Origin of the sequence: Acinetobacter sp. TUM15064, from assembly GCF_008980265.1 — a bacterium.
Classification (GTDB): Bacteria; Pseudomonadota; Gammaproteobacteria; order Pseudomonadales; family Moraxellaceae; genus Acinetobacter.
In genome coordinates this window covers 1-57,671 of the sequence record NZ_BKFU01000004.1, presented here as the reverse complement: position 1 = coordinate 57,671, position 57,671 = coordinate 1, and the positions used below count along the sequence as shown (strand labels likewise).

Below are 57,671 nucleotides of genomic sequence, written 5' to 3'. Positions count from 1 at the left end.
CACGCTAAAGTGCGCTTAGAACCTACCGTTACAGGGCATAGTGAAACAGCATCCATTTTTGAACAACGCCCTTTTGATCAAGCTCAGTCTCACACCCCAGCAACCGCCACTTTAACGGTGGCCAATGTGGTTGAGCTGCTCAAGCTTTTACTGGCGGATGATGTTGGCAATATCCCGCTCCAAGGCGATTATCACCTTCTGCAAGATATTCAACGGATTATGCAACAAGCTGAGCCAGACTTGGCTGCGCATCTAAGCCCGTGGCTTGGCCCAAGTTTGGCGCATGAACTGGCCAAAATCCAACTGGCACCGAAGCACATCAAACAAACCTTACAAAGTCATTTGTTTTTTGCTGAAGATGCCTTAAAAGAAGACAGTGGTCTATTTGCCCCGCGTTGGCAAATGGATGATCTACACCAAGACACCCGTATTCTGAATCAAAACTTAGATCGTGCCGAAGCCAAAATTCAACAGCTTCAAGCACAGATTGACACACAAGACTCAACTCAAAACTAGGTATTTGCATATATGATTCCGCACGTTTCACGTTTACTCGAACTTTGGCGCATTGCCGCGCACTATAGACTCGACACGTTGTTTCCTGCGGAAGAATTGCCTGAAAAAGCACGTCATGCACTAGGGCTAATTCGTATGCATCCAGCGGCATGGTCCAGCCGTGAACGCAAAAACCCCTTGAAACTGAAACTCGCTTTAGAGGAAATGGGACCACTGGCGATTAAAATGGGACAACTCCTGTCTACTCGTCGTGACCTGATTCCACCTGAAGTGCTACAACAACTGGTTTTACTCCAAGACCGTGTCAAACCGTTTGGTTCTGATGTGGCGAAAATGCGTATTCAGGAATCACTGAAAGCCGATGTAAATACGCTGTTTGCACGCTTCGACGAACAGCCATTGGCAGCCGCCTCGATTGCTCAAGTCCATACGGCGGCTTTACATGATGGCCGCGAAGTGGTGGTGAAAGTCACCCGTCCCGATATTCGTAGTCAAATTTTACAAGACTTTGAAATTTTAGAATGGCTAGGTGATTTTCTAGAAAAACGCTTAGAAGCCGCGCGTGCACTGCACTTATCTGAAATTATTCAGGACTATCGTCAAGTCATTTTAAATGAACTGGATTTGACCTTAGAAGCTGACAATACTCGTCGTATGCGCCATTACTTTACAGGCTCAAGCATGATGTATGTGCCTGAAGTCTATATGGACAGCAAAGACGTGATGGTGGCTGAACGCATTACGGGCGTTCCTATTTCAGACATTGAAACCTTTGAAAAGCTGGGCATGGATCGTAAAGATCTGGCGGAAAAAGGCTTAACCATTTTCTTTACCCAAGTCTTCCGTGACAACTTTTTCCATGCCGACATGCATCCGGGCAATGTCTTCGTTGAAACCCTAAACCCAAGCCAACCACGTTATATTGCGTTGGACTGTGCCATTATGGGAGAGTTGTCGAAGCACGACCAAATGACTGTGGCACGTATGCTGCTTGCGGTCATGAACAGCGACTTTATGCAACTGATTCAAATCGTGCATCAAGCTGGTTGGATTCCACCGGGCACAGACCAAGATGCTCTAGCACGTGAAATGCGTCGCACGGTCGGGCCAATGGTGTCCAAACCCATGCATGAATTGGACTTCGCAGGCATTTTGATTCAAGTGATGGATATTGCACGTCGTTTCCATTTGGAAATTCCACCACAGTTGATGCTACTGCTTAAAACCCTCGTGCATGTTGAGGGTTTAGGCACAGACCTTTACCCTGAGCTGGACATTTGGAGTTTAGCAAAGCCAATCCTGACCGATTGGATCAAAGCACAAATGAATCCACAGAAGAACCTAAAAGAGCTGGGACAAAAAATTCCGGACTTACTTTTAGGGGCGCAAGACTTCCCAACGCTGTTGGTCGATAGCTTAAATGGTCTTAAAAACCAATCAGCTTGGCATGCTAAACAGCTCAATGAACTACAAAGTATGCGCTTGCAAATGGAGCATCAGCAAAAACGGAGCTGGATTTTTGGTAGTCTCATGGCCATTTTGCTGTCGATTGCGATTATCTCGCCATGGTTTATTTCAGTGATCTTAATTGTACTCACTGGCTTACTGGCAGTGTGGCGCGTGTTTAAATAAACGCGTTCTGCTGTATTAAAAGCCTGAGTCTCTCAGGCTTTTTTATGTTTAACGTTTAAGTAGGAAGTGACCTCCAAGTCATTATTGGATCACTTTTGCCAATGCGCTGGTTCTCTCGTCAGTTAAAATGACAATATATATTGTCTCTTTGAATAATCACGATGACTCAAATCCTGCATAAACACCCTCCCGCTTTAAGCATTCGTGCAGGCAAATTAGCACGTCAACTCATTCAAAGCGAAGGCTTACAAGCTGAACAGGTCGATATTGTACCCGGTGCCGCAGGTGGACCCAAAGGCATCGGAATTCAAGGTTTAGACCAAGCCATTTTTGGTGAGTTCTTTGCCCGTGCACCACAAAGACGGACACTGATTGGTTCGTCTATTGGCAGTTGGCGCTTTGCCAGCATCTTGGCGCACGGTGCAAAAGCAGGTACTGAACGTTTAGGTGAACTCTATACCAACCTGTATTTTGACAAAAAAATGCAACGCCAAGAAGTCAGTGATATTTGCCGTGGCATGCTGCTCGACTTGGTGCAAGGTAAAGAAGAGGAACTAGTAGATCATCCAGACTACCACCTTGCAGTCCTCTCGATTAAAGCACAGCACATCTTCCAAAGTGACCAAGTTCTGCCGCTCTTGGCCTCTGTAGCAGGGATCATCGGCACAACCGCTGTTGCACGGAAACATAGTCGCCACTTTATGCAACGGGTGATTAGTCAGCCCAACATTGGCAAACAATTTAAAGTAGAAGATGATTTCCTCACTCATTATCACAGTCTCACTGCTAAAAATGTTCTGCCTTGGTTGATTGCTTCAGCCTCTATTCCAGGCGTGATGGCCGCGATTCGCGATATTCCAGATGCACCCCAAGGCAGTTATCGCGATGGCGGTCTGATTGACTATCACATTGACCTGCCTTTTGAGAGTCAAGGCATTGTGCTTTATCCGCACTTTACGGACAGCATTACGCCGGGCTGGTTTGATAAACTGTTTAAGCGTCGCGCCAATCCTGAAAATCAAGCCCGTACCCTGCTCCTATCTCCATCCCAAGACTACTTACAAAGCTTACCTTTAGGGCGCCTGCCCGATCGTAAAGATTTCACCCTCAAAGGGCTCGACCAAAAACAGCGCATTCAAATGTGGAACCAATGTATTTCTGAAAGTCAGCGCTTAGGTGATGAGTTCTTGGAAATGGTGGAAAAACAGCATTTTGCACAGGTCATACAAGATTTATAAACAAAATTTGCGCATTAATGTAATCTTGTTTAATCTGACCAAATAAAGAAAAATCGAGATTACATTTTTTTTATGCTAAAAATAATTTTAAGTGAACAAGAAAAGTATGATCAAGCCATTGAATTACAGAACGAATCATGCGGAAAAAATGTTATTGCAAGCTCGTTAGAGGATTGCATTCAAATCAATATCGACCAATTAAAAAATCTGATGATATTCGTTATGAACTCATTTTTAGACAATGGTTAAATCATTCGATCTATGATTTCTAATCACTCCCCCCACTTCGCCATCATCGGTGCAGGAACCGCTGGATTAGCCACTGCGATTTTACTGGCTCGGCAAAATATTCAAGTCAGTATTTTAGAGAAAGCCTCAGAACTCGAACCTGTCGGCGCAGGACTGTTACTCCAGCCCTCTGGTTTAGCTGTTTTTGAGCATTTAGGTCTCTTAGATGAAGTTTTAAGACTGGGTGCAAAAGTCACAGGACTCAAAGGTCAGTTACCGAGTGGAACTTTACTGGTCAATAGTCATTATCAACAAGCGCATCCTGATTTTTATGGCGTCGGTATCCACCGAGCAACGTTATGCCATGTTTTAGAAAATAAATGCTGTGAATATTCTGAACTCATTACGTGGCAAATGAATACCGACATTCAAAAATTAGAAGAAAAATCAAATCATATCCAAGTTTTGGGTACAAAAGATGGCGAAGCATTTGATCAAGCTTTTGATGCTGTGATCATTGCCAATGGTGCACGTAGCCTTTTAAGACCAAAAAAATGGGTAAAGGTTGATCAAGCTTATCCTTGGGGAGCCAAATGGACGATTGTTCCTGAATGCCTTGAATTAGATACAGAAATTTTACATCAGTTTCATGACCGCTCTAAAATGATGCTGGGAATCTTACCAACAGGCACAGTGCCACATGAACCCAAGCAAAGACTGTCGAGTGTGTTTTGGAGTCTTCCAAGCCATCAGTTGAATAATTTTCTACACAACTCACAAGCGCACTCAGACTGGTTAAACCAAGTGTCTAAGCGTTGGAAACCTGCTGCGGATTGGTTAGAACAAGTCATTGCCCAGCCTGAACAAAAATCGCAATGGTTGACGGCAAATTATCGTGATGTGGTACTGTCTAAGTTTGGTGAGGGTCGTATTGGTGTCATGGGTGATGCCGCACATGCAATGAGTCCACAACTGGGACAAGGTGCAAATATGGCCCTTTTAGATGCATGGGCTTTGGGGCAAGCGGTTCAAAGCGCAAGAAAAAATGAGAACATTGATTATGTTCAACTCTGGCAAACGTATCATCAACACCGTCAAAATTCGACGACGTTCTATCAATTTTTAAGTCGTTTACTCACACCACTTTACCAATCTGAGCTATGGTGGGCAGGGGGTTTACGAGATTTAAGCTTTGCTTGGATGTATCGAATCCCCTATTTCCGTAAAGAAATGGCGGTGACGATTTCAGGTTTAAAATTAGGCATGTTCAGTCAAATGAACTATCAGGATATTGCAAAACAAAACAATCATTCTGTGTAAAATGCGATGACAATCATCGTCATCCGCTTTGGATGGGTGACGATAGATGAATTTCTAAAATATATCAATTAAGCCACGGTGAGATAACTGTAGAAAGTTTCTCCTCTATTCTGTTTAAATCACGTAGACTATAGCGCGCTACGTTGACATCGTAACACTCTCAATATTTATTCGCTTGGTGAAATCTTATGAACAATTTGCAATGGCTCGATGAAGTAAAATTTAACGAACAAGGTTTAGTCCCTGCCATTGCACAGCATCATCAAACGGGTCGTGTGCTGATGGTGGCATGGATGAACCGTGAAGCTTTGGCTTTGACGGCCGAGAAAAACCAAGCTGTGTATTTCTCTCGTTCACGCAACAAGTTATGGCACAAAGGCGAAGAATCTGGACATTTTCAGACCGTACATGAAATTCGTCTCGACTGCGATGCCGATGTGATCATGCTACAAATTGAACAGCACGGCGGGATTTCCTGTCACACAGGTCGCGAATCATGCTTCTACCGCAAACTCACACCAAATGGCTGGGAAATTGTGGATGTACAGCTCAAAGACCCGAACGCGATTTATGGTGAAAAATCGACCAATCCACATACATTGGCAATGAATGCCTCAACGGCGCAGTCTGAACAAGTTGAAGTTTTGTCCTACCTCGGTCAAATGATGGCTGAGCGTAAAGCAGCAGATCCAGATTCGTCTTATGTGGCAAAGCTGTACCACAAAGGTCTCAACAAAATTTTAGAAAAAGTTGGTGAAGAAGCCATTGAGACAGTAATTGCCGCGAAAGATTTTAAGTCTGAAGCCAATGAAGATCATAAAAATGATTTGATCTATGAGGTGGCAGACCTTTGGTTCCATACGATTGTGGTTTTAGGTTATTTCGACTTAGACCCTCAAGTGGTTCTCAATGAATTGGCACGTCGTCAAGGGCTTTCTGGTTTGCTTGAAAAAGCCAACCGTAACCACTAAGTTTATTGCCTGTGTCGAATATCATCAAACCGAGCGCGACTTATGAGCAAGCCATTGCCATTGATAACGCACGTCTGGGCAAATCGTTTAAAGTGATTGCCTATGCAGGCACAGGTAAAACCACTACCCTGCAAATGATTAGCGATGCCATGCCACAAAGACGTGGCATGTATTTGGCATTCAACAAAGCCATTGCCAGCGAAGCGCAAACGAAGTTTCATGGCAATGTCGACTGCCGAACTTTCCACTCGCTTGCTTTTCGCAGTGTTCCACGTGGAGTGACCGACAAACTTCGTCTACCTCGCTTAAGTCCGAGTTTTATCGCAAAAGAATACCGTCTTGAACCGATTACCTTAAGACGGATGATGGGCGGACGTTATGAAAAATATGTGTTGATGCCATCCCGTTTGGCCAGCCTTGTGGCCAATGCCGTGAGTCACTTCTGTTCAACCAGTTCTCAGTACCCAGCACCGCGTCATTTACAAGCACCGAGCTGGTTGCATCCCGATGACATCGACTCACTACAAAAGCACCTCTACCCTGCCATTGAACGTCGTTGGTTAGAATCCATCGACCCTCATCATCAAGCGGGGATTGGTCACGACATTTATTTAAAACTGTGGGCACTGTCTGAACCGAATATCCCAAGTGACTATGTGTTATTTGATGAAGCCCAAGATGCCGATCCGCTAATGTTGGGCATCTTACTGAAACAGCGCAATACGCAAGTGATTTATGTCGGTGATGCCCACCAACAAATTTATGCATGGCGTGGCGCAGTCAATGCCATGCAACAACTGCCTTTGCCTGAATCGCGCCTCACCACCTCGTTCCGTTTTGGTGAAGAGATTGCATTACATGCCAATGCTATTTTAGGTGCCTTAAATGAAACTGTACCGCTCATGGGCAACCCTCAGCTCAACTCTAAAGTGGTCAACAAACCCCATACCAAAATGCGCGATGCGATTTTATGTCGCACCAATGCCCGCGCTATGGAACTGTTACTCTCAGGATTGGTTCATGGCGATAAAGTCAGCCTACAAGCCGACCATGTCAAACTGAACCGCTTTGTCGATGCCGCAGCGATGCTGAAACAAGGTAAACGCGTCACCGATGTGCCTGAACTGGCATGGTTTAATTCTTGGCACGATGTACATGAATACTGCGAAACCAATGACGGCAGTGACATCAAGCCTTTAGTGAAATTGGTAGATGATCATGGCACCGATCCACTCAAAAAAGCCCTTGCGAAGATTACACCGATTGAACAAGCGGATTATATTATTTCCACCGCCCACAAAGCCAAAGGCTTAGAGTGGAACCGCGTTCACATCGAAGATGATTACCAATTTAAGGTCAACGACAAAGACCATAAAATTAGTGATGAAGAGTTAAGACTGCTTTACGTGGCTTGTACACGTGCTAAAGTAAGTCTAAATATTCATCACATTTACGACCTGATGCAACAGCTGAAAAAACAGATGCCAAGCTCATTGCGTAAAGTAGCTGGATAATCGAATGTAAAAATAGCAACCAGGTCTGCGGGTGTTCTATGAAAATTCAATCCATTCACCTGAAACACATCCTACATTTTGCTGACCTCAAAGTCGATTTTTCTTATCACGACAAAGCTGTCACTTTAATTTTAGGTGATCAAGCCTCAGGCAAAACCTCTATTCTGCGTTTTAGTTATCAGGCTCTGACTTGGTTTGCAGCCCGCTATAAAGATTTACGCTCTGCGGGGGTGGTGATGTTAGATCACGACATTATGCTGAACCGCCTACAGTCCAAAATTGATATTCAAGTTGCTATACCCGCTGAATTGTATGCTCTCAAACCTACAATAGCCGATGCTGCACCCGAACCTTATACATGGCAACTCTACAAAACCTTAAACCAACAAGGGATTGGCATCAGTCGAGTGGAAACCTTGGAACTCGAACAACTGGTCAATCTATATCAGCAGGCAACCCTACAAGATCCACTGCAAGGTTTACCGTTGATTGCGTATTATCCTGCGGAACGTTTTGTCAATGAGATGAATATTCTCAGCAAGAACAATCCCCTGATTTTCCAACATGCACATGCCTATGAAATTTCAGCTATTCCCTATACCACCTTTGCTCGTTTCTTTGAATGGTTTCGTGAAATCAGCGATATCGAAAATGCGCAAACTGCGCAGTTTTTACAAACGATACTGCATCAGCCCAAAAGTATGCCACCCGATATTCCTCTAAGCTATCAACTCACTCAGGCTCAAGCGCACATTCAGTCACCCAGCCTACAGGCGCTCAAGCAGGCTTTAGCAACCGTGCTGCCTGAGATTGAAGATATGTATCTGCAATATCATCCCAAATTACAACTGATGGTGCGCTATCAGGGCAACAGCATGCTCTATCAACAGCTTTCCAATAGTATCCGCAACTGGGTGGCACTCATTGGCGATATTGTGCGACGTTTATGCTTACTCAACCCTGAAAGCCTGTTCCCATGCTTAGAAGGTGACGGTGTGCTATTGATTGACGCGATTGATCATCAACTGGATCAAAATATGACACAAGTCATTTTAAAACGTTTAAATCAGGCTTTTCCTCGACTGCAAATTATCGCTTCAGGTAACCGAAGTGAGCTGCTGGAACAAGCCAACGAGTTTCAGTGCCTCAAATTGGAAAATAAACAATTAAGTCCGATCCAGCTCGATGCACTGCAACATCAGTTCGATGCCATTTACCAAAACCTTGCCAATCATGAAGCGACCAATGGAACCATCGAACCGATTGCGGCTGAACCTCAAGATTTAAATGTGGCTGAATTATTCACACAAATACAGCAGCAACTCTCTCTCGAACAGCAACAGCATTTGATTGCTTTACTCAGTGCTGAAGATGATGCCTCATCTACTAATCCATTATCTTAGCCGGCTTCATCAGTATCACCATTTCAACTCTAAAAACAGGCAACCAATGGTCGCTTTTTTACATTTCTTGCACTGAGAAAGTACCTCCTAGCCACCAAGAAACGACCATCATGCGTATAATGTTTTGCGTCAGCGCAAAAAAGATTGATGTTGTTTTAGTCATGTTATATGATCGGTTTTACTTGCAAATTTCTAACTGAAATCGGATTTTGCTATAACGCTTCATGAGTTGCGCAACACAACTTCATTATTTTTAAATTTCACATTGGCTTTCAAGATTGAAACTCTTGGGCTGCTCTTTGCAGTCCTGTAATCCTTGAAAGATGAGATTCACCAATAGGTTTTGACCTATTCACGACAATGGAAACGAGTGTGCTACCGATTATTATATTGTTACCGTTAATACTTGGCACAACCCTTGTCTCATTACTGAAGCAGAGCTCACGTAGGCTAACCGCCTTCGCAGCTGTTGGGGTCAGTATGACAAGTTTAGGCTTATTACTGACCCAAGCACGAGACGTGTTTAATGGCGCTGTCATTACGCAGTCGTGGTCGTGGTTGCCGCAGCTTGGCATTAACTTCAGTTTCCGTCTAGACGCTTTAGGCCTCCTCTTTGCCTTACTCATCAGCGGCATCGGAACCCTCATTTATATTTATGCCTATTTTTATTTAGGCCCCAAAAATTCTCTCAATAAACTCTATCTACTGCTCATGTTGTTCATGGCAGCCATGCTTGGAATTTCACTCTCCAATAATTTAATTTTACTCCTCGTTTTTTGGGAACTGACCAGTATCTCCTCTTTTCTGTTGGTCGGTTATTGGAGCAATTACGATGCGGCGCAACGTGGCTCACGAATGGCCTTGACCATTACGGGTATGGGCGGACTGGCCATGCTGGGTGGTTTCATCTTGCTCGGCCAAATCACTGGCACCTATGAGATTGATCAAATCTTGACAATGACCACACAGATTCAAGGTCATGCTTTATTTGTACCGACGCTGCTGCTGATTTTACTTGGTGCTTTTACCAAAAGTGCGCAATTTCCATTCCATTTTTGGTTACCCAACGCGATGGCAGCCCCGACCCCCGTGTCTGCTTATTTACACTCAGCAACTATGGTCAAAGCGGGGCTTTTCTTGGTGGCACGACTGTTACCGATTTTTGCAGGTGCGGCACTGTTCCATAATTTGGTCACGTTTATTGGCCTGTTTACCCTGTGTATGGCTGCATTTTTTGCCATCTTTAAAGAAGACCTGAAAGGTTTATTGGCCTATTCAACCATCAGCCACCTCGGCCTGATCATGTGTCTGTTGGGGATTGGATCACCATTGGCTGTCGCTGCGGCGATTTTTCATATTATTAACCATGCCACCTTTAAAGCAGCGCTGTTCATGATTGCGGGCATTATTGATCATGAGTCAGGCACACGTGACTTGCGTAAGCTTAGTGGGTTATGGCAACTGTTGCCTTATACCGCTACGCTAACCATGGTCACTGCCGCGTCGATGGCTGGCGTGCCCTTGACCAATGGTTTCTTATCTAAGGAAATGTTCTTTACTGAGCTGCTCAGCAACCTGTCTGGCCCTGTGCTCATCTGCTCTGCGATTGTCGCGACACTGGCGGGGATTTTTGCGGTAGCTTACTCTGTACGTTTAGTTCACGGCGTTTTTTTCGATGGTCCTGTAGGCCAACAAGTCCCAAACAAAGATGCACATGAGCCACCGTTTGGCATGCGTGCACCAGCCACTTTACTGGCGATTCTATGTATTTTAGTCGGCTTATTCCCTGCCCTAATGGTTGAAAACATCGTTAACAGTACAGCACGCGCCAGTACCCAAATGATGAATTTTGAAGGCACACATCTTGCCCTATGGCATGGTTTTAACCTGCCATTGTTGATGAGTGCTATTGCCTTGGTCGGCGGTCTAATTTTCTATTTCAGTCTGGCGAAAGGCGGCAAAATTCGAGAAATTGATCTTGATCCATATTTAGGTCGTCTGCAAGGTCGAGTGGCTTTTGACTTATTCCTAAAGTCACTCCTGCTCAACTCACGCAAATTTAAACGATTGACTGAAAACGGTAAATTACAGAGCTATCTGCTCTGGATTGTACTATTTAGCATTGTTTTAGTAGCCATTCCATTCTTGGGCCAAGGCATTAGCACAGGTACACGTGAACTCGCCCATGCTCCAGCCTTAGCGATCGTACTTTGGCTACTGTTATTCTCTTCATGCTGGATGATGCTTTGGTTTCACCATGAACGCATTAAAGCGGTATTGATCAGTGGCGCGATTGGTTTAGTCGTGACCATGATTTTTGTCTGCTTCTCTGCACCAGATTTAGCTCTGACACAAATCACCGTCGATGTGGTCACTACCGTATTGCTATTGATGAGTTTATCGCTTTTACCGCAACTCACACCGTATGAATCAAGTGTCTCACGTCGTTGGCGCGATGCTCTCATTGCGATTGGTGGCGGACTTGGCATTGCATGGATTACATGGCTCATTTTAACCCGTGATCACAACTCCATTTCATGGTTCTTCATGCAACAGTCGATTCCACTAGGCGGTGGAACCAACGTCGTCAATGTCATTTTAGTTGACTTCCGTGGTTTCGATACCTTTGGTGAAATTACAGTCCTCGGTATTGCAGGCATCGGTGCACTGTGTTTAATGGATGGTATGCGTGCTCACGGTACCACCATGACCCAAGGTCTCAGCTACCGTTTCAATCCATCGCCACTCATGCTTCGCATTAGCGCATCGTGGATTTTACCGATTGCCTTGGTGGTCAGTCTGTATATCTTCTTACGCGGGCATAACCTGCCGGGCGGTGGGTTTATCGCGGGTTTAATTACCGCTTTGGCCTTGATTATTCAGTACATGGCACTCGGTCAAGACCATGCGGAACAGCTGCTCAAAGCCAAATCAGGTCGTTTGTATGAAATCTGGATTGGTACAGGTTTAGTTATCGCAGGCTTAACAGGCTTAGGTGCATGGTTTTGGGGACGCCCATTCCTCACCAGCGCACACTTTTATGTGTCGCCACCAATTTTAGGCGAAATGCATCTTGCAACCGCAGCACTATTCGATGTCGGTGTTTATATTACGGTTGTAGGCGCGACCATGTTGCTCATTTCTGTTTTAGGTGACTCTCGTCACTCCAGCATGTCTGGTCCAGTCGTACCAAAGGGGGATTAATATGATTAGTTTAGAATTGTTACTTGCCTCCGCTATTGGTCTATTGACTGCAACAGGTATTTATCTGATTTTACGTGCTCGTACCTTTCCTGTGGTGCTTGGGCTTGCCATGATTGGCTATGCCGTCAATTTATTTTTATTTGCTATGGGCCGACTCCAAATCAATGCGCCTGCGGTACTCACCGAAGCCAGCAAAGCAACCGATCCCCTTCCACAAGCTTTGGTGTTAACCGCAATTGTGATTGGCTTTGCCACCACTGCTTTTATTGTACAACTGGCCTTACGCAGTCGCTATGAAACAGGAACCGACCACGTTGACTCTAAAGAAGAAATACCACAAATTGACCCACGTGAGGATGAGCCATAATGAATGACTTCATCCACTTTTGGACCGAACACACCCCAATTTTTAGTATTCTAATCCCTGCCCTTACCGCTTTTGTGTTGGTGTTATTGGGTAATCCGGGATCAGGTTCTTTAGCACAAGACTGGCGACAACCTTGGCGTCGGGGTATCAGTTATACTTCAGGTTTGCTCGGTTTATTCACCGCAGTCAACTATCTGATCTTTGCAAGCTCAGGGCAAATCAGCGTTTACAACCTGAGTGAATGGGCAGCGCCATTTGGTATTGTTTTGGTCCTCGATCAATTGTCTGCACTCATGTTGGTCTTAACCTATGCTTTGGCAGTTCCTGTAATGTGGTTTGCCAGTAAAGAATGGGATGAGCGTGGACGTTACTTTCATGCCATGTGTCATTTCCTGCTGATGGGTCTCACAGGCGCTTTCCTGACAGGCGACTTATTTAACCTGTTCGTGTTCTTTGAAATTTTGTTGATGGCCTCTTATGTCTTGTTACTGCATGGTCAAGGCAAAGCGCGTTTTCAACTGGGCATTCACTACGTCACCATTAACCTGTTGGCATCAGCCCTATTTCTGATTGGCCTTGGCATGATTTACGGCAGTGTCGGCAGCCTCAATATGGCGGATGTTGCACGTTTGATGCCATTATTAGAAGGCGATCAACACCGTATCGCGGTTGCAGGTGGGCTGTTGTTGTTTACAGTCTTTGGCATTAAAGCAGCCATGCTACCTGTCGGATTTTGGTTACCCAAAACCTATGCGGTGGCAACGACGCCTGTGGCGGCTCTGTTCACCATCATGACTAAAGTCGGTATTTATGCCATTTTACGTGTCAACGGCACCGTATTTGACGATGCAATTAGTCGTGAAATTCTGCAATACATTTTATTACCAATTGGTTTGATTACATCTGTCTATGGTGTGATTGGTGCGATGGGTGCGGAACGCTTACGTCGTTTCATTGGTTTTATGATTTTGTCTTCTGTAGGCACGATTTTAATCGCCATTTCCCTATTCAATACTTTGGCATGGGCAGCGGCACTATATTATTTGGTACACAGTACTATTATTGCAGCCGCGTTTTACATTTTAAGTGGTTGGATTACTTCACAACGCGGTGAATTTAAAGACCACTTTAAAATCGCACCTCAAATGAAACAGCAGAAGATACTCTCTATTACCTACTTTACAATTGCTTTGATGATGGCTGGTTTGCCTCCATTTAGTGGCTTCCTAGGTAAGGTTTTTATATTACAAGCAACCTCTAATTCACCTTATCAGTTGTTGATCATTTTGACGGTTTTGGTCGTCAGCTTACTCAGCATTATCGCCTTTACTCGTGTGGGTTTTATTCTGTTCTGGCGTGCAACAAAGCCTGAAGATAACCCTATCGAGCCTGCTTATACCACCTATCAAGCCTTGCCTGAGCAAGCACCAAAACGCAATGACAAAACCATTTATCTTTTATTGGTCGGTTTAATTGGCTATATGGTCTTTGCAAGTCCAATTCAGAAGTACACTTACCAAACCGCTATGCAAATCCAAAATAATGCGCTCTATGAACAAACTTTGCTTAAAACCGATGAGCATGGGCAAACCATTAGCGTACAACCGTTCGATAGTGAAAATTTACCTGAAACCAAATATGGTGGCGAACGCGTGGATCCAAATGCACATTTGATTCCATATTTAATTTCGGAAGAAACACTGGAAGGTGAACATATTTCTGAATACAAACAGCGTCAAATGCAACAGCAGCATCAGGCTGAAGAGCAACCAAACACAGAACGACTAGAACCTACGGTGGAGCCTTAAACATGAAAAAGACTTCTTTTCTAGTACGCTGGCTTCCTCACCCTTTTGTTTCGGTTGTGGTTGCACTTAGTTGGCTAATGCTGGCGCATAGTGTTGAAGTAGCGAGTTTAGTCATGGCAGTTTTACTCGGTATCTTTATTCCACGTTTCATTAAACCTTTCATTGCATATACGCCAAATATTGAATGGAAATCAGCAGTTAAACTACTTTTTGTCGTACTTTACGATATTGTGATGTCCAATATTACCGTGGCAAAACAAGTTCTAGGGCCGATTGATCGTCTAGAACCCAAATGGTTTCGTGTTCCGCTTGAAACGCAGCATGAGGAAGTCAATACACTATTGGCAATGATTATTACCACAACGCCTGGAACCGTTTCAGCAGGGATTGACCAAGATCGTGGGGATATTTTGGTCCACGCACTCAGCACTGATGATGCTGATGCCGAAATCCAAAATATTAAAGCGCGCTATGAAAAACCTTTGATGCAAATTTTTGGTGTTCAAGCAGGAGATAATGCATGACTATTTTACCGTATGCTCTCGGCATCTGTTTAATTGCCGTCACGATCTCAATGCTGCTGTGCTTGATTCGTTTAATCATTGGCCCATCCATCGTGGACCGACTATTAGCACTCGATACCTTATTTTTAAATGCCACCTGTTTGATTATCATTTTAGGCATTTACTGGGCCAGCACCTCATTGTTTGAAGGTGCGCTATTGGTTGCGATGTTAGGCTTTGTATCTACAGCCGCTTTAGCACGCTACTTCACCTCAGGTCATGTGATTGACTAGGAGCGATATAGATGCAACTCACAATGGAAATTCTGGTTTCAATTTTTCTCATGATCGGCACTTTCTTCATGCTGGTTGGAGGAATTGGAATGGTACGCCTACCCGACTTATTCATGCGTCTTCACGCACCCACAAAATCAAGTACGCTTGGCTTGGGCAGTTTTTTGATTGCTGCCATGATTTATTCTGCATTTCAAGGTCGCTTTGGTTTTCCTGAACTATTGCTCACCTTATTTGCATTTTTGACTGCACCAGTATCTGCTAACTTAATGGCACAAGCAGCATTGCATTTACGTTTACGCTCACTCAGTGGTGATGTACCAGAAGCTTTAAATCGCCCCTTACCTTGGCAACGCACGCGCCGTAGGGCTTTCCAAAAGCAGCATAATGATGATCTTTCTCAGTAACATAGAAATCACGGTCACACTCGGTATTTCTGACTCATTCAATTTGTAAATGTAAATGAAGCAAATAAAAAAGCCACCCTCGGGTGGCTTTTTTATGCTCAGTTAAACTGAATTACTCATCATCTTTTTTTGCTTCGTCAGCAGGTAAATCCTTCACTGCTTCTGCAATCAGACCAAACATATAGTTACCATATGCATTGGTTTTGTCGTAATGGAAACGCAAACGCGGTGTAATACGTGTCTTAATACGACGGCTGAGTTCATGACGCAAGAAACCAGATGCTTTGTTTAACACATCAAGTGTTTCTTTATTTGCTGCCTCACTTTGCTCATCGCCAAGCTCACGACCCATTACAGTCACATACACTTCAGCATAACCTAAGTCTGGACTTACTTTCACCGCAGAGATGGTCACAAGACCACCTAAGCGTGGATCTTTCAGCTCTTGACGGATCAATTCAGACAACTCTCGTTGTACTGTATCCGCCATACGCTTAAGACGTTGACTACCCGCCATTAAAGACTCCGTTTGATCAATTGAACATCGTACACTTCAATCTTATCTAGTGCTTTGATGTCTTTATAACCTTTCACCGCAAGACCACATTCCATACCAGCACGAACCTCTTCAACCACTTCTTTATAACGACGAAGTGATTCAAGCTCACCTTGGAACACAACCACGTCATCACGAAGGACACGAATTGGTTTGTTACGGTGTAATACACCTTCAAGTACCATACAGCCTGCTGCAGCACCAAACTTACTTGAGTGGAACACTTCACGTACTTCAGCCACACCTAGAATTGTTTCACGGTGTTCTGGTGCAAGTTTACCGCTCATCGCTGCTTTCACATCATCAATCAATTGATAGATAATTGAGTAGTAACGAATGTCGATGCCGTCAGCATCTGCTTTTTGACGTGCTGCGTTATCCGCACGTACGTTAAAGCCAAGAAGAACTGCCTCAGAAGATTCAGCTAGTGTCACGTCAGATTCAGTGATCGCACCAACACCTGAACCAATGACACGGACTTTAACTTCGTCTGTTGCAAGGTCAGCAAGAGCAACGTGTAATGCTTCCAATGTACCACGTACATCAGTTTTCAATACGACATTGACGATAGGTACATCTTTCTTGCCCATAGACGCCATGATATTTTCAAGACGCATTGCGCTTTGACGCTCAAGACGTTTTTGGCGTTCACGATCCATACGCGCATCCGCAACTTCACGTGCTTTCTTCTCGTCATTCACAACAAGAACTTCATCACCCGCCATTGGCGCTTCAGGTAAACCTAAAATTTCCACTGGAATTGAAGGACCTGCAGATTGAATACGTTTACCGTTTTCATCTGTCATCGCACGTACGCGACCATAAGATGCACCCGCAAGAACCAGGTCACCTACTTTCAATGTACCGTTTTGAACAAGGATAGACGTGACCGCACCACGGCTGTTGTCTACACGTGCTTCAATCACGACACCTTGAGCAGCACCTTCTTCAGATGCTTTCAACTCAAGTAATTCAGCTTGGATTGAAATAATATCTAGAAGCTCATCAATACCTTGACCTGTATGTGCTGAAACCATTGCAACAGGAACGTCACCGCCCCATTGTTCAGGAACGATTTCTTTCACAGTCAATTCATTCAATACGCGGTCTGGATCAGCAGACTCTTTATCCATTTTGTTGATTGCAACAATAATTGGCGTGCCAGCAGCACGTGCGTGATCAATCGCTTCAGCTGTTTGTGGCATTACACCATCATCCGCCGCAACAACCAATACCACGATGTCTGTCGATTTCGCACCACGTGAACGCATTGCAGTAAATGCTGCGTGTCCCGGAGTATCTAAGAATGTGATAATGCCTTTATCAGTCGTTACATGATATGCACCGATGTGCTGAGTGATACCACCCGCTTCACCAGCTGCCACTTTTGAACGACGAATACGGTCAAGCAATGATGTCTTACCATGGTCAACGTGACCCATGATAGTTACAACAGGAGGACGAGTCGTTTGAGCGCCACGTGCTTCTTCTGCTGCTTCAAGTAAGTTATCTTCAGCTTGGGTATCCGATACAAGAACTGGGTTATGGCCCATTTCTTCCACGATCAACGCTGCAATTTCTTGATCAATCGCTTGGTTTTGAGTTACAAGTTCACCCATTTTCATGAGCGACTTAATCACTTCGCGTACTTTAACTGCCATTTTCGCAGCCAAGTCAGCAACCACAATTGTTTCACCAATTTCAACATCATAAACTTGTTTTTTAACTGGTTTTTCAAAGCCATGCTTGTTTGCTTGGCTGGTTTTTAAACCACGTTTATGCGTGTTGTCACGGAAAGACTGTTCTTCACCACGACGACCACCTTTCTTCGGTGCACGCGCACCTGGTGTATTGGTACCACGTTTGATATCGCGGTCTTCTTTGGCAAATGAATCTTCATATGCTTGACCAACAAGACCCGCTGCAAGTGGAGAATCATCCACGACACGAATCGTTGCTGTTGCATCTTCATTTGAGTATTTAGACGCCATTTGACGCATTTGCTCAAGTGTACGTTGCTGTGCTTCTTCAGCTGCTTTACGACGAGCTGCTTCTTCAGTTGCTTTAAGTTGAGCTGCCTGAACTTCGCGCGCTTTTTTCTGTTCTGGTGTTTCAATCACTTTAACTTGTGCTTTAACCACAGGTTTATTGGTTGATTTACGTTTCACCACAACTGCTGCTTTTGCGACTTCTTGCTTCGTCGTTTCTTGCTTAGCAGCAGCACGCATTGCTTCAAAGTTTGCAGCTGCTTTATTTACAACTGGCGTTTCAGCTTTTGGTTCAACCATAGCTTGCACGTTTGCACGCGCTTGTTGCTCAGCTTGTGCTTTCGCCAAAGCTTCTGCTTTAATTTGTTCTGGATCTGGCTTAGTAAATGTATGCTTCTTGCGAACTTCTACATTAATTGTTTTCGCCTTACCTGATGTACTGGCTACTTTAGCCGTACTGGTCGTTTTACGTTTCAACGTGATTTTTCCTGCCTGACCATCGTCTTGACCATGAATTTTCTTCAAATGGTGCACGAGGGCATCTTGTTGTTCAGTAGAGATAATATCGTCCGATTTACGCTGTGGTAAACCTGCATCACGAACCTGCTCTAGGAGCTTCTCAACAGGGCGGTTCACGCTGAGAGCTAACTCTTGTATCGTCTTGTCCGTCATGTATGATCTCCTAGTTAAACCATGATTCGCGCGCTTTCATAATAAGTTGACCCGCTTTCTCTGCACCTAAACCTTCAATATCTGAAATATCGTCAGTCGCTTGGTCAGCCAAGTCATCAATCGTGATTACACCACGTGCTGCGAGTGCATATGCAATCTCTTGTGTCATCCCTTCCATTGCAACGAGTTCTGCACTTGGATCTTGGATGTTTTCTTGCTGTTTCAATGCATCAGCCAATGCAACTTCTTTTGCGCGGCCTTGAAGTAATTCAACCACTTCAGCATCTAATTCAATTTCGTCAAATGTTTCAGCCGGAACATAAGCAATCTCTTCCAAAGAAGTAAAGCCCATTTCAACCAAAGCCATTGCCAAATCTTCTTCAATATCTAAACGTGATACAAATAAGTCTAGGTATTGTTGAGCTTCGTTTTGCTGACGAGCATGATACTCTTCTTCAAGCATCATGTTCAGTTTATAACCGGTCAATTCAGATGCAAGTCGAACATTTTGACCTTGAGAACCGATCGCACGCGCTAATTGGTCGCTGGTTGCGAAAATAATGTCAGCTGTACGTTCTTCTTCATCAATCACGATACCCGATACATCTGCTGGCTCTAAAGCACTCGCAATATACTGAGCAGGATCATCAGACCATACCACTACATCAATACGCTCACCGTTCAACTCTTGCTGAACTGCTTGGATACGTGTACCACGCATACCAATACATGCACCCACCGGATCAATACGATGATCGTTGGTTTTCACAGCGATTTTAGCACGAACGCCCGGTTGACGCGCCGCTGCTTTAATCTCGATGATTTCTTCAGAAATTTCAGGAATTTCCTTTTTCATCAACGCGATGAGCATTTCTGGCTTGGCACGAGATAACTGAAGCTGTGCGCCACGACCTTCACGGTTCACATTAAACAAAATCGCATTTACACGTTGTTTTGGACGCAAAATTTCTTTTGCAATCATTTCTTCACGTGCAAGGTACGCTTCTGCATTGTCACCAAGATCAATGATAAAGCCATCTTTGGTCTGCTTTTTCACTTCACCGTAGATCAACTCGCCCACTTTCGACTCATACGCATCTGCAATCAACGCACGCTCTGCTTCACGAATTTTCTGAACAATCACTTGTTTCGCAATTTGTGCTGCAATACGACCGAAGTCAATTGACTCAACTTCAAGCTCTCGTACATCACCGATCGACCATTTTGCTGGATCAACATCTGAAATGGCGTCTTGGCACGCAGGCATTTCATGATCTTCATCCGCAACTACGGTCCATTGACGGAAAGTACTATATTCACCCGTTTTACGATCAATCTCTACACGAAGCTGCGCTTCTTCAGAGTTTGTTCCTTCGTAGAACTTCTTTTTAGTCGCAGCAACAAGCGCTTGTTCCAAGGCTTCGAAAATCGCTTCACGACTTACACCTTTTTCATTACTAACCGTTTCAACGACGGTAAGAATTTCACGTGCCATAAGCCACCTATTTCGTTCAGATTCTTATTTATTAAATGAATTAATCTTGATAGACCAAATTGGCTTTATCAATATTATTACTATCAATTTCAAGTACTTGTTGCTTTTCCACTTCAACTTGAATCATTTCTGCTTCAAGATCTACAGCAACCAATTTTGCTTGGAATTTACGACGATTATCAACTGCACTGATCAAACGGAACGCAATTTGTTGACCAACATATGCTGGTAATTGTTCAAGTTGGAAAAATGGACGATCCCAACCTGGTGAAGATACTTCAAGCGCATACTCACCTGAAATTGGATCATGCACATCGAGCATTGCACCGACCTGTTGAGTCACGCGTACGCAGTCCTGAACACCAATACCGCGCCCTTGTTCAAGCTCACCATCTTCATTGATAACAGGTTCTGCATGTTCATCGACCGCTTTGTCGATATAAATACGCAATAAAGAACGTTTGCCTTGAGGAAGGAATTCAATTCCCCAAAGATCCACACCACAGGCTTGCACTGCAGGAGCAATTAAGTCTTGGAGTGCTTGGGTTTTATTTGATAGCTTCATTTACTCTCGTCAATTTTGTGCGATTCAATGGCCGAAACTGACCACTACAAACCAATACAAACTATAGTAGTAGTGGAACATGACACTTTGACTTTCACCGTATCCGGCGCACATCGACACTACACGATAGCCAATAAAAAAGGGCGTAATCGCCCCAATTATTGCACAGAAAATCAATATCCACTGTGCAAAAAGGCCCACCTTGTTGTGAGCCTCTTTTAGAAACTTGGTAGCGGGAGCTGGATTTGAACCAACGACCTTCGGGTTATGAGCCCGACGAGCTACCAGACTGCTCCATCCCGCATCAACGTGCAAAAATTATATACAAATATGAACTATTTTTCAATCTAAATACTTCATACTTGCTTTGATTTAGTTGCACCTAAATCAAATTGGTAGCGGGAGCTGGATTTGAACCAACGACCTTCGGGTTATGAGCCCGACGAGCTACCAGACTGCTCCATCCCGCATCAACATGCAAAAATATTCTTGGTTTAATCACTTAAACCACTTACTTTAGTTTGCCTCTAAAATAAGATTGGTAGCGGGAGCTGGATTTGAACCAACGACCTTCGGGTTATGAGCCCGACGAGCTACCAGACTGCTCCATCCCGCATCAACAGATTTGCTGCATACACCAACTTAATCTTCTGGATTCATAAGTTGGTGCGGAAGGGGGGACTTGAACCCCCACGCCCGAAAGCACTACCACCTCAAGGTAGCGTGTCTACCAATTCCACCACCACCGCAGCTGTGACGCATTCTAGTAGCATCGCCACAAAAAAGAAAGGACTAATTCCAATTATTCGCTTGTTTTCGGTGCAGTTGGTGAAGTTTCAGTCGATTGCACAGGTACAGAAGTTGTCGTTTGTACCGACTTTAGGCTGTATGCATCTGTAGTTTGCTTTTTAGCAAACACGGCCAATGTCAAACTGGTGACAAAAAACAATGCCGTTAAAATCGCTGTTAATCGTGTCAAGAAGTTCCCTGAACCCGATGCACCAAATACAGTTGCCGCACCGCCACCACCAAACGAAGCGCCAGCATCTGCACCTTTACCATGCTGGACTAAAATCAGCACGATCATCAACACAGCTAAGATAATATGTACTACCAGCACAAAAGTTTGCATGCTGAACTCCTAATTATTTTGTATTTGCAAATGCTTCGGCAATTTTATAAAAAGACGTTGCATTTAAAGATGCCCCACCGACGAGCGCACCATTGATATCTGGACAAGCCGCTAACTCTACTGCATTTTCAGCTTTAACACTACCACCATATAAAATGGCCATGCTTGCGCCATACGAGGTAATTTGGGTTAAACCTTCACGGATTTTTGCATGCATGGCCTGTGCATCTTCTGGCGATGCAGTTTTGCCTGTGCCAATCGCCCAAATCGGCTCATAAGCAATCACAATATTTTGCCACTGTTCCGCCACCACCACACTAGCCAAGTCACAAATTTGTTGTAAAACAACAACTTCAGCCCGACCCGATTCACGTTGTTCTAGACTTTCACCTACACAGTAAATGACAGTCAAACCAGCATTTAGTGCATTTTGTGCTTTGGCATTTAAAACAGCAGAAGTTTCCGCAAAATATTCACGGCGCTCCGAATGCCCCACCAAAACATATTCGATTTGGCTATCTTTCAGTAGCTCTGCACTCACCTCACCTGTATATGCACCAGTATGGGCAAAACGTGAAACATCTTGAGCTACGGTAAAAACTGGGCGTACAGCTTTCGCAAGCTCAACTTGTGTTGCACCCAGTGCGATTGCAACAGGTGCAACGCCAATATTACATTTTTCTTGTGCTATTTCTTTCTCTTGCAAGAGCTGTTTAAATTCTTGAAGCAATTGCTTGGCATCTGCCTGCATTGGGTTCATCTTCCAATTGCCGACAACCCATGGCTTAATCGTCGAACCCGACATACAGCACCCTATTCAAAACAGTTCATTAAAACGGCCTCATTCTACACGGTATTTATTTTTCAAAGATAGTTTTCTTCCAGAATTTATTCTTTGATGGAAACTACACCGATCAAAACAAAGAGCATTTTGTAAAAAAAACCGCCTGCTATTACGACCAGTTCATGCTTTTAATCGATATTAAGGTGGTGACAACACTTTCAGATATGGTATTTTTGTGCAACAAAAGTATAATTTTACGATACCAATTATAAACAATTGAGAAGTTAAGGACTTGGGGAATGTCAGTATCAAATGGTTTGCCTAAATTCACAGGCTTTATTCGACGCTTAGTCGAAGACGGACGCATGACTGCTGAAAATATGCAGCAGGCGATGCTTGCTGCCAAAAAGGCTCAACAAGATATTGTTCCTTATCTGATCGAAAATTATAAACTCTCCCCAAATGTAATTGCTGAAACGATTTCTTTGGAGTTTGGTGAACCTGTTTTTGACTTAAGTGTTTATGACTCGGCTCAAATTCTGCGAGATATAGTTGAAGATAAACTCATCACTAAACACCGTATCCTACCCATCTTCCGCCGCGGTAATATTCTTTATCTCGCAACCAGCAATCCAACCAATATGGATGCCATGGATGCAATTCGCTTCAACTCTAAAATGAACATTGAGGCGATTATTGTTGAATACCCACAACTGGAAAAACTCATCGAACAAAATTTTGCCCAAGCAGATAGTTTCGAATTTTCCGATGAAGACATTGATTTAGACTTAGAGCAGGATCATCAGAATTCAAATGACGATGATGATGATTCGCCTCAAGAAGATGAAGCACCGATTGTTAAATACATCAATAAATTATTAATTGATGCGATTCGTATGGGCGCCTCAGACTTACATTTTGAACCTTATGAAAAATCGTATCGCGTTCGTTATCGTGTCGATGGTGTACTTCGTCATATTGCCAGCCCACCACTACAGCTCGCAACACGTCTTGCCTCTCGCTTGAAGGTCATGTCTCAAATGGACATTTCCGAAAAACGTGTTCCTCAAGATGGGCGTATTAAATTAAAGCTATCAAAAAGCAAAGCGATTGATTTCCGTGTCAACTCTCTGCCAACTTTATTTGGTGAGAAGCTGGTACTGCGTATTCTTGATCCATCGAGCGCTATGTTGGGGATTGATGCATTAGGTTATGAACCTGATCAAAAAGAACTCTTTATGCAAGCCTTGGACAAACCACAAGGCATGCTACTGATTACAGGTCCAACAGGTTCAGGTAAAACGGTATCTTTATATACGGGTTTGAATATTTTAAATAAAGAAGATACGAACATTTCAACTGCCGAAGACCCAGTTGAGATTAACTTAGAAGGCATTAATCAGGTCAACGTGAATAATAAAGTCGGCCTCACTTTCTCAGCCGCACTCAAGTCTTTTCTGCGTCAGGATCCAGACATTGTAATGGTCGGTGAGATCCGTGATCTTGAAACAGCAGAAATTGCCATTAAAGCTGCGCAGACAGGTCATATGGTGATGTCGACACTGCATACTAACAGTGCCCCTGAAACCCTGACACGATTACGCAACATGGGGGTGCCATCATTTAATATTGCCACTTCTGTCAACCTCGTAATCGCTCAACGTTTGGCACGTCGTTTATGCAATCAATGTAAAACACCTACTGACATTCCTGAACAAAGTTTACTCGAAATGGGCTTTACCGCAGAAGATATCAAAGACCCAGATTTCAAAGTTTATCAGCCTGTAGGATGTGCTGAATGCCGTGAAGGTTATAAAGGTCGTGTCGGCATTTATGAAGTTATGAAGGTTACATCAGAAATTTCAAAAATTATTATGGAAGACGGCAATGCCTTACAGATTGCAGAAGCTTCAGCAAAATTAGGATTTAACAATTTACGTCGTTCAGGTTTACTCAAGGTTATGCAGGGGGTCACTTCCTTACAAGAAGTGAATCGTGTAACCAGCGAATAATTGAAATATTGAAAGAATAAGGATAAATGCATGGCTGTCAAAAAAGCACAGATGATGCCAACCTTCAATTATGAAGGGATTGATCGTAAAGGGGCAAAAATCAAAGGGGAATTGCCTGCACGTAATCTAGCTCTAGCCAAAGTCACTTTGCGCAAACAAGGGATTACCATCAAGAGTATTAGAGAAAAGAAAAAGAATATTCTTGAAGGTGTATTTAAGAAAAAAGTGACGACGCTGGACATCACGATTTTCACCCGACAACTCGCAACGATGATGAAAGCCGGTGTACCATTGGTTCAAGGTTTTGAAATTGTGGCTGAGGGCTTAGAAAATCCCTCTATGCGTGAAGTCGTCCTCGGCATTAAGGGTGAAGTTGAAGGTGGTAATACCTTTGCTGGGGCTCTCAGAAAATATCCTCAATATTTCGACAATTTATTCTGTTCGTTGGTCGAATCAGGTGAACAATCTGGTGCACTTGAAACGATGCTAGATCGTGTGGCTATCTATAAAGAAAAAAGTGAGCTACTCAAACAAAAAATTAAGAAAGCCATGAAATATCCAGCAACAGTGGTTGTAGTTGCTTTAATCGTGACCATTATTTTAATGGTCAAAGTCGTACCAGTCTTCCAAGATTTATTTAGTTCCTTTGGCGCAGAATTACCAGCATTCACTAAAATGGTCGTCAACATGTCTGAATGGATGCAAAAATATTGGTTTATCTTGATTATTATAATTGGTATCGTAATTACAGCTTTACTCGAGACCAAAAAACGCAGTAAAAAATTTCGTAATTTGTTAGATAAGGCCGCGCTGAAAGCCCCAATTTTTGGTGATTTGGTTTATAAAGCAATTATTGCTCGCTATAGCCGTACTCTTTCCACAACCTTTGCTGCTGGCGTTCCTTTAATTGATGCACTTGAGTCTACAGCTGGGGCAACCAACAATGTGGTGTATGAAGAAGCTGTGATGAGAATCCGCGAGGATGTAGCAACCGGTCAACAACTTCAATTTGCCATGCGTGCCACCAATAAATTCCCTTCCATGGCAGTACAAATGGTTGCCATTGGTGAAGAATCTGGTGCGCTTGATGCCATGCTAGATAAAGTTGCCACTCACTATGAAAATGAAGTTGATAATGCCGTGGATGGCTTAACTGCAATGATGGAACCTTTGATCATGGCGGTCTTGGGTGTACTTGTGGGCGGTCTCGTGATTGCCATGTATCTACCAATCTTCCAAATGGGTTCTGTGGTTTAATGCAAGAAATAATTTCCTCTCTGATCAACACTCCAACTGCACTTTATTTCGTGGTTGGAGTTTTTAGTTTGTGTATCGGCAGTTTCCTCAATGTGGTGATCTACCGCACCCCAAAAATGATGGAGCAAGAATGGCGTACTGATTGTCAACTGTTACTTCATCCTGAGCAACCCATCATTGATGAAACGAAACTCACCTTAAGCAAACCAGCATCCACCTGCCCCAAATGCAACAGCGTCATACACTGGTATCAAAATATCCCTGTGGTTAGTTGGTTAGTACTGCGTGGAAAGTGTGGCACCTGCCATAACCCAATTAGCATTCGTTACCCTGCTATTGAACTGCTCACAGCCATGTGTGCATTGATCGTGGTCGCGGTCTTTGGTCCAACCATCCAAATGCTTTTTGGCCTAGTCTTAACCTACATTCTCATCGCTTTAACCTTTATTGATTTTGATACGCAGCTCCTGCCAGATCGCTATACTCTCACACTTGCAGCACTTGGTTTAGCAATAAATAGTTATGCTATTTATACCTCTCCCACCGCTGCCATTTGGGGTTATATCATTGGCTTCTTGTGCTTATGGGTCGTCTATTATCTATTTAAGCTTATCACTGGCAAGGAAGGCATGGGCTATGGCGACTTTAAGTTACTTGCTGCCTTAGGTGCCTGGATGGGGCCGTTGTTACTGCCACTGATTGTGCTACTTTCATCTTTTGTTGGTGCAATAATCGGCATCATCTTGCTCAAAATTCGAAAAGAAAATCAACCTTTTGCTTTTGGTCCATATATTGCTATTGCAGGTTGGATTGCTTTTCTTTGGGGCGAGCAAATTATGAAAATTTATTTAGGCAATTAATAAAACCTATGGCATTTATTTTAGGTCTGACAGGCGGAATCGGTAGCGGGAAATCTGCCGCAAGTCACTGGTTTGAACAACAAGGCATTCACGTGGTTGATGCAGATGTGGTTGCTCGAGAAATTGTGGCTGTAGGTCAGCCCGCACTGCAACACATTCAAGCCCAGTTTGGAGATTGGGTGCTCCTAGACAACGGCGAACTGAATCGCCGCGCTTTGCGCGAACACATTTTCCAAGACCCCGCTGCCCGCACGCAATTGGAAAATATCACCCACCCTGCTATTCGCCAGTCCATCAGACAACAATTGCAAGATGCGACTAGCCCTTATGTGATTTTGGTTTCACCGCTACTGTTTGAGACCAATCAACATGAACTAACCCAACACACCCTGTTGATTGATGCTTCTATAGATCTACAAATTTTGCGTGCTTCTCAACGTGACCATCAAAATATTGAGCAGATTCAGGCCATCATTCAAGCTCAAATGCCACGCGAGCAAAAACAGGCTTTAGCCAATGATATTGTGATAAATGATGGACATTTGGAGCACTTATACGCACAGCTCAGACCTTTGCATTTAAAGTATTTAGCTCGTTCAGAAGCCTAAAAAAAGCAGTCGATTATGACTGCTTTTTTTGTTGCACGAGTTGGGCTTTCAAACTGTCCTTACGTATCCAGCGCCAAGGCTGCAAGGCACCAATCCCCATCCCTACAAGCCCACATAAAATGGCAACACTCAGCGGCTCATTGAGCAGAGGAACTGCAATTATTGCAGCAATAAATGGTGCTAAGGTGACAATACTGCCTGTTTTAAATGCCCCCAAACGTTTAATAGCCTCCACATAAGTAAGAGTCGCTACAATCACCACAAATATGCCATGAAATATGACCTGAGCAATCAATTGCACAGGTTGCACATGTGCGAGGGTTTTGGGCAAAAACAAAACATAAATTGGTACAAATACAATCGCAGCCCAAACCGCAACACCTGCCATGGAATGCCACGCAGATAATTTCCATTGCCGAAGCAAGACAGTAAATGTTCCCCAAAGCACAGCACTGAGGAAAAATAAACCATCCCCTAAACTAAAAGCGATACCTGTTTCTTGATACATCAACCCACTCATGACCGTCAGTGCAAGCAACATTATACTGAGGCTAAGCCAAGTATGCCGGTCAAAGGGCTGCCGAAATAAAAGATAAGCCGCGACAGCCGTGCAAAGTGGAATGCAGCCATTGAGAAAGATCGCAGCATGTGCCGCAGGCACATAATGAAATGCACTATAAGCGGTGATGCAATAACATACCCCACCAATCATCGCCAAAATAAAAGGCTCTTTCTTCCACAAAAAGGCGGTATCCTTTTTATAGATCAAGATCGGCATTAAGATGCAAAATGCCAAGAGAAAACGTAAGGCAGTAATATCCCACGCCCCAATGCCCCAATTAGCACTGAGCCGAGCCGTTAAGGTAAATCCCCCCCAAATACACATGGTGATGGCAATAAATACATAGCCTTGTTTTTGAGGGGTCATCATTGGATTTAAATTGAATCGGAAATTAAAAAATTTTAGATATTACGTTGACGACATGCTTCATACAAAGCCATACCCGTTGCTACACTGACATTCAGACTTTGCAAGTTGCCTGCCATCGGGATATATACTGTTTGATCACATTGAGACTGGGTAATTGGACGCAGGCCTGTATCTTCAGCACCCATCACCACACATACAGCAGTGCCCGTAAAATCGAACTGTTGTAGCGGCAAGGCTTTTTCATCCAACATGGTACCAACCACACGCACATTAAATTCTTCCTTAATTTGCGCTAACGTCCGAGCCAAATTGGTTACTTGAATAAATTTAACTTTTTCAGCACCACCTGCCGCAACTTTGCGCGCAGTCGGGGTCAAACTTGCAGAACGATCACGAGGCACAATCACAGCTTCAACGCCCATTGCAGCAGCAGTACGGATACATGCGCCGAGGTTATGCGGATCGGTGACTTGGTCTAAACCCAGCAATAAACAATTTGGCGACTGTTTAAGTAAAGCTTCTAGATCTTTTTCATTGAAAACTGGATTAGGACGGACCGCAGCCACAACTCCTTGGTGGAACGGCAAGCCAGCCATTTTTTCCAAGCGATCACGGCCCGTTTGTTGCACACTAATCCCAAAAGGTTCAGCCAGTTCAAGCACACGCTTTAAACGCTGGTCATCACGCCCTTTTAAGGTAAAAAGTGTGAGCACACGTTCAGGCTCAAGCTCCAACAATGACTCCACCGAATGAACGCCATAAAAATATTCAGGTTTAGCCATGTAGGACCTCTAAAAGATAAATCACCATCGACACGATGTGCCAAAATAAAAATCCTGTAAAGCTGACTTTACAGGATTGCTGTGCAATATCTAGTTTAACTGATTTTGCTTAAAATTACTTAGTGAGTATCGTCTGAAAGCTTAGCCTTCTAAATGACACACGTAATCTAAAACTTCATCAGTTTCAATTTTGAAACGGCTATTGCCAGGCACGTAAAAAGACTGTCCCGCACGGAACAATTCGCTCTCTTCACTGTCTGCAATCTGCACACGACATTCGCCTGAAATAATTTCCATACGCTCTGGCACATGTGTTTCGAACGTCAATGCTTGCTCTGTCGGTAGAATGACACCTAACGTTTTTTTGGTACCATCTTCAAACTGTACAGTATGGCTAATGCATAAACCGCCAAAATAAACATTGGATTTTTTAATGACAGAGACATGATCGAACTGAGTTGACATGCATACACTCCAGATAATGCGCATTTATAATCATATTGATGTGCTAGTTTAAAGATGTGCGATTAACTAATCAATCCATGTTTTATTCCATTCAATCAATATTTTGTTAAAGCCCGACCATTGTACAATTGCACCTCTTCTCTCTACACTTTGGCTTAATTTTTGCCTGTCTAAGCCTCCTAAAATAGTCATTTTGAATATATCTAGAAACCAAAGACAACTTTGCTACCAATTTTAGATTCACGACGCGATTTAAAAATCTATTAGGTCGTCTTTAGGATTCAAGCTAAAATAGTCCAGTTTTAACGAAAACCAATAGCACTGCCGTCTTGTCGGCTGAATAAAACTTGACTATCTTAAACTAAAACTTTTCGCAGCTCGGATGCGTTTATGCTGACACATTTAACTTTAATTAACTTTGCTTTAGCTGATCACTTAGCCCTTGATATTGATCAAGGCTTTAATGTCTTAACGGGTGAAACAGGTGCAGGTAAATCTTTATTACTTGATGCACTGTCAGCATGTCTAGGTGAACGCACCGACACTAACTATGTTCGTTTTGGTTCAGACAAAGCCGATGTGACCGCTATTTTTAGTTATCAAGAACATAGCCCTGAAGCAACATGGTTAAAGTCACATGAACTCGATGATGAGTCAGGCGAAATTCATTTAAGACGTGTGATCTTTGCTACAGGACGAAGCAAAGCATGGATTAATGGCCGTCCGAGTAGCTTAGCTGAATTAAAAGAAATTGGCCGTTTGTTGGTACAACTCTACAGTCAACACAGTCAGCAACAGCTGTTAGAGCCACCTTATCCAAAGCGCTGGTTAGACCTGTATCACAACTTCTACCCTGAAGCGCAGGCTGTACGTGAAGCTTATAGTACTTGGCAAAAAGACATCCGTCAGCACCAAGCAGCATTGGATGCCCAAGCCACACGAAAACAGCGTATCGACACGTTAAACCTACAACTTGAAGAACTCGAAGATGTGGTTCAAATCGACTACAAGGAGATTGAACAAGAGTTTGACCGTCTTTCACATCATGAAAACATCATGCAAGACAGCAGTTATGCCTTAAATGCATTAGATGATGCAGAGCAGAACATTAATCAAGAAGTTTCCAGTATTCTTCGTCGTTTAGAGTCGCATGCAGGCCGTAGTGAGCAATTGGCTGAGATTCACACCTCTTTGCTGAATGCGCAAAGTGAACTTGAAGATGCCACAGCCAACCTACGTCAGTTTATTGACCGTCAAAGCTACGACCCTGAACGCATGGAAGAGCTCAATACACAGCTTGAAATGTTCCATCGTTTTGCACGTAAATATCGCACGCAGCCTGAATTGCTCAAGCAAGAATATGAACAATGGCAAGTCGAATTAGAACAACTTCACTTATTAGAAGACCCTGAAACACTGGCAGAACAAGTCGAGCGCTCGCATCAAGACTTTTTAGATAAAGCACACCATCTGGATCAAATTCGCCAAGATGCAGCCGCACCACTGGCCAAACATTTAACCGAACAAGTGAAACAACTGGCCCTACCTGAAGCTCATTTTGAGTTTAAGTTTGAACCTTTGGAACAGGCTTCAAGTGAGGGACTCAGCTTTATCCAACTATTATTTACAGCCAATAAAGGTATCCCACCTCAGCCCTTAGCCAAAGTAGCATCAGGCGGTGAACTCTCACGTATTGCCTTGGTCATGCAAGTGATGAATGCTGAAAAAACTGAAGCAGAAGTTTTGGTGTTTGATGAAATTGATGTCGGGATCAGTGGTGGTACGGCGGAAATTGTGGGACGCCTATTGGCCGACTTAGGCTCACACGTGCAAATTTTATGTATTACCCACCAAGCCCAAGTCGCAGCACAATCCGACCAACATCTATTGGTGAAAAAGCGCCAAACTGATCCTGCCAGCAGTACCATTTTAAGTTTAGAAGAAGATGAGCGAATCAATGAGCTCGCACGCATGACAGGGGGGGTTGAAATCAACGACACCACACTGCAACATGCCAAGCAATTACGCCAGCTAAAGTTCCAGTCTGCTTAGAATATGTAGATTGGATCACAAAAAAAGATTTGGAGAATAGGCATTAGTCTAGTAACGTGGTAATTAGGAACATTTACTAGAAGCATTTCAATTTCAAGGAGAAGCCTTTAGGTGAGCAAACAATATCTGACGCATCGCTGTCTCATTGCCCCGCCCGATATGGCAGATGATTTTTTTGCCAATACGGTGATTTATTTGGCTCGACACGATGAAGAAGGAGCTCAAGGCATCATCATCAACCGACCTTCAGGACTTTCTGTTAAGGAATTGCTCAATGATCTTGAAATTGAAGCAGATCATGTCCGCCCTCATGATGTACTCCAAGGTGGCCCTTTACGTCCTGAAGCAGGCTTTGTCTTACATACTGGCCAACCAACATGGCACTCATCTATTGCGGTGGGAGAAAACATCTGTATCACTACCTCTAAAGATATTCTAGATGCCATTGCCCATAACGAAGGTGTGGGTCGTTATCAAATTGCTTTGGGTTATGCCAGCTGGACCAAAAACCAATTGGAAGATGAACTCGCTCGTGGTGATTGGCTGGTCTGTGATGCTGATATGGATTTGATTTTTAATATTCCTTATAACGACCGTTGGGATGCTGCCTACAAAAAGTTGGGGCTCGACAGAACCTGGTTGTCATCTGAGATTGGACATGCCTGATTTAAACACGCCCCAAATGATTATGGCATTTGACTTTGGTACACAGAAAATGGGCATGGCTGTCGGTCAAGCATTGATTGAAAGTGCCACACCTTTGGCGTTGTTTCCCATGAGAGATGGCATTCCCAATTGGAATGATTTGCATAAAATTGTCAAGCAATATCAACCCAATCTATTTTTAGTCGGTTTACCGCTGAATATGGATGATAGTGAGTCAGAACTCTCGGCCCGCGCGCGTAAATTTGCGCGTCGTTTACGTCATCAGACCAATATTGAAACGTGGATGGTGGATGAACGTTTAAGTACCCGCTCTGCCCGCGATGAGTTAAGTCACTACCAAGCACAAGGCAGAGGGAAAAATCTCTCTGCAGATAGCCTTGCCGCTGCATTATTTATTGAAAGTTGGTATCGTGAACCCAAAGGACTTACTCCTTAGTTCAAAGTCTATCGAAACATAGCGAATCATCTTAAAAAAGCATCCAATAAGGATGCTTTTTTAAGAGATGAAGAAAGACCAATTTAGTGGCTCTTCTCGATAATATGTACTGTCACAGTTCGCCCCGCAACAAATGCCAATTCATTCTTTGGAATTTCATCTAATGCAATTTTTACAGGAACGCGTTGCGCTAAACGCACCCAACTAAAAGTTGGATTTACATTTGCCAGTAGACCTGTACTGGATGTTCGTTCACGATCTTCAATGCCTGAGGCAATGCCCTGCACATGACCTTTTAAACTTCCCGAATCACCCATCAACTGAATGGTTGCGGGAGCACCGAGATAAATTTTATTTAACTTGGTTTCTTCAAAATAGCCCACCACATAAAGTTGTGAACGATCCAACAACGCCGCTACCGCTTGCCCCACTTTGACATAGTTGCCTGCTTTCATCTCAAAGTTAGACAATGTGCCATCGGCAGGTGCTACTACTTCGGAACGGTTCAAGTTTAATTCCGCCAAATGTAAATTACTGGTTGCAACGTCAATGAGTGCCTGCTGCTGGGCAATATTGGCTTTGGCTTGCTGAATTGCGGCTTGCATTTGCTCCTGTTCGGCATGTGATTGATCTCGTACAGCAAACATCTGATCTTGTTCTTGTTTTGAAATCGCACCCTCCATCAAATTAGCATAGCGATCTGCATTTTTATCAGCCAAAAGGCTATTGGCCTGTGACTTGACCCAGTTGGCTTTGCTCTGAAACAATTCTGCTTCAGCAGAAGCCAAACTGGCTTTGGCTTTAGCTAAGTCTGATTTGGCTTGTTCGACATCCAAAGCTTGACGTGCTATGTCAATTTTAAACAGCACTTGCCCTTTTCTTACCGTTTGATTGTCACGCACCAAAACCTCAGTGACTAAGCCTGAAACATCTGAAGAGACTTGAATCACATCACCTCGAATCCGCCCATCACGTGTCCACGGCTCAGCATTGTAGTAGTGCCAAAGATGAGCGATTACCAAAATCGCAACAACCACGATGACAACTAAAGTTAAGGGTCGGCTGACTTTACGCCAATCAAAGGATGCCATGTTCATTTTACCTCATTCATTTCAATCAAATGTGTGCTTAAGAAAAGCGCACGATAAAACCCCAATGGACTATGCCTAGCAGCGTGATATATAGACATAAATAAAAAATACTGGGTAAAAAAATCCAACCTTTATCAACCCAAGGGTCAGTCACCCGCATGAGTAGCCTTAAACCGATGTAGGCCAAAAGTGCCTGAACGACCAAAACAGGGACATATACGCCATAGATATTGAGTTCACCCATCGTTATGCTCCCAACAAACCGACTTGGGGCATTTCATCCCATGTCGCATGACACAAACTACTTTGAATATTATTTAGAGAAACCTGCAAACGACGTGCAATGCTCAAATCATCAATCTGTACCAATTCGACTTGAATATCCTGAATTTTATCTAAAATGTCTTGCCTACACTTTGAGTCAGCCGTATGTCTCTCCTTGGCCTGAAAAAATACATCTATTTGGCTTTGTAATTTTTGTAAATGTCTAGTAAGGGTTGTATAGCCTGATAACTGATCCATTAATTCTTGTACTCGGGTCAAATCAATCACTGCACTGGACTCAATCAATGCCAAATTGATTTTTTGCTTCAGTACATCAGACTGTACCAACTTGGTATTCAACACACCTATCCGATCCAACATACTACGCAAATGCACTCTAAACTCGACCCCATAAGGCAAATATAGCGCTTGTCGTATCGCTTTATAGTGTAAAGACAGGATTCGTTTGGCTGTAATGTCCGGCGACATCGCACGAACCAAATGAATCACATAGACAGAAATGATCGGACCAAGAACTGTACCAATCGAGGCATCAAAGAACGTTACTTGATCTAGGTGATAACGGTTTTGCAGGTTTAAGCCCATGACCACACCCATCAATAAAGGCAACTCCAAGCCTGTAAGTGGCGGATGTAAAAACAGCATCAGGCAATACATACAAAAAGGGGCCAACACTATCGCTAACATCCAAAAAGCGCTGACTTGCGGGAAGATGCCATAAGCATAAATAAAGACAATAATCGCCGCATACAAACTGCCACGGATAAAAATTTTTAAGGCAGGAACGGGATTATCCATACTGGTGAGAATGCAAGCACAAATAGCCGCCATTTCCGCCATCATAAAACCTGCTTTCCAGCCACTGACGATCCAAAAGCCAGTCGCCACAATCACCACGATAAAAGCAGAAACACCACCACGTACTGCGATACCATGATCGCGATGTAAGTTAGGATAAGTCGTACTCATCGGGATCACGGTCGCAGGTAAACTGTCATCGCCTTGTTGAATACGTTGCCAAATCAACTTAATGGCACGTATATTTTGAATAAAATGACGCACATCCATTTTTAAACTGGCCAATATGACATGCTGCTGTGGCAAGGCACTGTCAAACACGTCTTGGAAACTCGACTCAAATTGTTCAGGCAAATGGTTTAGTTTTTGTTCTAAAATGGCTTGATCGCCTTGCAAAAACTCGACGATCTGCACATGCACTTTTTCTAAAGCAGGACGGTACGCAACATCAATGTGGTCTAGCTGCTGAATCCGCTCTGCCATCGCCACCAGATTGGTCACCAACATACTCAGTTGATGCAACATTTCTTGTAAGGGTTTGGTCATGCCTTGTAATGCTGATTTTTCATAGCTCAAGTACACAGCCATCACATGAATATCAGCAATATCACGCGTGATATGACTGAGCGTAGCGCTGTAATTGATGGCTTTTACGTCCGCATTGAGGATTTTATCAAAAACTGCCCGGGTATCTTGAAGAGTCTGTGAAACACGGGTTTTCACCACAGGACCAATATGCATAGGGAACAGTACCGCATTCACCACGGCACTACATAACACTCCAACCGTAATTTCGATAAAGCGCCCAATCGCCATATCAAACATTGACGTAGTTTCAATGTTATAAATAATGTTGTAGCAAATAATGACTGTGGTATAACCAGCCAACATAAAAATATAGCTACGTGGCGTTCGATCCAATAAAGAAAAATATAGGCAAAATCCGACCCACGTCGCCAAAAACAAGGTGAATAGTTCAGGGGTATTAATCAGATTTGGGGTAACCGCAAGTGAAACAATAGCGCCCAACAGCGTTCCCAAAACACGATATACGCTCTTTGAAGCGGCCATTCCAGTATAAGGATTGGCAATCACGAAGACCGTGCCTATAGCCCAAATGGGATAAGCCAGATCTAAGGAAAATGCCACATACAGTGAAAGCATGCCTGCCAAAAAAGTTTTGCTCGCAAAAATCCAATCCAATTTATTTGGACGAAATGCGATTAACTGTTTGGTCAGGAACATAAATCATCTCTAAATGCGCTGAATGACAACATCTACAGGATTCTTCAACGCAGTATTGCTCAAGCAAACAGCAACACTTCATCCTCACCAGAAGCGAAAACGAATCAAAAATAATTCCAATAAATGAAGTCTTTTACAGACATGGGCAAAGACAGCACCATGTGACAGGAAAGAAAACGCTCAAAAAAATAATGAAACATTATTCATTAAAAGACATTTCTATAGACAATTTTTCCAAAATTAATTATTTTTGTCAATCAAAATATCTCTATATGATAATACAATCTTTTTTATCTGTGTTTTATCGCTTGTTTTTCAGATCAATTCTGCATATTAAAAGTTTCTCAAGCCTTCTGCGTAAACAGAAAACCATGTCAAAGTTATGTGTTTTTTGTTATATAGTCACTATTGCTCAGATAGATGATTTTTGACTCAGTAGGTTGTTATGGCACTTTCAAGTTTTGGTAAAATTCTCACTGTCTTAGGCCTCTTTTCTGTGTCACGCCCGATTATCAATGTCGATACTATCAGTGCCGAACTGGGGCTTTCACAACCTACAAGTTATCGCTACTTAAAAGAATTGGTGTCCGCAGGACTTTTACAGCGTTTAAGCGGAACCAGCGGTGACTATACTTTGGGCTCTCAAATTGCTGTGTTGGACTATATCTCTCGAACCACAGATCCGTTATTACAAATCAGCATTCCTTTTATGCAAGACATCGTTGAGCGAACAGAGTTTTGCTGTATCCTCACCCAGCTCAACGCAGAGCACTGTATTGACCTATATGGTGAAGTCTTTAAAGACCTTGAGTTATTTTCCTATGGGCGGGGTTGCCCACGTCCCGTGTATTTGGGTTCATCGCCGAAAGTGGTGATCTCACAGCTTAGCAAAGCCAAAATTATTGAATATTATCAAAAATTTGCTACTCAACTGGCTGAGGTCAATTTTGCCGCGAGCCAAGACGAATTTTTACAGAAAATGAAAGCCATTAAGAAACAGGGCTATTATTTTTCCAATGGCGAGTTTGACCCCAATCTTGCCAGTCTTTCCGTACCTGTCAAATTTTCACCCAAAGATACGCCGTTGGCACTGACCTTATTGGCTTCGAAGAACCGATTTGAATTTGTCGATCTGAAAAAAATGGTCGAAATATTAAGACATAGCGCACTACAAATCGAACAGAAATGCAACCTGCTACATAATATTGAGACCTAAATTTTATTTAGCCTTGCTGTGCGGGATAGAAATAGCGAAAGGTTAAATTCAGTCGTGGCTCAGTGATTTTACTGGATTTCATCAACGCATGTTTCCAGTAGCGCTGAGTCTGTCCACGCATCACGATCAATTGCCCACTGTGTAGCATAAGCTCAACTTTTTCCTGTTTAAACTTGTGCTTAAAGCAAAACTTACGAGTTGCACCAAAACTGAGTGAGGCAATCACCACATTGTCTTGCTGCGGCGAACGTAGTGAAGGTTCATCATCACTATGCCAGCCCACAGCTTGGCTACCATTTTCATATAAATTGGCTAAACATGAATTAAATGGATGCCCCACCAGTTGCTCAATATGCTGTTTTAAACGAAACAAAGCAGGATGCCATAACAGTGCTTGCTTGGCACTCCCCGAATAGCGATATTGATACTCAGTATCGCCATACCACACCACTTTTCGTTCCGTGACATAACGTTTGCCATATAACACGACCTCGTCAGGTTGCCATGCCAAATGCGCTAAAAAATAATCCAAATATTTCGCACTTTGCTCCGCAGTTAAAATCAAGCCCAAATCCTGCACCTGCCCATCACATGGGAGCAAGTTTTCTTGCGGTTCAGGACTAAACAGATCTAAGGTCATGACTTTTCCTCCTCTGCAAACAGTTTAACTGAATTTAGAACGACACAAATCAAAACAAAGTCACAGCTTGTCGCCTAGCCTCCTTATGCATACACTCATGTGAACTTTCACAATAAAAAGAAGCATGTATGAACCTTTGGCAGTTGTTTCAAAAGCTTCGCCCCTTTGTCCACCCCTATCGGATATTGGTGATTGCGACCTTGATCCTGACGCTCATTGGTTCCTTCACCGCGCAGGTCAATGCCCTGACTTTGCAATATGCCGTCGACAGTATCAACCGTCTGGTCGAACAAGGCCAAGGACTGACCGAAGGCCTACACATTTTGATCACTATTTCTGTGATTTTACTCAGCAAAGAAATCATCAGTGCCTTGGTGCAGTTTGGTCAAAAATTTTATGGGGAAAAACTGCGCATTCTGGTATCACAAGACTTGGCGCAAAGTATTATTGAAAAATTCCTGAACTATCGTTTGACCTTTTTTAATGCCGATCAGAACCAAGCAGGTAAGCTACAAACGCGAATTGACCGTGGCATTGGTTCGCTCACCCGTCTCATACAAATCTTTTTTATTGATATTTTACCGCTCTTTAGCAGTGCGATTGTGGCACTGGGACTGATGTACTATGCCAATATTTATGTCGGTTTAGTAGCAACCAGTATTATTCCGATTTACTTTTGGCTGACCTTTCAACAAGCAAAAAAACTAGGAGGATGGCGGCGTAAACTGCGTGATGGTCGTGAAAAAAAGAGCCAAGGCATTCTGAGTATTATCCAGTCGATTAGTGTGATTAAATCCTTTAACCGAGAGTCTATTGAGTCCACCAAACAACTGAAACTGCAAAAAGCACTGACCGAAAACCAAATGCAAACACGGCAGCTCAGTTTTTTATTTGATGGCTTAAAGACCTTTATTGAACAAATCGGGATTGTGCTGATTATCATCCTCACGGCGTACTTTGTACTCGATGGACAGATGAGCATCGGGATGATCATGTTTCATATTTTATTGTTCAATAATGTCTCCGCACCCATTCGTTCATTGCACCGTATTTATGATGAAGTGAATGATGCGATGATTTACGCGGAAAGCTTTTTTAAAATTTTAGAAGCCGATGATGAAATCGAGCAAAGTGGTACGCTCAAACCCACAATTCAAGGTAAGTTCACATTAAAGCATGTCGATTTTTTCTATCCCAATGGTCATCATGCATTAAAGCAAATCGACATGGAAATTCGACCGAATAAAATCACAGCGTTGGTCGGTTTATCGGGCGCAGGCAAGTCCACTTTAATTAGCTTATTGGATAAGTTTTATCAGCCTGATGCAGGAAAAATTGAGCTCGATGGGATTGACCTACAAGACATAGACACCACTTATTTACGTGATCACATTGGTCTCGTTTTACAGAAAAATCACATTTTCCAAGGCAGTATTTTAGACAATATTCGTTATGGAAAAATCAATGCCACAGATGATGAAGTCTACGCTGCCGCAGAAAAAGCGTCCATTCACAAGCAAATTCTTCAATTGCCCGAAGCCTATCAATCCGATGCCCTGATGCTCTCTGGTGGGCAACAACAGCGCATTGCGCTGGCACGCATGTTCCTCAAAAACCCACCGATTATTTTTCTTGATGAGCCAACCGCCAGCCTCGATGCGATTGCTAGCGAGCAGATTAAACATAGCCTCGATCAGATCAAACAAGGGCGAACGGTGATTATTATTTCACATAGCTTGTCGCAAATTATTGATGCCGATTATACCTATGTGATGAAAGAAGGCTGTATTGCAGAACATGGGGAACATGAAGCACTGTACCGTCAGGAAGGCGTTTATAAAGAAATTTTTGATGCGATGGCCAAGAGCCTAAATATTGAAAAAATTGCCAAAACTTTTGAAGATGATACTGAGGAAGAAACGCATAGTTGACTTCTCTTCAATATAAAAAAAGCTCCCTCAGGAGCTTTTTGACATCTAAAAATCAAGGCTGTTTTAAATATGGCCAAGCTGCCTTGAGGTAAATAAACATCGACCACAAAGTCAAAATCACTGCGGTATACAACAGTGCATAAGCCAACATTTCAAGCGGTTGCCAATTCAGCAAGAACACCGTAATTGCAATCATTTGAAAAGCGGTTTTATATTTTCCAACCGTAGATACAGCTACATTGGTACGTGCACCCAACTCGGCCATCCACTCGCGTAAGGCAGATACCGTTATTTCGCGAGAAATAATCACAATCGCTGCAAATGCCATCGAAATTTCAGGTTTCCACTGCACCAATACAATCAGTGCAGCTGCCACCATCAGCTTATCCGCCACAGGGTCTAAGAAACGTCCAAATGCAGAAGTCTGATTTAAAGTCCGCGCCAAATAACCATCAAACCAATCTGTCACCGCAGCAACAACAAAAATAGACGTCAATAAAATATGACGAGACATATTGCCTGCGTGTTCAGCAATACCCATTACAGGAGGCCAATAAGCCACCAATAAGAAGACCGGAATTAGGGCAATACGCGCCAAGGTCAAGATGTTTGGAATATTCAGGATTCGACCTGCTGTCATAGACACCGCCAATTTTTCCCCTTCATGCGCGATGAAACCATCGATCTATTTTCGCATGCGACTCATCGTAATTAGGCCTCACTTTATACGAATTGAGGTACAGTGTCACTAGGCAAACACGGTTACTGTTTGCCGTGAGATAGCGATTAAACGGTTTTCGGCATCCCATAAATAAGCAGACTCCGTCGAATAGCCGTCTGCTGCATATTGCGTTTCAACTTGAAATTTCATCCAATCATGTAACTGATTTTTCAGTGGATGCACATAGGTCAAATGCCAGGTCAACGAACTTGCAGGTGCCATCGTTTTAAACATGGGTAAGACACCCGGTGGCCAAATATCCATCGACACCATCAAGTCTGCCACAGTCATGTCACGATTTTCATGCAAATTGGGGTTAAAACGATACCAGCCTGAAAAATCAGGTTTTGGACTGGCTGTACACGGATACTGCCCTGTCACCCACACCATATCCAGCTGCTTAAAGCACTCGGGTGCAAGTGGATGATGCGGTGCGGTTGTCAGACCTTCAACCGATGGAAATGTTGGCGCTACAGGTTCTTGATGCACATGAATACTCGATTCACGCTGAGTCCCAAAGCTTGCCACTAAAATACTTTGAACCGCATCATCCTGCCATAAGCGTACTTCCAAAGTCGTCACTGACTTGCCTTGACGTAGAATCTCGCTGGTTAAACGAACTTTGGCCTGCTGTACTGGCCCAACAAAAGTTACGCTACAACTGAGTAAATGTTTCGTATCATCAGCAACAGTCAACAATGCTTTTTGCATCATTAAGCCTGCAACCAATCCCCCATAAATGGTGCGTCCTTGCAACCAACCTGTGGGTATATCTATCCATTCTTGTTCTGCCAAAGCTTGATAACTGTGTTGAAGTGACATAGAGCATCCTTGTTTTAAATTCCCTCCATATCTTTACAACACAATTCAACTGATGTGAATGATCAGTGACCCATGCGTCAATGAGCACTTTTGCCAACCCAGTGACTGCTGTTCTATTCATGTAAAACTTTATAAATAGTGCGGGCCATTACTTCGCCCAAACCAGGCACCAAAGTTAAATCTTTTTCCGAGGCTTTCAACACCCCTTGGATTCCACCAAAGTGAGTCAATAAATCACGGCGCCGTTTCGGCCCCAAACCCGGAATCACTTCCAAAATGGATGAACCACGCTTTTTATCACGTTTGGCTCGGTGCTTGGTAATCGCAAAGCGATGTGCCTCATCACGCACCTGTTGTATCAAATGCAATGCTTTATGGTCTTCAGGCAACTGAATTTTTGTTCCATCGGTAAAGTGTAGAGTTTCAAGGCCCGGTTTACGCCCCTCTCCTTTTGACACCCCAACCATAAAGGCCTCTAAACCCAGCTCTTGCATAACGTCCATCGCCATATGCAACTGCCCTTTACCACCATCAATCAAGAGTAAATCAGGCAACATGGCTTTTTTATAACGACGAGTCAGCGCTTGGCGCATTGCGGCATAGTCATCACCCGCGGTAATGTCTTGAATTGAAAACTGACGATAATCGCGCTTACGAATGCCACCGCTGTCGAACACGACACACGAAGCCACGGTTTCTTCGCCCATGGTATGTGAGATGTCAAAACATTCGATCCGATCAACCGGACGCCCCACCACTTGTTCAAGTTGATGGAAACGCTCATTCAGCTCAAAGTGATTGGCCAATTGTCCTTTGATCGCATGCTGCACATTCATCTGTGCCAATTCTAACCATTCTGCACGTGTCTCACGCACGCTATGCTTAATCTGTACTTTCTTATCAAACTGTTGTTGTAGCGCCTGTTCCAGTTCTTTTCGATCGGGCAGTTCGACATTCACAATCAATTCGCTAGGCACTTCATCTGCCACTTGGAAATAGAAGTTCGCCATGAAGTCAGCCAGCATTTGCCCCAAATCATCTCCAAGCATATCTGGAAAATAACTTTTGCCTCCCAACATTTTGCCGTTGCGTACATGCATGATCTGCACGCAGGTCACTCCTGCCTGATAAGCAATCGCTAAAATATCCGCTTCACCTTTGAGCTTATAAATGGCTTGTTGTGACTGGACATCCCGCAATAGCGCCATACGGTCACGATAAAACACCGCTTTCTCAAACTCTAAGGCTTCGGCCGCTTGCTCCATTTTCGCAATCAGTTCTTGATTCAGCTCTTTGGTGTCTCCTTGTAAAAAACGAATCGAGTTATCGACATCATTTTTATACTCTTCAGGGCTAATGAGTCCCACACACGGCGCTGAACAACGTTTAATTTGATATTGCAAACAAGGACGCTTACGCTGCGAAAAATAGCTATTTTCACACTGGCGAACATTAAACAGTTTTTGCAAAACCAACAAAGTATCCCGTGCATTATATGCACTCGGATACGGTCCAAAGAACTTCCCAACTTGGTGTTTGCCTTTGCCCCGACCCGATGCAATCCGTGGATACGGTTTGTCGGCAGAGACAAAGATATAGACATAGGACTTATCGTCCCTGAGCATAATGTTATAGGGTGGACGATGTAGCTTAATCAGGTTTTGTTCAAGCAGCAGTGCTTCAGTTTCAGAACGAACGACTAAGGTTTCGATGTCATAAATCCGCGCCACCAAAGCCTGCGTCTTCGGGTGCTCAATGGTTTTGACAAAATAACTGGAAACACGATTTTTTAAATTTTTCGCTTTGCCCACATACAGCAGTTCACCGTCTTTACCAAGCATGCGATAAACGCCCGGTAATGTGGTCATATTGGCTAAAATTTTTTCGATATGTTCTCGTGCGTTTTCGTTCACAATACGTTCAAACCTCGGAGCACTGATGGGCTGATATGGATAGATTTCTGGCTTTTTAAGTAGGGAAATTATAGTCAGGACCGTTCACGACTTAATAACATCCACGACTTCTGCTGAAGCGTCTGGGGGTTTCAGCTACGTTATACTCTTTCTGTACAACTAAAACTTGCCCATATAAATCAAGATGTTCATCTCCCCAGGCTTTAAGTGCCAATAAGATGGGGCGTAAACTACGCCCCAAAGGGGTTAAGCTATATTCCACCTTGGGTGGCACCTGCGGATATACTTCCCGATGAATCATGCCATCTTCCTCGAGTTCCCGTAGCTGATTGGTCAACATCCGTTGGGTCACATTCGGTATTCGTTTTCGAATCTCACCAAACCGTAAGGTGTCTTCAGTCAACAAATGCCATAAAATAATACTTTTCCATTTCCCATCCAAAATCCCAATTGCTGCCTCGACCGAACATCCTGGACTACAGTTAAAGCGTGAATGCTTTGCTTTACCCATTTCAACAGTATCCTTTTTTACACTATATGCAGAATTTAACCGTATATAGCATTTTTAAAACTACGATAACATTTTCAGCATAAACCCAATTTGAGATGAAAACTATGAAAGCTGTTGGATATTTACATGCTGGTTCTGCCGAACAATTACAAGATATTGAAGTCGATATACCCAGTCCTCAAAATAGAGAAGTCTTAGTGGCAATAAAAGCCATTTCTATAAACCCCGTCGACTGTAAAATCAGAACCCGAGTCTCACCTGAACATGGACAGTCCAAGATTTTAGGATGGGATGCTGCTGGTGAAGTCGTCGCTGTCGGTCCAGACGTGGAAAACTTTAAAGTAGGCGATCAAGTGTGGTATGCAGGTGATTTGACTAAAGCAGGCAGCAATGCTGAATTTCATGTGGTCGATGAGCGTATTATCAGTCTAAAACCGCATAACTTATCTTTTGCTGAAGCTGCTGCCATTCCGCTGACCGCGATTACCGCATGGGAAATGCTATTTGATCGACTTCAAGTACAACAACATGATGCTACAAATGAGTCAATTCTAATTATTGGTGCTGCTGGTGGTGTAGGATCTATCGCCATTCAATTACTCAAAGCTAAAACCCAATTACAAGTCATCGCTACAGCCTCCCGTCCCGAGAGTCAAGCATGGGTTAAACAATTGGGGGCAGATATCGTGTTAGATCATCACCAATCTCTAGTTGAGCAAATCCAAGCTCAGAATTTACCTGCTCCACGTTATGTTTTCTCAACGACACATACTGACCACTACTTAAGCCAAATTGCAGAGTTAATTGCACCGCAAGGTCAGTTGGGGCTCATTGATGACCCTGAGCAGCTCGATATTCGCTTACTGAAACGTAAATCTGTTGCGATACATTGGGAGTTTATGTTCACACGCTCCATGTTCCAAACCTCTGACATACAAGCGCAAGGACACTTATTACAACAAGTTACAACCTTAGTCGAAAGTCAAAAAATCCATAGCACACTCAAGCATATAATGGGACGTATTAATGCGGAGAATATGCGCCAAGCACATGCTGCCATCGAGTCTGAACACACTCAGGGAAAAATTGTATTGGCTGATTTCTAAGATCAAAAGAGCCCTCGTACATCATCGCATCGAGGGCTCTTAAATTGCGCTTGACCTAGCATCAAGCGCTTTGTTGTAGCGCCTGTATAAATTTCTGCTGATCTTTGGGTGAAACCAAAACAGATTTCACAGTTCCATCTTTTTGATAATCTACTTTGAGGCGATCTAAGGACAATGCTGGTGAAGAAACCGAGTTATTACTTGGGCTGACTTTTTGAATATCTGCCAAAGGAATAGTCCATTTCAAAAACATACTGGTAATCACCAAACAATTTTGCTCAATTCGATATTGAGTATTTACAACAGGCCACCATAACACGGCAATTGTGAGGACATAGGTCACCGTGTGAATTGGATACTGTGACATTGTACCTTTGGCATACATTGTGAATAACAACTGTAGCAACAGACCTGTCATGGCAATAATAAATCCAATCACCCACCAGTCTTTTTTTGAACGAAATTTTTGCATATTTCCCCCTAATTTATGCTTATCTTACACAAAAATATCTCGCTTGTAAGATCATAAAATCAAAACCTTGGCCCATAAAAAAACGCCTCGAAAGACGTTTTTAAATTCCCCATATATCAAAAAATATAAGGGCAAACAAAAATCAGGAAAAAAATTCCAAGCATCAAGAACCATTTTAAAAAATAATACAGTTGGCGGTTGGTTTTTTTTAAAGCTTTGGCTTTGATCCGCACTTGATAGACATAACCAAAGACTTTATTTAACCCACCTGTTTGATCGCCAGCTTCATTTGGAGAGCTGGCTGCGGTCATGACTTTTTTACCAAACCAATGGTTAAACTTTTGCATAAAGCGTGTTTTTAAAGGACGCTCGACATCAGCAAAGAAAATAATGCGATTCTGATCCGTAGTGTTTTCGGCATAGTGAATATAAGTTTCATCAAAGACTACACTTTCACCATCACGCCATGAATAGCGCTGACCATCCACATCAATAAAGCAGCGGTCATCGTTTGGTGTGAGCAAACCCAAGTGATAACGTAATGAACCTGCATAGGGGTCACGGTGACGAACTAAACGGCTGTCGGGAGCCAGTTCGGTAAACATCGCAGCTTTAATGGTCGGCAAGGTTTTCAATAACGCTGTGGTTTTTGGACACAGCTCCGTAGCAGATGGGTGTGCCGAGTCATACCATTTTAGATAAAAGCGTTTCCAGCCTGTTTTAAAAAAGGAGTTAAAGCCTAAGTCATCATAACTACTTGATGCTTTAATACCGCCTTTTTCATATAAAGCTTTCGCTTCATCTCGAATCATTTCCCAGTTTTCATCCAAGACTTTTAAGTCTTGAAAATGCTGGGTCTCGATATACGGCTGATTCGGTACTTTTGAAAACATGTACATGAGGTAATTAATCGGCGCAAGAATCGTTGAGTGATCGAAAAATTGACGATAAAACGAGTGACGAACTTTCCCACGTTGCTGAATATAAAGGGCAGAAAGAATAAAGATCGCCAGAATGATCCACTTAATCATATAAAAACCTGAAAGCGAATAAAAAGACTAGAGTCGGAGAAGACCTAAAAGTGATCTGATATCTATTTTAACATAAGCCACAAAATACAGCCTATTTCATGTTTTTCGGAACAAGTTTTCAAGCTTTTCAATCAAACTAGATTTCTCAAAATTGACTGAATTGCCCAAAATAAGAATAAAACATGAACGAAAATAAGAATAACTTCCGCATCTTATTTTCAAATACTTGTCATTAAAAACATGAAGTGAAACAAAAGCTTCATTATATTGAAGCACAATCAAGCAAAAGCACTGCACATAAACATAGAAAACAATTGAACAAAAATAGATGACCCTTGCGTCACGGCTTGATACAACTTGTTATGTTCTTTTTCGATATAGTTATCGTAAGATTGGCGGAGCATAGATGTACGTAGGAATGACGTACTCGCTTCACAACATCAACTTAGAAGTCCTCCAAAATAAAGGAGATCAGGCATGATCCACGCTGGCAATGCCATTACCGTCCAAATGCTTTCGGACGGAATTGCAGAATTCCGCTTTGACTTACAAGGTGAGTCGGTCAACAAATTTAACCGTGCAACGATTGAAGATTTCAAAGCCGCGATTGACGCTGTTAAAACAAACAGCGACATCAAAGGTTTAATCGTTACTTCGGCTAAATCTACATTTATCGTTGGCGCAGATATTACTGAATTTGGTGCAAACTTCGCTCAAGGCGAACAAGCGATTGTGGATTGGGCATTGCCTGTTCACGACATCTTCAACGCATTTGAAGATTTAGAAATTCCTAAAGTTGCTGCGATCAATGGTATGGCATTGGGCGGTGGCTTTGAAATGTGTCTCGTGTGTGACTATCGTGTGATGTCAGAAGCGGCTCAAGTCGGTCTTCCTGAAATCAAACTAGGTATCTTCCCTGGTTTCGGTGGTACGGTTCGTTTAAGCCGTCTCATTGGTATCGACAATGCAGTTGAATGGATGGCCATGGCTAATCCTAAAAAACCAGCTGCTGCACTGAAAGACGGTGCTGTTGATGCAGTGGTTGCTGCCGACAAACTCCAAGACGCTGCAATTGACTTGGTTAAACAAGCCCTTGCTGGCCGTGTAGACTGGAAAGCAAAACGCCAAGAAAAACTTGACCCAGTTAAATTGAACCCAATCGAACAAATGATGGCGTTCAACTCGGCGAAAGGTGCGGTACTTGCAAAAGCAAATCCTGCTCAATACCCTGCGCCTAAACTTCTTCTTGACTCATTACAAGCTGGTGCAAGCCTTCCACGTAATGAAGCACTGCAAGCTGAAGCAGCTGGTTTTGCAAAAGCAGCGATTACACCACAAGCAGGTGCATTAATTGGTCTATTCATCAATGACCAAGTGGTGAAGAAAACTTCGAAGAAATATGAAAAAGGTGCGCACCCTGTAAACCAAGCGGCTGTTCTAGGCGCGGGTATCATGGGTGGTGGTATTGCTTACCAAGCGGCAAGCAAAGGCACACCAATCATCATGAAAGACATTGGTAATCCACAACTTGCTTTGGGTATGAAAGAAGCAAATGGCTTACTGACCAAACAAGTTGAACGTAAGAAGATGAAACCTGCTCAAATGGGTGAAACTCTTGCGCGCATCCGTCCAACTTTAAGCTATGACGAGTTTAAAGAAGTGGACATCGTGATTGAAGCGGTGACTGAAAATCCAAAAGTAAAAGGCATTGTACTTGCTGAAACTGAGAAGAATGTTCGTGACAACACGATCATTGCTTCAAATACTTCAACCATTTCAATCACACGTTTGGCTGAAAACCTACAACGTCCTGAAAACTTTGTCGGTATGCACTTCTTTAACCCAGTACACATGATGCCATTGGTTGAAGTGATCCGTGGTGAGAAAACTTCTGCTGAAGCGATTGCGACTACTGTAGTTCTTGCTCAGAAAATGGGTAAAACACCAATCGTAGTAAACGACTGCCCTGGTTTCCTTGTAAACCGCGTATTGTTCCCTTACTTTGGTGCATTTGACCTTCTATTGAAAGACGGTGCTGACTTCCAACAAGTCGACAAAGTCATGGAAAAATTCGGCTGGCCTATGGGTCCTGCTTACTTGATCGACGTGGTGGGTATCGACACGGGCGTTCACGGTGCAGAAGTCATGGCTGAAGGTTTCCCTGACCGTATGAAGCCAGACTTCAAAGGTTCAATCGAAATCATGTACGAAAACAAACGTTTGGGTCAAAAGAACGACGTTGGTTTCTACAAATACGAACTTGACCGTAAAGGCAAAAAAGCCAAAGTGGTTGATCCAACTGCGTATGAGCTTGTTGCTACTGTGGCAACTGCGGAAAAACGTGAGTTTGATGCTCAAGAAATCATTGACCGTATGATGCTGGCTTTCTGTAACGAAACTGTTCGTTGCCTAGAAGACAACATCGTAGCGACTGCTTCTGAAGCAGACATGGCGATGATTATGGGTGTAGGTTTCCCTCCATTCCGTGGTGGTCCATGCCGTTACATCGACCAAACAGGTGTTGCTGAATACGTTGCACTTTGCGACAAATACGCACACTTAGGTAAGGCTTATGAAGCGCCACAAATGTTGCGTGACATGGCTGCTAACAACAAAAAATTCTACGGTTAAGGAGCAACGTGAATGGCTACTTTAAATCCACGTGACGTTGTCATCGTTGATGGCGTACGTTCAGCAATGGGTAAAACCAAAAACGGTATGTTCCGCAATGTACGTGCTGACAGCTTATCGGCTGAATTGGTTCGTGCTTTAGTTGCTCGTAACCAGTTTGACACCAATGAAGTTGAAGACCTGATCTGGGGCTGTGTAAACCAGACTCTAGAGCAAGGTATGAACATTGGCCGTAACATTGGTTTATTGGCTGACCTTCCAAAAACTGTGGCAGGTCAAACAGTTAACCGTCTTTGTGGTTCATCTATGCAAGCGCTTCACACTGCTGCTGCACAGATTGCAACCAACCAAGGTGATATCTTCATCATTGGTGGTGTAGAGCACATGGGTCACGTCGGGATGATGCACGGCATCGACCTGAACCCAGAAGCATCTAAGCACTATGCAAAAGCGTCTAACATGATGGGCTTAACGGCTGAAATGTTAGGTCGTATGAACGGCATTTCACGTGAAGAACAAGATGCGTTCGGTGTGGAATCTCACCGCCGTGCTTGGGCTGCAACGCAAGAAGGCCGTTTCAAAAACGAAATCGTAGGTGTTGAAGGTCATGATGCGAATGGCTTCAAAATCCTGTGCGACATCGACGAAGTGATTCGTCCAGATGCAAACCTTGAAGCATTCAAAGGTTTACGTCCTGTATTTGACCCGAAAGGCGGTACAGTAACAGCAGCAACCTCTTCAGCTTTGTCTGATGGTGCTTCTGCAATGCTACTCATGTCTGCTGAACGTGCTCAAGCTTTAGGTCTTAAGCCACGTGCTGTGATTCGCTCTATGGCGGTTGCAGGCTGTGACGCTGCGATCATGGGTTATGGTCCTGTGCCTGCAACTCAAAAAGCGCTTAAACGTGCTGGCTTAACGATGGCAGATATCCAAACCATCGAATTAAACGAAGCGTTTGCTGCACAAGGCTTATCAGTAATGAAGGGCTTAGGTGTTTATGAGAAGCAAGACATCATTAACTTAAATGGTGGTGCGATTGCTCTTGGTCACCCATTGGGTTGCTCTGGTGCGCGTATTACAACGACGTTGTTGAATGTGATGGAACAACAAGATACGCAAATTGGTCTTGCAACGATGTGTATCGGCCTTGGTCAAGGTATCGCAACCATTATCGAACGTGTTTAATGTTTAATTAAATACTGAGATACAAAGAAACCCCGCTTATTGCGGGGTTTTTTTTTATAGCGTTGTAAAATCATCATCACTAAACGGTTTAAAACTATCAGGCCATACAGCATTCATTTCACATAAGACTCTAAATTGTACAGGAGCATCAGAATTTACCTTTAAAACAGTAAATTTAACTTTATCTCTATCAATAAAATTCAGTAAATTTTTAAGATCCTTACATAAATAGTGTGGCAGATAACCAATTTTAGTCCGCTCATCGTTCAATAAAATAGTAGCATCAGTATCAATAGTATTCCTATTATCAAATTGATAATTTAATTCATCACCAATATTGACCTGCTTCAATGACTGTTTTTCACTGGCAGTTAAATAGTTAATACTACTAATAAAAAATTTTACTCGATAAAAATCATTCACTTTTTGGGGTACATTTACAATTCTAAAGTGATCTGTCTTTTTTTCTCCACCTGAAATAGCTAGTAATTCCAAATAATCTTTAGAATTCGCAGACAATCCAGACCATTCAAACATACTATCGTGCTCTGGCCGGCTTTCAGGAATTAAACGGTTTTTGAAAAAGGCAAACAATTTATCTGACTTATATTCCTCTAACTTATTTTCCATACTAGGAAAATAAGTAAAATTTTTATGGTCAGAGCCTTTTGTATATTTAAAAACATATTCCAGGTCAGATTTCTGAGTTAATTTAGCCACTGGATACCACATTCTTGTATCCGCTGAATCCTGCCATAACACGAAAACATTCTTCATCATGACAATTCCACCTTAAACATCTTCACTAAATTCATTGTACATTTTTAACAAATTATCTCTATTGCAAATAAGCAATTGGAAAGTAAATCGTTTTGAAATATTAGACATTAACAAACTTGGAACTTTATCAATAATTATCCAAATTTGAGTATCTTCAATCTGATTTAACCTATCCAACCATGCCAATGCTGCAACTTTTTCCATTAAAGCATAACGTCTAAAAGCTTCAATCAACTTTAGGCGCTTATTCGTAGAAGAGTCTTGAAACTGTGATTTAGCCTTTTTTACATAATTAGGAACTTGTTGACCTTGATCCCTACTCTCAAGTCTATTTTGACGTGTTTCATCACTTTCATTCCTTGCTAGGCTAGCACCATGATCATAGCTAGGTGCTAAATGAGTAACACCTTTAGAAGTTATAATCATTCCCCAATTTTCATTATGTCTATCCTGATTTGAAATCAGAACATCAAACATTAAGTAACCAACAAAAAACTCACTTGCTGTCTTAATGTTATGAAAACTCGAAAAACCGATCGGTTTTCCTTTAACATTATTTTTCATCACTTTAAAAACATGCTCTACATATTGAATATTAGGATTTTCTCCCCCCAATTGGGAAATATGTTCTTGTAGTAACTCATTACCTGCTGTAAGTGATTCAGAACGTTGGGCAAAATTTTTATTAATAAAGTTCTTCGTGACAACACCCCGTACTCCCTTATGTATAGCTAATTCATAATGAGCATGCGGTAATCCTAATAACTCAGCAAGTTCACACGCTATTTTTTCTGCCCAATCTTCACCTAAGCGCTCGCCAGTATTAGATGTAACACTTTTAAAAAGATATTCTATATCTTCATTTACATACCAAAACTTACTTTTTGTCCCTAATTGTTCTAAAGAATCTGAATCAAATTCAGAAATATCTTGGATCAGATATTCATTACTTTCAGGTGTGTCCATAGTAGCCTATTTAATTCAATAATAGAGGTCGTCTATCTGATAAGACGTCAATATATGACGCATAATTTTTATGTCGAAAAGGAATCTAATTTTATAAATTTTAGGAAATAATTTTAAATTAAAATTTGACTAATTTATATCCTCTGCGCCAACAACGTCGCAAAATGCTGTTTAATCCGATTACCCTGCTTATCAACCCGATGCAGCTCCCCGACATTTTCATTGTATTTCACAATGTTCCAACCATCGTACAAAGCGCTTAACTCCCCTGCTTTAAAAGCAAAAGAAAAGTCAGGCTGCGCAGGAATATCATCGGTATCCATCGCACACACGATCAAGTTAAACCCATTTATATTTGTGGCTTGTTGCATCTGCGCAATCAACTGTTTCACCGTTGGGGCTTCTAAAAACATCATCACCACCGTACAGCAAATAAAGTCATATGTGCCTGTAATGCTTGAGTCAGCATTGAGGTCACGCTGTTGCAGATGAATCTTTTGAATACCTTCAGCATCTATTATCTGCTGTAATTTTTGCAAACTTTGCGGATTCACATCCCAAGCATCCACCTCAAAACCCTGCTGATTTAAATACAGCGAATTTCGCCCCTGCCCACAGCCGACATCCAAAGCCCAACCACAGTTTAAATACGGCATAGCCGTCAAAATTTCTGAATGCGTAGGTGACAGCTGATATTTCTTATAAAAATAATCCTGCGGAGTACAGTAAAATTGTAGCTGACACTTTATATCATCACTGGTCGAAACAATCTTGTGCCATGCTTGAGGTGCAATAAACGGTGGCTGTTGCTCAGGGGTAAACAGATGTTCAGATTGCACTTGACCTGCCTCATCTAAAAAAGCAAAGCTTAGCTCTCCTTGATAAATCTGTAACTTGGCCCACGTGCCCGCTTTGGTATTGTGTTGATTTTTAAACCCTTGCGGAATGGTCTGCGCAGTCCACACAGGCAGTTCTTTATAACAAATCAAGTTTTGCATCAGCCGATTTCCCACCTTGTTATGACGTATTCGCTAGTCCATCGTTTTTATCGAACGCTTGTATGATCATAGCCAGTTCAGACTCAAATGAACATTCATTCAGTATCTAGGAACTACCAGTGGGTAAGAAATAAAAGCGATCACTCCACTGTATTGAGCAACTTATAGAACTTTCATTACTTCAATTTTTTGGCTTTGACGCCTTTTTACCATTTTAATGATAGGCTTAAAGACAATAGAAATTCAGCTTAACTATATTTCAAATGATTTGGAGTCTAACGATGTTTGCATCACCTTTAAGAACCGTCATCTGTTTAGGCGTCATAGGAACATTATTCACAGGCTGTGCTACTAAAACCCTAATGACCAAAGACAATAAAACCTATACCCGTACCAACAAAGTAACCTTGATCGAAGACCAAGTGGTCGCTTTTGGCAAACCAGCTCAGCCTCTGCCAAATTTACCTGCGCATAGTTTAGTGATTGCTGGACAACAAAAAAGTTATGTATTGACCCAAGGTGGGCCTCAATTTGTCAGTTTGATTGGCAAATTGGACCCGAAAAATATTCAAGTCACCCGAGAACTAAACTTCTACTCAGAAAAGAATGATGGTCATTTTACAGGGACACTGCCATTGTCTTATGTGAAACTCAAAGAAGACATCAGCAAGAAAGATCTAGAATTTTTTATTGAAAATGGGGCAAAGGAATGTTCGAGTTCCAGTGATGAACGCATGTTGGCACAGCGTTTCTGTTTTGAGATCAAACTAGCAGGTGTCGTCTACCCTGCCGCGAACAATTTAGCCTCTTTAAAAGCTTTAAGTAAGCCTTATCAGGTGAGTATTTATACCCATCAAGAGGAAAGTTATAAATCCAGGTCAGGCATGAATCCTTTTGAAAAGTTAGTGCTGTTGCCTTTTGCCGTGGCAATCGACGTGGTCAGCCTACCTTTCCAAGCTGCCGATAAAATCTTTGATTAATCCAATAAAGGCACAGCGCTGAGAACGAATTAGGCGCTGTGTAGTTTTAGGATAGATTTAAATTAAAAGCTCGCCCATCAACCACGCCATATACTTTTCTTTGTCCATAAAGTCAGGGGCATTGCCTGTGTCTAAACTAAAGTACTGTTGATTGAATTGAATCACGATCTGTTCAGTATGATGCCAGTCTTCGATCATTTCAAAATATTGGTTAAAGAAGAAACGATTCTTTCCCCAGTTGCTTAAGCTTTCTAATTTTGGATAGTTTTTATTTTCTACAAACTCACTATACACATGCTGAATATCATCAAAAACGTGTATGGTTCTCATGACTCACCTGCCTACACTGAAAAGTCGTCATCTTTGTGATGCTTTTAATCTAGCAAGCTATTTTGAACAGCAGATGACAGTCTGCTTACAAAACTGTCATCTTTGTATTTGGTTATAACTTTTGTTCTACCTCTTTTTGGGTTTGTTTCTCTACCCGCTGCATTTGACTATTTAAGGCTAAAATCTCTTTATACAGTGCATTAAACTGTTGAAGTGGTATATCTTCATAAAACATAAAGGTATTGTTTTTCTTTTCCCATTGATTGTTTTTGAGCACCAAGAAGATTTGATCTGCCTTGGCTAAATTCTGCTGTTCCAGCTTAAACAAACGCATCGCTTCTTGGCTCTTGTCACTGGCTTGCATACTGTCTGTTAACTGATGACGAAACTGAGAAGAGATCGGTAAATCCTTGGCTTGATCAATCGCCTGTTTCTGACGTTGCTCGACCTGCTGGGCATAGCTATCGACAACGGTATGTACGTCTTTCAGCATTTGTTCCGTTTCAGCATTTGTTCCGTTTCAGCATACTTGTTGTTTTTGTCTTTGCTTAATCGGTCAATATTTAAAAATTGATCCCAATTCAAGGCTTTTAAATCACGTAGATATTGATTACGCGCTTCGGCATTTTGCAACATATGACTCAGCACAAACTCAGCCATAATTTTGTAATCGCCAGTGAGGCGCGCGTCTTTCACATCGACTTGAATTGGTGTGGTCCAGTCTTGGGCTTGCTTGTAAATTTGTTCGGTCTTTTCATATAGCACCGTTTCATAGCTTTGTAGTTGCTGCTGTTCTTTTTGTTGTTGAGAATACTGATAATACATCCAACCGAAAATAGCACTGGTCGCAAGAACTAAAATCAACACGATACGTCGCATGTTCAGCTTCCTCTTCATTTCTTTTTATCATAGCAAATATCAAAGTATGATCAATATTTAAACATTTTATCAACATTTTCAGAGCACATCGCTCATATCCTCCACGAGTTAAAAAGGAGTGTATGAGCGATCAATAAGTGAAGAAGCCATTACTTGGCTGGGGTTATTCTCTGTTGCTGGATATTCTGTTGAATCCCTTGCATAAAGTTATGGTCAATTTGCCCAATCGAAATTTGCTCGCGGGCTGTTTGTACATTGGTTGCATTGCGATCAATACCAAACGGCTGCAACATAATATATAAACCTTCAGTCGGGTTGGAGGACTGTAAACCTGCAGCAATATTCAAAACATGCTCACGTAATAGCGGAGGTACAGAGTTCAAATCTGCAGTAACTGCGGGTGGTAAAATATCCACATTTTGAGTGATGGTCGGATCGACCACAAAAGATTGTGCATCACCCTGTAATTGGATGATCCGATGCTGTAAAGCTTTACGAATATTTTCGTCTTGTTGGTACGGAATGACACCCGTTTCGGCACGAAGTTCTGATTCTGCCATAGTCTTAAAGGTAGGAAGGCTAACAATATCACCATTAGCTTTAGCCACAGTCGGCATAAAAATAAAAGCACAACAAACGATAGGAAGAGAATGTAAAAATTTCATAAAACAATCCCAAAAAATAAGAGATATAAAAAGGCAGATGCATAGCATCACCAGCACCTCTATTGTATATTTTTCGTCCATTATGCAGCAGCATTGTCAGATAAACGGTACAAATCAACATTGTCCTTATAATATGGCTGCGAAGATCTGCTGGCTTTTTTCATGTGTTTTGCTTTAAATTTTAGAACTCACCCCCATCATTTTTTTAATTGCTTTTTACTATTTTGAGAAATTCCATGCGTGTAGATATTTGGTCAGATGTTGTTTGCCCCTTTTGCTATATTGGCAAAAAACGCTTAGAAGCTGCAGCTGAACAAGCAGGTGTTGAACTAGAAGTCCACTGGCATAGTTTTGAACTCGACCCTGAAGCGCCAACACGCCAAGAAATATCAAACTCAGAACGTCTTGCACAAAAATATGGTCGTACTGTTGCTGAAGTTGAAGAAATGCAGCGAAATATTGCAGCGATGGCTGCCGAAGAAGGAATTGAATTTAACTGGGAAAACGCTAACTCAGGCAATACCTTTAACGCCCACCGTATTATTCACTTGGCACAAAGTCGTGGCTTGGGCAATGAAGCAGAGGAAGCCTTTTTCTATAGTTATATGACACAAGGTCTCCCAATTGGCGAACGTGAAACCATTGAAGATGTCGCATCCCGAATTGGCTTAAGCCCTGTTGAAGTGGATGATGTGCTGGATTCTGACGAATATGCAGATTTCGTTAAATTTGACCAAGAAGTAGCACGTGAACAACTCAAGGTGACGGGCGTTCCGTTTTTTGTATTCGATCAACGTGTCGCTTTAGCGGGTGCTCAACCCCGTGAAGTATTCCTACAAGTCTTAGAAAAAGCGCAAGCACCTGCTGAGCAACAAGAGCAAGCAGCACAGTGTACAGACGACTCGTGTGAAACACCCAAACCATAATTCAAGCCCTGTAGCGATGTTTTAAAAGCGCCTATAGTTAAAATCAAAAAATCCCCATACTTTGGGGATTTTTTATAGGTTAATGCGGTTCGCTGTGGCTTTAATCGACCAAGAAACTAATTTTAAGATTGACCCGATACTCTACAATTTTATTGTCCTTCACCACCACTTTCTGCTCATTAATCCAAGCACCCTGCACATTCTTTACCGTCTCAGTGACTTTGGCGATACCTGTCTGGATGGCATCTTCAAAACTCTTTACGCTGCTCGAATTGACTTCTACCACTTTTGCAATGGCCATGGGTTCATCCTCTGATTTTTTTGTTTTGGTTTTCCATCATAGGTGATTTTTTATACAAGATTGGATTGATTAAACATTCCACAGCAAAAACTTACGTAGTGCACACAATAGGCTTTCCACCTATTGATGATTATTTGATCAAACAATCATGTAGTTCAAGGGCCTTTCCGCTGTGATTTTGAGCAAAAAAGAGCACATCACGCATGCCTGTACTCAATTTGAAAATTTAGATTTTCACTTTTAATTTAAATAGCTTAGCGATAGAGCAAAAACTCAAAAACCGACTAGAGTATTTATTCTAATTCATTGTTTTTTAATGATAAATGAACTCACCATTCATCTTTTTTCAAACTTTAGCTCCGCTAAAACTGTTCATTTTTTGATATTATTCATGCGAAATTTATCTTTTTTTAACCTCCCAGTCTCTTTCGAGACTTCCTTTTCCATCGAGGAAATATCATGAACGCTCTTAAGTATACTTTGGCTGTTGCTGTAATCGCTCTTTCTGCAACTGTATCTGCACAAGTAGTTTATCCCCCAAGCTTTCCTGTAAAAAAACCAGTAAAAGCACAAACGACAACTG

At 42.6% G+C, this 57,671-nt stretch carries 54 protein-coding genes and 4 tRNA genes (1 of these 58 running past the window's edge); 27 read left to right on the top strand and 31 right to left on the bottom strand.

Annotated elements, in window-relative coordinates; translation table 11 throughout:
• The 13 genes from GBI16_RS02320 to GBI16_RS02260 form a co-directional block, all read left to right on the top strand.
• Positions 1 to 516 carry the 3' portion of an SCP2 domain-containing protein gene (locus GBI16_RS02320; RefSeq protein WP_119064138.1) on the top strand. The gene continues 156 nt to the left of window position 1, outside the view, so 516 of the gene's 672 nt are visible here — the last part of the coding sequence; the start codon falls outside the window, past its left edge; its stop codon occupies positions 514 to 516.
• Between the two features lie 12 nt (positions 517 to 528).
• Entirely contained in the window at positions 529 to 2,148 is a 1,620-nt protein-coding gene (locus GBI16_RS02315; protein ID WP_151706438.1) for an AarF/ABC1/UbiB kinase family protein, read from the top strand.
• A gap of 161 nt (positions 2,149 to 2,309) precedes the next feature.
• Positions 2,310 to 3,386, top strand: coding sequence for a patatin-like phospholipase family protein (locus tag GBI16_RS02310; RefSeq protein ID WP_151706437.1), 1,077 nt, complete (start codon positions 2,310 to 2,312; stop codon positions 3,384 to 3,386).
• Between the two features lie 261 nt (positions 3,387 to 3,647).
• Entirely contained in the window at positions 3,648 to 4,934 is a 1,287-nt protein-coding gene (locus GBI16_RS02305; RefSeq protein WP_151706436.1) for an NAD(P)/FAD-dependent oxidoreductase, read from the top strand.
• Positions 4,935 to 5,122: 188 nt separating this feature from the next.
• Positions 5,123 to 5,905 (top strand): bifunctional phosphoribosyl-AMP cyclohydrolase/phosphoribosyl-ATP diphosphatase HisIE, encoded by a 783-nt coding sequence (gene hisIE / locus GBI16_RS02300; RefSeq protein WP_086209682.1) that lies wholly within the window; start codon positions 5,123 to 5,125, stop codon positions 5,903 to 5,905.
• Between the two features lie 11 nt (positions 5,906 to 5,916).
• A complete protein-coding gene (locus tag GBI16_RS02295; protein ID WP_086209811.1) occupies positions 5,917 to 7,419 on the top strand; it encodes an AAA family ATPase in 1,503 nt (500 codons plus the stop codon).
• A gap of 38 nt (positions 7,420 to 7,457) precedes the next feature.
• The gene (locus tag GBI16_RS02290) at positions 7,458 to 8,822 is read left to right on the top strand and encodes an AAA family ATPase (RefSeq protein WP_086209683.1); all 1,365 of its coding nucleotides are present in this window, start codon (positions 7,458 to 7,460) and stop codon (positions 8,820 to 8,822) included.
• Positions 8,823 to 9,182: 360 nt separating this feature from the next.
• Complete coding sequence (locus tag GBI16_RS02285; protein ID WP_086209684.1) at positions 9,183 to 12,026, top strand: monovalent cation/H+ antiporter subunit A; 2,844 nt, start codon at positions 9,183 to 9,185, stop codon at positions 12,024 to 12,026.
• Position 12,027: 1 nt separating this feature from the next.
• The gene (locus tag GBI16_RS02280; protein ID WP_086209685.1) at positions 12,028 to 12,393 is read left to right on the top strand and encodes a Na+/H+ antiporter subunit C; all 366 of its coding nucleotides are present in this window, start codon (positions 12,028 to 12,030) and stop codon (positions 12,391 to 12,393) included.
• Positions 12,393 to 14,201, top strand: coding sequence for a monovalent cation/H+ antiporter subunit D (locus GBI16_RS02275; RefSeq protein ID WP_086209686.1), 1,809 nt, complete (start codon positions 12,393 to 12,395; stop codon positions 14,199 to 14,201). Before GBI16_RS02280 ends, GBI16_RS02275 begins: the two co-directional genes overlap by 1 nt.
• A gap of 2 nt (positions 14,202 to 14,203) precedes the next feature.
• A complete protein-coding gene (locus tag GBI16_RS02270) occupies positions 14,204 to 14,725 on the top strand; it encodes a Na+/H+ antiporter subunit E (RefSeq protein WP_151706435.1) in 522 nt (173 codons plus the stop codon).
• Positions 14,722 to 14,997, top strand: coding sequence for a monovalent cation/H+ antiporter subunit F (locus GBI16_RS02265; RefSeq protein WP_086209688.1), 276 nt, complete (start codon positions 14,722 to 14,724; stop codon positions 14,995 to 14,997). Before GBI16_RS02270 ends, GBI16_RS02265 begins: the two co-directional genes overlap by 4 nt.
• Before the next feature lie 11 nt (positions 14,998 to 15,008).
• Positions 15,009 to 15,404 carry a Na+/H+ antiporter subunit G gene (locus GBI16_RS02260; RefSeq protein WP_086209689.1) on the top strand — a complete coding sequence of 132 codons (396 nt, stop codon included), beginning with the start codon at positions 15,009 to 15,011 and terminating at the stop codon, positions 15,402 to 15,404.
• 112 nt (positions 15,405 to 15,516) lie between these two features.
• Here the strand turns inward: GBI16_RS02260 and GBI16_RS02255 are convergent, their stop codons facing one another.
• The 10 genes from GBI16_RS02255 to tpiA all read right to left on the bottom strand — a co-directional run bounded on the left by GBI16_RS02255 (position 15,517) and on the right by tpiA (position 22,617).
• The gene (locus GBI16_RS02255; protein ID WP_086209690.1) at positions 15,517 to 15,921 is read right to left on the bottom strand and encodes a ribosome-binding factor A; all 405 of its coding nucleotides are present in this window, start codon (positions 15,919 to 15,921) and stop codon (positions 15,517 to 15,519) included.
• The gene (infB, locus tag GBI16_RS02250; RefSeq protein WP_151706434.1) at positions 15,921 to 18,620 is read right to left on the bottom strand and encodes a translation initiation factor IF-2; all 2,700 of its coding nucleotides are present in this window, start codon (positions 18,618 to 18,620) and stop codon (positions 15,921 to 15,923) included. Before infB ends, GBI16_RS02255 begins: the two co-directional genes overlap by 1 nt.
• Before the next feature lie 10 nt (positions 18,621 to 18,630).
• Positions 18,631 to 20,115: a transcription termination factor NusA gene (gene nusA, locus GBI16_RS02245; protein WP_086209692.1), complete on the bottom strand. Its 1,485-nt coding sequence runs from the start codon at positions 20,113 to 20,115 to the stop codon at positions 18,631 to 18,633.
• Positions 20,116 to 20,155: 40 nt separating this feature from the next.
• Positions 20,156 to 20,680 (bottom strand): ribosome maturation factor RimP, encoded by a 525-nt coding sequence (gene rimP, locus GBI16_RS02240; protein WP_086209693.1) that lies wholly within the window; start codon positions 20,678 to 20,680, stop codon positions 20,156 to 20,158.
• Between the two features lie 227 nt (positions 20,681 to 20,907).
• Positions 20,908 to 20,984 (bottom strand) — tRNA-Met (locus tag GBI16_RS02235).
• Positions 20,985 to 21,073: 89 nt separating this feature from the next.
• A tRNA-Met gene (locus GBI16_RS02230) sits at positions 21,074 to 21,150 on the bottom strand.
• Positions 21,151 to 21,219: 69 nt separating this feature from the next.
• Positions 21,220 to 21,296, bottom strand: a tRNA-Met gene (locus GBI16_RS02225).
• Positions 21,297 to 21,344: 48 nt separating this feature from the next.
• Positions 21,345 to 21,429: transfer RNA gene (locus GBI16_RS02220), tRNA-Leu, on the bottom strand.
• A gap of 53 nt (positions 21,430 to 21,482) precedes the next feature.
• Positions 21,483 to 21,812 (bottom strand): preprotein translocase subunit SecG, encoded by a 330-nt coding sequence (secG, locus tag GBI16_RS02215; RefSeq protein WP_086209694.1) that lies wholly within the window; start codon positions 21,810 to 21,812, stop codon positions 21,483 to 21,485.
• 13 nt (positions 21,813 to 21,825) lie between these two features.
• Complete coding sequence (gene tpiA / locus GBI16_RS02210) at positions 21,826 to 22,617, bottom strand: triose-phosphate isomerase (protein WP_086209695.1); 792 nt, start codon at positions 22,615 to 22,617, stop codon at positions 21,826 to 21,828.
• 278 nt (positions 22,618 to 22,895) lie between these two features.
• On the opposite strand from tpiA, the gene pilB reads away from it, so the two are divergent.
• The 4 genes from pilB to coaE are packed head-to-tail and all read left to right on the top strand — an operon-like array spanning position 22,896 to position 27,333.
• The gene (gene pilB, locus GBI16_RS02205; RefSeq protein ID WP_086209696.1) at positions 22,896 to 24,608 is read left to right on the top strand and encodes a type IV-A pilus assembly ATPase PilB; all 1,713 of its coding nucleotides are present in this window, start codon (positions 22,896 to 22,898) and stop codon (positions 24,606 to 24,608) included.
• Between the two features lie 30 nt (positions 24,609 to 24,638).
• Positions 24,639 to 25,865: a type II secretion system F family protein gene (locus tag GBI16_RS02200; protein WP_086209697.1), complete on the top strand. Its 1,227-nt coding sequence runs from the start codon at positions 24,639 to 24,641 to the stop codon at positions 25,863 to 25,865.
• Entirely contained in the window at positions 25,865 to 26,725 is an 861-nt protein-coding gene (locus GBI16_RS02195; RefSeq protein ID WP_086209698.1) for an A24 family peptidase, read from the top strand. The genes GBI16_RS02200 and GBI16_RS02195 overlap by 1 nt, the downstream gene beginning before the upstream one ends.
• An 8-nt stretch (positions 26,726 to 26,733) precedes the next feature.
• The gene (gene coaE / locus GBI16_RS02190; RefSeq protein WP_086209699.1) at positions 26,734 to 27,333 is read left to right on the top strand and encodes a dephospho-CoA kinase; all 600 of its coding nucleotides are present in this window, start codon (positions 26,734 to 26,736) and stop codon (positions 27,331 to 27,333) included.
• 13 nt (positions 27,334 to 27,346) lie between these two features.
• On the opposite strand, the gene GBI16_RS02185 is transcribed toward coaE, so the two are convergent.
• From GBI16_RS02185 to GBI16_RS02175, 3 genes are all read right to left on the bottom strand, one after another.
• Positions 27,347 to 28,264: a DMT family transporter gene (locus GBI16_RS02185; protein ID WP_171264462.1), complete on the bottom strand. Its 918-nt coding sequence runs from the start codon at positions 28,262 to 28,264 to the stop codon at positions 27,347 to 27,349.
• A 32-nt stretch (positions 28,265 to 28,296) separates the two neighbouring features.
• Positions 28,297 to 29,046: a 23S rRNA (guanosine(2251)-2'-O)-methyltransferase RlmB gene (gene rlmB, locus GBI16_RS02180; RefSeq protein WP_086209700.1), complete on the bottom strand. Its 750-nt coding sequence runs from the start codon at positions 29,044 to 29,046 to the stop codon at positions 28,297 to 28,299.
• A gap of 141 nt (positions 29,047 to 29,187) precedes the next feature.
• Positions 29,188 to 29,511 carry a pyrimidine/purine nucleoside phosphorylase gene (locus GBI16_RS02175; RefSeq protein ID WP_086209701.1) on the bottom strand — a complete coding sequence of 108 codons (324 nt, stop codon included), beginning with the start codon at positions 29,509 to 29,511 and terminating at the stop codon, positions 29,188 to 29,190.
• 390 nt (positions 29,512 to 29,901) lie between these two features.
• Between GBI16_RS02175 and recN the strand changes: the two genes are divergently transcribed.
• The 3 genes from recN to ruvX all read left to right on the top strand — a co-directional run bounded on the left by recN (position 29,902) and on the right by ruvX (position 32,665).
• Positions 29,902 to 31,563, top strand: a complete 1,662-nt coding sequence (recN, locus tag GBI16_RS02170) for a DNA repair protein RecN (protein ID WP_086209702.1) — start codon at positions 29,902 to 29,904, stop codon at positions 31,561 to 31,563.
• Between the two features lie 111 nt (positions 31,564 to 31,674).
• Positions 31,675 to 32,229 carry a YqgE/AlgH family protein gene (locus tag GBI16_RS02165; RefSeq protein WP_086209703.1) on the top strand — a complete coding sequence of 185 codons (555 nt, stop codon included), beginning with the start codon at positions 31,675 to 31,677 and terminating at the stop codon, positions 32,227 to 32,229.
• Entirely contained in the window at positions 32,222 to 32,665 is a 444-nt protein-coding gene (gene ruvX / locus GBI16_RS02160; RefSeq protein ID WP_086209704.1) for a Holliday junction resolvase RuvX, read from the top strand. Before GBI16_RS02165 ends, ruvX begins: the two co-directional genes overlap by 8 nt.
• Before the next feature lie 83 nt (positions 32,666 to 32,748).
• Here the strand turns inward: ruvX and GBI16_RS02155 are convergent, their stop codons facing one another.
• From GBI16_RS02155 to GBI16_RS02145, 3 genes are read right to left on the bottom strand one after another with little or no spacing between them, the layout of a single operon-like run.
• Entirely contained in the window at positions 32,749 to 33,756 is a 1,008-nt protein-coding gene (locus tag GBI16_RS02155) for an HlyD family secretion protein (protein ID WP_086209813.1), read from the bottom strand.
• A gap of 37 nt (positions 33,757 to 33,793) precedes the next feature.
• Positions 33,794 to 34,000 carry a DUF1656 domain-containing protein gene (locus GBI16_RS02150; protein ID WP_086209705.1) on the bottom strand — a complete coding sequence of 69 codons (207 nt, stop codon included), beginning with the start codon at positions 33,998 to 34,000 and terminating at the stop codon, positions 33,794 to 33,796.
• Between the two features lie 2 nt (positions 34,001 to 34,002).
• Positions 34,003 to 36,084, bottom strand: coding sequence for an FUSC family protein (locus tag GBI16_RS02145; protein ID WP_151706433.1), 2,082 nt, complete (start codon positions 36,082 to 36,084; stop codon positions 34,003 to 34,005).
• A 445-nt stretch (positions 36,085 to 36,529) separates the two neighbouring features.
• On the opposite strand from GBI16_RS02145, the gene GBI16_RS02140 reads away from it, so the two are divergent.
• Positions 36,530 to 37,300 carry an IclR family transcriptional regulator gene (locus tag GBI16_RS02140; RefSeq protein WP_086209707.1) on the top strand — a complete coding sequence of 257 codons (771 nt, stop codon included), beginning with the start codon at positions 36,530 to 36,532 and terminating at the stop codon, positions 37,298 to 37,300.
• 7 nt (positions 37,301 to 37,307) lie between these two features.
• Here GBI16_RS02140 and GBI16_RS02135 read toward each other — a convergent pair whose 3' ends face one another.
• Positions 37,308 to 37,940 (bottom strand): alpha-ketoglutarate-dependent dioxygenase AlkB, encoded by a 633-nt coding sequence (locus GBI16_RS02135; RefSeq protein WP_086209708.1) that lies wholly within the window; start codon positions 37,938 to 37,940, stop codon positions 37,308 to 37,310.
• Between the two features lie 128 nt (positions 37,941 to 38,068).
• Between GBI16_RS02135 and GBI16_RS02130 the strand changes: the two genes are divergently transcribed.
• Positions 38,069 to 39,871, top strand: coding sequence for an ABC transporter ATP-binding protein (locus GBI16_RS02130; RefSeq protein ID WP_151706432.1), 1,803 nt, complete (start codon positions 38,069 to 38,071; stop codon positions 39,869 to 39,871).
• Between the two features lie 52 nt (positions 39,872 to 39,923).
• Here the strand turns inward: GBI16_RS02130 and pgsA are convergent, their stop codons facing one another.
• The 4 genes from pgsA to GBI16_RS02110 all read right to left on the bottom strand — a co-directional run bounded on the left by pgsA (position 39,924) and on the right by GBI16_RS02110 (position 43,838).
• Positions 39,924 to 40,511: a CDP-diacylglycerol--glycerol-3-phosphate 3-phosphatidyltransferase gene (gene pgsA, locus GBI16_RS02125; protein WP_086209710.1), complete on the bottom strand. Its 588-nt coding sequence runs from the start codon at positions 40,509 to 40,511 to the stop codon at positions 39,924 to 39,926.
• Positions 40,512 to 40,619: 108 nt separating this feature from the next.
• Complete coding sequence (locus GBI16_RS02120) at positions 40,620 to 41,414, bottom strand: thioesterase family protein (protein WP_151706431.1); 795 nt, start codon at positions 41,412 to 41,414, stop codon at positions 40,620 to 40,622.
• 113 nt (positions 41,415 to 41,527) lie between these two features.
• Positions 41,528 to 43,327, bottom strand: coding sequence for an excinuclease ABC subunit UvrC (uvrC, locus tag GBI16_RS02115; RefSeq protein ID WP_151706430.1), 1,800 nt, complete (start codon positions 43,325 to 43,327; stop codon positions 41,528 to 41,530).
• Positions 43,328 to 43,418: 91 nt separating this feature from the next.
• Positions 43,419 to 43,838 (bottom strand): helix-turn-helix domain-containing protein, encoded by a 420-nt coding sequence (locus GBI16_RS02110; protein ID WP_151706429.1) that lies wholly within the window; start codon positions 43,836 to 43,838, stop codon positions 43,419 to 43,421.
• Positions 43,839 to 43,942: 104 nt separating this feature from the next.
• On the opposite strand from GBI16_RS02110, the gene GBI16_RS02105 reads away from it, so the two are divergent.
• Positions 43,943 to 44,944: a zinc-binding alcohol dehydrogenase family protein gene (locus tag GBI16_RS02105; protein ID WP_151706428.1), complete on the top strand. Its 1,002-nt coding sequence runs from the start codon at positions 43,943 to 43,945 to the stop codon at positions 44,942 to 44,944.
• A 61-nt stretch (positions 44,945 to 45,005) separates the two neighbouring features.
• On the opposite strand, the gene GBI16_RS02100 is transcribed toward GBI16_RS02105, so the two are convergent.
• Both GBI16_RS02100 and lpxO read right to left on the bottom strand, forming a co-directional pair.
• Positions 45,006 to 45,416, bottom strand: coding sequence for a PH domain-containing protein (locus tag GBI16_RS02100; RefSeq protein WP_086209715.1), 411 nt, complete (start codon positions 45,414 to 45,416; stop codon positions 45,006 to 45,008).
• A gap of 116 nt (positions 45,417 to 45,532) precedes the next feature.
• A complete protein-coding gene (gene lpxO, locus GBI16_RS02095; protein WP_151706427.1) occupies positions 45,533 to 46,447 on the bottom strand; it encodes a lipid A hydroxylase LpxO in 915 nt (304 codons plus the stop codon).
• 477 nt (positions 46,448 to 46,924) lie between these two features.
• On the opposite strand from lpxO, the gene fadB reads away from it, so the two are divergent.
• A complete protein-coding gene (fadB, locus tag GBI16_RS02090) occupies positions 46,925 to 49,078 on the top strand; it encodes a fatty acid oxidation complex subunit alpha FadB (RefSeq protein WP_119064184.1) in 2,154 nt (717 codons plus the stop codon).
• Positions 49,079 to 49,090: 12 nt separating this feature from the next.
• Positions 49,091 to 50,263: an acetyl-CoA C-acyltransferase FadA gene (fadA, locus tag GBI16_RS02085; protein ID WP_086209718.1), complete on the top strand. Its 1,173-nt coding sequence runs from the start codon at positions 49,091 to 49,093 to the stop codon at positions 50,261 to 50,263.
• Between the two features lie 54 nt (positions 50,264 to 50,317).
• Here the strand turns inward: fadA and GBI16_RS02080 are convergent, their stop codons facing one another.
• From GBI16_RS02080 to tehB, 3 genes are all read right to left on the bottom strand, one after another.
• A complete protein-coding gene (locus tag GBI16_RS02080; protein WP_151706426.1) occupies positions 50,318 to 51,043 on the bottom strand; it encodes an HIRAN domain-containing protein in 726 nt (241 codons plus the stop codon).
• Positions 51,044 to 51,055: 12 nt separating this feature from the next.
• A complete protein-coding gene (locus tag GBI16_RS02075) occupies positions 51,056 to 52,009 on the bottom strand; it encodes a HipA domain-containing protein (protein WP_151706425.1) in 954 nt (317 codons plus the stop codon).
• Positions 52,010 to 52,143: 134 nt separating this feature from the next.
• Positions 52,144 to 53,007, bottom strand: coding sequence for an SAM-dependent methyltransferase TehB (tehB, locus tag GBI16_RS02070; RefSeq protein ID WP_151706424.1), 864 nt, complete (start codon positions 53,005 to 53,007; stop codon positions 52,144 to 52,146).
• Between the two features lie 281 nt (positions 53,008 to 53,288).
• On the opposite strand from tehB, the gene GBI16_RS02065 reads away from it, so the two are divergent.
• Entirely contained in the window at positions 53,289 to 53,987 is a 699-nt protein-coding gene (locus GBI16_RS02065; RefSeq protein WP_151706423.1) for a hypothetical protein, read from the top strand.
• Between the two features lie 57 nt (positions 53,988 to 54,044).
• Here GBI16_RS02065 and GBI16_RS02060 read toward each other — a convergent pair whose 3' ends face one another.
• From GBI16_RS02060 to GBI16_RS02050, 4 genes are all read right to left on the bottom strand, one after another.
• The gene (locus tag GBI16_RS02060; RefSeq protein WP_151706422.1) at positions 54,045 to 54,317 is read right to left on the bottom strand and encodes a hypothetical protein; all 273 of its coding nucleotides are present in this window, start codon (positions 54,315 to 54,317) and stop codon (positions 54,045 to 54,047) included.
• A 112-nt stretch (positions 54,318 to 54,429) separates the two neighbouring features.
• Complete coding sequence (locus GBI16_RS18880; protein ID WP_228267798.1) at positions 54,430 to 54,810, bottom strand: hypothetical protein; 381 nt, start codon at positions 54,808 to 54,810, stop codon at positions 54,430 to 54,432.
• Positions 54,804 to 55,196 carry a hypothetical protein gene (locus GBI16_RS18875; RefSeq protein ID WP_228267797.1) on the bottom strand — a complete coding sequence of 131 codons (393 nt, stop codon included), beginning with the start codon at positions 55,194 to 55,196 and terminating at the stop codon, positions 54,804 to 54,806. The genes GBI16_RS18880 and GBI16_RS18875 overlap by 7 nt, the downstream gene beginning before the upstream one ends.
• A gap of 149 nt (positions 55,197 to 55,345) precedes the next feature.
• On the bottom strand, positions 55,346 to 55,861 hold the full coding sequence (locus GBI16_RS02050) for a hypothetical protein (RefSeq protein WP_086209724.1): 516 nt from the start codon (positions 55,859 to 55,861) through the stop codon (positions 55,346 to 55,348).
• Between the two features lie 236 nt (positions 55,862 to 56,097).
• Here GBI16_RS02050 and GBI16_RS02045 point away from each other — a divergent pair, with 236 nt between their 5' ends.
• Entirely contained in the window at positions 56,098 to 56,787 is a 690-nt protein-coding gene (locus GBI16_RS02045; RefSeq protein WP_086209725.1) for a DsbA family oxidoreductase, read from the top strand.
• A gap of 100 nt (positions 56,788 to 56,887) precedes the next feature.
• Here GBI16_RS02045 and GBI16_RS02040 read toward each other — a convergent pair whose 3' ends face one another.
• Positions 56,888 to 57,088, bottom strand: a complete 201-nt coding sequence (locus GBI16_RS02040) for a dodecin family protein (RefSeq protein ID WP_086209726.1) — start codon at positions 57,086 to 57,088, stop codon at positions 56,888 to 56,890.
• Between the last annotated feature and the right edge of the window lie 583 nt (positions 57,089 to 57,671).

Excerpts from the sequence above, each read along its gene's own strand:
- GBI16_RS02315 (WP_151706438.1), top strand. The coding sequence starts at position 529 with ATGATTCCGCACGTTTCACGTTTACTCGAACTTTGGCGCATTGCCGCG.
- GBI16_RS02310 (WP_151706437.1), top strand. The coding sequence starts at position 2,310 with ATGACTCAAATCCTGCATAAACACCCTCCCGCTTTAAGCATTCGTGCA.
- GBI16_RS02305 (WP_151706436.1), top strand. The coding sequence starts at position 3,648 with ATGATTTCTAATCACTCCCCCCACTTCGCCATCATCGGTGCAGGAACC.
- hisIE (WP_086209682.1), top strand. The coding sequence starts at position 5,123 with ATGAACAATTTGCAATGGCTCGATGAAGTAAAATTTAACGAACAAGGT.
- GBI16_RS02290 (WP_086209683.1), top strand. The coding sequence starts at position 7,458 with ATGAAAATTCAATCCATTCACCTGAAACACATCCTACATTTTGCTGAC.
- GBI16_RS02285 (WP_086209684.1), top strand. The coding sequence starts at position 9,183 with ATGGAAACGAGTGTGCTACCGATTATTATATTGTTACCGTTAATACTT.
- GBI16_RS02280 (WP_086209685.1), top strand. The coding sequence starts at position 12,028 with ATGATTAGTTTAGAATTGTTACTTGCCTCCGCTATTGGTCTATTGACT.
- GBI16_RS02275 (WP_086209686.1), top strand. The coding sequence starts at position 12,393 with ATGAATGACTTCATCCACTTTTGGACCGAACACACCCCAATTTTTAGT.
- GBI16_RS02270 (WP_151706435.1), top strand. The coding sequence starts at position 14,204 with ATGAAAAAGACTTCTTTTCTAGTACGCTGGCTTCCTCACCCTTTTGTT.
- GBI16_RS02265 (WP_086209688.1), top strand. The coding sequence starts at position 14,722 with ATGACTATTTTACCGTATGCTCTCGGCATCTGTTTAATTGCCGTCACG.
- GBI16_RS02260 (WP_086209689.1), top strand. The coding sequence starts at position 15,009 with ATGCAACTCACAATGGAAATTCTGGTTTCAATTTTTCTCATGATCGGC.
- GBI16_RS02255 (WP_086209690.1), bottom strand. The coding sequence starts at position 15,921 with ATGGCGGGTAGTCAACGTCTTAAGCGTATGGCGGATACAGTACAACGA.
- infB (WP_151706434.1), bottom strand. The coding sequence starts at position 18,620 with ATGACGGACAAGACGATACAAGAGTTAGCTCTCAGCGTGAACCGCCCT.
- nusA (WP_086209692.1), bottom strand. The coding sequence starts at position 20,115 with ATGGCACGTGAAATTCTTACCGTCGTTGAAACGGTTAGTAATGAAAAA.
- rimP (WP_086209693.1), bottom strand. The coding sequence starts at position 20,680 with ATGAAGCTATCAAATAAAACCCAAGCACTCCAAGACTTAATTGCTCCT.
- secG (WP_086209694.1), bottom strand. The coding sequence starts at position 21,812 with ATGCAAACTTTTGTGCTGGTAGTACATATTATCTTAGCTGTGTTGATG.
- tpiA (WP_086209695.1), bottom strand. The coding sequence starts at position 22,617 with ATGTCGGGTTCGACGATTAAGCCATGGGTTGTCGGCAATTGGAAGATG.
- pilB (WP_086209696.1), top strand. The coding sequence starts at position 22,896 with ATGTCAGTATCAAATGGTTTGCCTAAATTCACAGGCTTTATTCGACGC.
- GBI16_RS02200 (WP_086209697.1), top strand. The coding sequence starts at position 24,639 with ATGGCTGTCAAAAAAGCACAGATGATGCCAACCTTCAATTATGAAGGG.
- GBI16_RS02195 (WP_086209698.1), top strand. The coding sequence starts at position 25,865 with ATGCAAGAAATAATTTCCTCTCTGATCAACACTCCAACTGCACTTTAT.
- coaE (WP_086209699.1), top strand. The coding sequence starts at position 26,734 with ATGGCATTTATTTTAGGTCTGACAGGCGGAATCGGTAGCGGGAAATCT.
- GBI16_RS02185 (WP_171264462.1), bottom strand. The coding sequence starts at position 28,264 with ATGATGACCCCTCAAAAACAAGGCTATGTATTTATTGCCATCACCATG.
- rlmB (WP_086209700.1), bottom strand. The coding sequence starts at position 29,046 with ATGGCTAAACCTGAATATTTTTATGGCGTTCATTCGGTGGAGTCATTG.
- GBI16_RS02175 (WP_086209701.1), bottom strand. The coding sequence starts at position 29,511 with ATGTCAACTCAGTTCGATCATGTCTCTGTCATTAAAAAATCCAATGTT.
- recN (WP_086209702.1), top strand. The coding sequence starts at position 29,902 with ATGCTGACACATTTAACTTTAATTAACTTTGCTTTAGCTGATCACTTA.
- ruvX (WP_086209704.1), top strand. The coding sequence starts at position 32,222 with ATGCCTGATTTAAACACGCCCCAAATGATTATGGCATTTGACTTTGGT.
- GBI16_RS02155 (WP_086209813.1), bottom strand. The coding sequence starts at position 33,756 with ATGGCATCCTTTGATTGGCGTAAAGTCAGCCGACCCTTAACTTTAGTT.
- GBI16_RS02150 (WP_086209705.1), bottom strand. The coding sequence starts at position 34,000 with ATGGGTGAACTCAATATCTATGGCGTATATGTCCCTGTTTTGGTCGTT.
- GBI16_RS02145 (WP_151706433.1), bottom strand. The coding sequence starts at position 36,084 with ATGTTCCTGACCAAACAGTTAATCGCATTTCGTCCAAATAAATTGGAT.
- GBI16_RS02140 (WP_086209707.1), top strand. The coding sequence starts at position 36,530 with ATGGCACTTTCAAGTTTTGGTAAAATTCTCACTGTCTTAGGCCTCTTT.
- GBI16_RS02135 (WP_086209708.1), bottom strand. The coding sequence starts at position 37,940 with ATGACCTTAGATCTGTTTAGTCCTGAACCGCAAGAAAACTTGCTCCCA.
- GBI16_RS02130 (WP_151706432.1), top strand. The coding sequence starts at position 38,069 with ATGAACCTTTGGCAGTTGTTTCAAAAGCTTCGCCCCTTTGTCCACCCC.
- pgsA (WP_086209710.1), bottom strand. The coding sequence starts at position 40,511 with ATGACAGCAGGTCGAATCCTGAATATTCCAAACATCTTGACCTTGGCG.
- GBI16_RS02120 (WP_151706431.1), bottom strand. The coding sequence starts at position 41,414 with ATGTCACTTCAACACAGTTATCAAGCTTTGGCAGAACAAGAATGGATA.
- GBI16_RS02110 (WP_151706429.1), bottom strand. The coding sequence starts at position 43,838 with ATGGGTAAAGCAAAGCATTCACGCTTTAACTGTAGTCCAGGATGTTCG.
- GBI16_RS02105 (WP_151706428.1), top strand. The coding sequence starts at position 43,943 with ATGAAAGCTGTTGGATATTTACATGCTGGTTCTGCCGAACAATTACAA.
- GBI16_RS02100 (WP_086209715.1), bottom strand. The coding sequence starts at position 45,416 with ATGCAAAAATTTCGTTCAAAAAAAGACTGGTGGGTGATTGGATTTATT.
- lpxO (WP_151706427.1), bottom strand. The coding sequence starts at position 46,447 with ATGATTAAGTGGATCATTCTGGCGATCTTTATTCTTTCTGCCCTTTAT.
- fadB (WP_119064184.1), top strand. The coding sequence starts at position 46,925 with ATGATCCACGCTGGCAATGCCATTACCGTCCAAATGCTTTCGGACGGA.
- fadA (WP_086209718.1), top strand. The coding sequence starts at position 49,091 with ATGGCTACTTTAAATCCACGTGACGTTGTCATCGTTGATGGCGTACGT.
- GBI16_RS02080 (WP_151706426.1), bottom strand. The coding sequence starts at position 51,043 with ATGATGAAGAATGTTTTCGTGTTATGGCAGGATTCAGCGGATACAAGA.
- GBI16_RS02075 (WP_151706425.1), bottom strand. The coding sequence starts at position 52,009 with ATGGACACACCTGAAAGTAATGAATATCTGATCCAAGATATTTCTGAA.
- tehB (WP_151706424.1), bottom strand. The coding sequence starts at position 53,007 with ATGCAAAACTTGATTTGTTATAAAGAACTGCCTGTGTGGACTGCGCAG.
- GBI16_RS02065 (WP_151706423.1), top strand. The coding sequence starts at position 53,289 with ATGTTTGCATCACCTTTAAGAACCGTCATCTGTTTAGGCGTCATAGGA.
- GBI16_RS02060 (WP_151706422.1), bottom strand. The coding sequence starts at position 54,317 with ATGAGAACCATACACGTTTTTGATGATATTCAGCATGTGTATAGTGAG.
- GBI16_RS18880 (WP_228267798.1), bottom strand. The coding sequence starts at position 54,810 with ATGCTGAAAGACGTACATACCGTTGTCGATAGCTATGCCCAGCAGGTC.
- GBI16_RS18875 (WP_228267797.1), bottom strand. The coding sequence starts at position 55,196 with ATGCGACGTATCGTGTTGATTTTAGTTCTTGCGACCAGTGCTATTTTC.
- GBI16_RS02050 (WP_086209724.1), bottom strand. The coding sequence starts at position 55,861 with ATGAAATTTTTACATTCTCTTCCTATCGTTTGTTGTGCTTTTATTTTT.
- GBI16_RS02045 (WP_086209725.1), top strand. The coding sequence starts at position 56,098 with ATGCGTGTAGATATTTGGTCAGATGTTGTTTGCCCCTTTTGCTATATT.
- GBI16_RS02040 (WP_086209726.1), bottom strand. The coding sequence starts at position 57,088 with ATGGCCATTGCAAAAGTGGTAGAAGTCAATTCGAGCAGCGTAAAGAGT.